The following is a 57671-nucleotide window of genomic DNA, read 5'->3' as shown; positions in this document are numbered from 1 at the left end:
GAGCGAGTCGCGCACGGTGGAGGCGGGGCTGCTGCACCCCTCCGACTGGAGCGCCGTGCCGGTCGGCGGCGCCTGGCCCGAGGACCCGGACTCCGACCGCCGGCCGGCCCGGGTCCGCCGCGACTTCACCCTTCCGCGCCCCGTCGTCCGTGCCCGGCTCCACGTCACCGCGCACGGTCTGTACGAGGCCGAGATCAACGGCGTCCGGGTCGGCGACGACGCCCTCTCCCCCGGCTGGACCGTCTACCCGGAGCGGCTGCGCTACCGCACCCACGACGTCACCGCCCTCCTCGGCGCGGGCGCCAACACCCTCGGCGCCTGGCTCGGCGACGGCTGGTACCGGGGACGGTTCGGCTTCGACGGCGGTACCCGGAACATCTACGGCACCGACCAGTCGCTGCTGGCCCAGCTGGAGGTCGTCCACGACGACGGCAGCACCACCGTGCTGGTGACCGACGCCTCCTGGAGCGCGGCCCCCGGCCCGATCCTCACCAGCGGGCTCTACGAGGGGGAGGTGCACGACGCCCGCCTCGACGAACCCGGCTGGTCGGCGCCCGGACCACGCACCCGCGGCGACTGGTCGCCCGTCCGGACCGGCGTCCGCGACCCGGCCACCCTGGTCGCGCCGCAGGGACCGCCGGTGCGCTGCACCGAGGAGATCGCGCCGGTCACCGTCATCCGGCGGGGCGCGGGCCGCTTCCTGCTGGACTTCGGGCAGAACCTGGTGGGCCGGCTGCGGATCACCGTCGACGGCCCGGCGGGCACCGAGGTCACCCTGCGCCACGCGGAGGTGCTGGAGGACGGCGAACTGGCCACCCGCCCGCTGCGGGAGGCGCACGCCACCGACAGGTACATCCTGGCGGGCAACGGTCCCCGTACCTGGCAACCGCGGTTCACCCTGCACGGGTTCCGGTACGCGGAGGTCACCGGATGGCCAGCCGACGAGATGGCCGACGGGGCGGTCACGGCGCTCGTGCACCACACCGGCATGCGGCGCACCGGATGGTTCGCGTGCAGCGACGAGCTGGTCAGCCGGCTGCACGAGAACGTCGTCTGGAGCATGCGCGGCAACTTCGTCGACATCCCCACCGACTGTCCCGCCCGCGACGAGCGCCTGGGCTGGACCGGTGACCTCCAGGTGTTCGCGCCGACCGCGTCGTTCCTGTACGACTGCGCCGGGATGCTGGACTCGTGGCTCACCGACGTGGGCATCGAGCAACTGCCGGACGGGACCGTGCCCTGGTACGTGCCCGTCATACCCGGCGGCCCGATCTGGACGCCGATCCGGCCGGGCGCCGCCTGGGGCGACGTCGCCGCCCTCACCCCCTGGGTCCTGTACCAGAGGTTCGGCGACCTGGACCTGCTGCGGCGTCACTTCACCACCGGCCGGGCCTGGGTGGACCGCGTCGCGCAGCTCGCCGGTCCCGGCCGGCTCTGGGACACCGGCTTCCAGCTCGGCGACTGGCTCGACCCCGCCGCACCCCCGGAGGACCCCGGCGCGGGCCGCACCGACCGCCATCTGGTGGCCACGGCGTACTTCGCCCGGTCGGCCCGGCACCTGTCGCTGACGGCCGGGGCACTCGGCGAGGACGCCGCCGCCCTGCACTACGGGCGGCTGGCCGACGAGGTGACGGAGGCGTTCCGCCGGGCGTACGTGCTGCCTTCCGGACTGATGACCGGCGACAGCCCGACGGCGTACTGCCTGGCCCTGGTCTTCGACCTGCTCGACGGCCCGGAGGGGCGGGCCGTGGCCGGCGACCGGCTGGCCGCGCTGGTGGAGGAGGACGGGGCGCGCATCGCCACGGGCTTCGTCGGCACGCCGCTGATCTGCGACGCGCTGACGGACACCGGGCACCTGGAGACGGCCTACCGGCTGCTGCGGCAGACCGAATGCCCGTCGTGGCTGTACTCCGTCACCCAGGGAGCCACCACCGTGTGGGAGCGCTGGGACAGCCTCCGTCCGGACGGGACCCTCAACCCGGGCGGCATGACCTCCTTCAACCACTACGCCCTCGGGGCGGTGGCCGACTGGCTGCACCGGGTCGTCGGAGGCCTCGCCCCGGCCGCCCCCGGCTACCGCGCCCTCACCTTCGCCCCGCGCCCCGGCGGCGGCATCACCTGGGCCGACACCCGCCACGAGACCCCGTACGGGACGGCCGCGCTCCGCTGGGAGGTGACCGGGGACGGTCTGACGGCCCGGGTGACCGTGCCCGCGGGCTGCACCGGGTCCGTCGAACTCCCCGGCCAGGAACCGGTCACCGTCGGTCCCGGCGACCACACCTTCGCCGCGCCGGCCGTCGCGCCGGTCGCCGCCTGACCGGACGGGGTACCGCTCCCCCGCTCTCCCCGTATCCCCGCTCCCGGCGGCCGCTGCCACCCGCCGCCCGGGGCCCACGAACCGGTGCCGGGCCGTCCTGACGCGGCCCGGCACCACCTCCGGCCCGGCACCACCCCGTCCCGCGGGCCGGGACAGCACGCCGGCGGGTCGGGCCTGCGGGCCCGCCCCGTCGAAGGACGGACCGCCGTTTCCCTGCACTGCACGATTCCGATGGAGCCGCCATGAATCGCCGCACGTTCATATCCGCCGCCGTAGTCACCGCTCTCGCCGCCGGACCGGCGCCCGCGTTCGCCGGAAGCCGGGGCGCCTCCGGGGGTGCCGCCGCCGGGGGCACCGCCGTAGCCGACCGGGTCGGCGCCCTGCTCGCCGCCATGACACCGGCCCAGAAGGAGGCGCTGGTCCGGTGCGACTTCGCCGCCCTGGCCCCGCTCGGCGTCCCCGCCCTGACCATGGTGGACGCCTCCGCAGGTCTGCGGGGCGAGGCGGGCGTCACCGCGTTCCCGGTGCCCGTCGCCCAGGCGGCCACCTTCGACCCCGAGCTGGCCGGCCGGTTCGGCCGGGCCGTCGCCGCCGAGGCTCGTGGCAAGGGGTTCAACAACGTCCTCGGTCCGACCGTGGACCTCACCCGCACCTGGCACTTCGGCCGGCAGGCCGAGGCGATGGGCGAGGACCCCCTGCTCGCCGGGGTGCTGGGCGCCGCCGTCACCCAGCAGATGCAGCAGCAGCACGTGGTCGCGACGGTCAAGCACTTCGCGGCCTACACGCAGGAGGCCGATCGCTTCTCCGGGAACGTGGCCGTCTCCGACCGCGCCCTGCACGAGATCTACCAGGAGCCGTTCCGCCGGGTCGTCGCCGCGGCACCGGACACCTCGGTGATGATGGCTTATCCCAGGATCAACGGCACCTTCGCCTCGCAGAGCCCGGCCCTGTTCGACGACCTCAAGAAGGTCCTGGGCCTGCGCGGTTACACCGTGCCGGACTTCTGGGCCGGCGACGATCCGATCGCCGCCGCCCGCGCCGGGATGGACCTCGCGGGCCTCGGTCCCGGCGGTGTCAAGGTCCCCGTGGGCGGCCTCACCGACGGCAGCGTCCCGGCGGCACGGCTGGACGACGCGGCCCGGCGCATCCTGACCAGCATGGTCGCCTGCGGACTCCTCGACCACCCGCTGCCCGCCCCCGCCGCCGTCGTCAGCACCTCCGAGCACCAGCAGCTCGCGCACGACCTCGCGGTGGACTCCACCGTCCTGCTCACCAACCGCGACAAGGCCCTGCCGCTCACCGGCGGCCTGCGGAGCCTCGCCGTGATCGGCCCGGCCGGCCCGGACAGCCTGACCGGCGTCTCCGGCTCCACCTACGTCGACCCCGGTGCCTGGACCACCCCGCTGACCGCCCTGCGCGCGCGGGCGGGCGCCACCACCACCGTCACCCACGCCCAGGGCACCCTCGGCGACGTCCCCCTCACCCCGGTCCCCGCCGGCGTGCTCTCCGGCGCGACCGGAACCGGGGGTCTGCCGGGCGTCTTCTACGCCGGGGCGGTCGCCGCGGGCACCCCGGTGGCGACGGGCGTCGGCGCCGGACTCGACTTCACCACCGCCCCCGTCCCCGGCCTGCCGGACGTCTGGTCCGCCCGCTGGACCGGCAAGCTCACCCCCACCCGGACCGGCCCGCACCGCTTCTCCCTCCTCATTGCCGGCACGGCCAGACTCGTCGTCGACGGCGTGACCGTCGTCTCCGGGACCCGGCGGATGCGCCGGTTCTTCCTCGGCCCCTACGACTACCCGCTGCAGGGCGTCACTGACCTGACCGCGGGCAAGCCCGTGGACATCACCGTCGAGTACACCAACAGCACCGCCGAGGCGGGGACCTGCGGTCTCACGCTCGGCTGGCAGCCGGAGTCACTGATCCCCGCCGCCGTGGAAGCCGCCCGCGCCGCCGAAGCCGCCGTCGTCGTCGTCAACCGGATCGCCGGCGAGGAGATGGACCACGCCGGTCTGTCGCTCCCCGGCGACCAGGACCGGCTCATCTCGGCGGTCGCGGCCGTCAACCGCCGCACGATCGTGGTCCTCAACACGGACGGGCCGGTGGCCATGCCTTGGCTCGGCGAGGTGGAGGCCGTCGTGCAGAGCTGGTACGGCGGCCGGGGCATGGGAACCGCCCTCGCCGCCACCCTGTTCGGCGACAGCGACCCGGGCGGCCGGCTTCCCGTCACCTTCCCCGCGGACGCCGCCCAGGGACCGGGCGCCACCCCCGCGACGTACCCCGGAACGGGCGGCACCGTCAGCTACGCCGAGGGGACCGCGATCGGCTACCGCTTCTACGACGCGCAGGGCCGGACGCCGCTCCACCCGTTCGGGCACGGACTGTCGTACACCACGTTCGCCCTCGGCTCCCTCGACGTCGCCTACGACGCGACGACGAAGGTGCTCACCGCCTCCGTGACCGTCACCAACAGCGGCAGCCGCAAGGGGGTCGAGGTGGTGCAGCTGTACGCGGGACTGCCCGAGGCCGCCCGCACCGAACCGCGCCGCCTGATCGGCTTCCGCAAGGTGCGGCTGGAGGCGCGGGCCTCCAGCCGCCTGACGTTCACCGTGCCCGCACGGGACCTGAGCGTCTGGAGCGGCGGCGCCTGGCAGCTGACGGCCGGCCGCTACACGGTCCACGCGGGCAGGTCCTCGCGCGATCTCTCCCTCCAGCGCGTCATCACGGTGTGATCCCGGCGGGGTGCGGGAGATCCGCCCGCACCCCGCCGCCCGTCACGACGGCCGCCCGGCCCGTGGAGTGCGGCCGGGCGGCCGGTCCGCCCCGCCACATCCCCGAACCCCGGCCCGGAGCCCAGCCATGTCCTCACCCTCACGGCGCACCCGCGCGGTCGTCGCCGCCTTCCTCCTCGTCCCCTTGTCCGGGTGCGGAGCCGTCGGTCCGTCGGACGGCGACACCCTGCGGGTCACCGCGAACGTCACCGACCGCGCCTCCATGGACGCGGTGGTCGCCGCCTTCGGCAGGCTGCACCCGGACACGGAGGTGGCCGTCACGTACGCCGAGACGGACGTGCTCCAGAAGAACCTCGGCCGCCAACTCGCTTCCGGCGACGGCCCGGACGTCTTCACCGTGTGGCCGGGAAACGGGAACCCCGCCTCGGTGCAGGCCCTCCAGGCGCAGGGAAGCCTGCGTGACCTGAGCATCCGCAGGTTCGCGGTGGACCTGCCCGAGGACGTCGGCACGGTCGTCCAGGTCGATTACCACACGTACGCGGTGCCCACCAACTACAGCGGCGTCGGGGCCATTTACTCCAAGGAGTCGCTCGCCGCGATCGGCGGGGCCGTTCCGGAGACCTGGGACGAGCTGATCGGCCTCTGCCGGACGGCCCGTGAGAAGGGCACCGTTCTGCTGGCGCTGGGGAACGAGACGCCGTGGGTCACCCAGCTGGTCAGCTACGCGCTGGTCGCCACCACCGTGTACGGCACGGTTGCGGACTTCGACGAGCGGATGCAGACCGGGGACGCGACCTTCGCGGGCTCGGGATGGCGCGACGCCCTGGGCAAGTACCTGGAGATGGACGAGGAGGGCTGCTTCTCCGACGACCCCCTGCACACGACCTACGAGGAGACGGTCGCCGACGTGGCCGGGGGACGGGCCGTGGGCGTGGTCCAGGTCGCGAGCAGTCTCACCGAGATCCAGGCACTGGCACCCGACGCCGAGTTGGGCATCTTCGCGCTGCCGGCGGGCGACGATCCCTCCCGCACCCGGATGCCGGCGGCGGTGTCGGCGGCGTACGGGGTCAACGCGCTGAGCAAGCACCGCAAGGCCGCACTCGCCTTCGCCGACTTCCTCGGTTCGCCGGAGGGGCAGAACGCGTACAACCGGGCCGGTGCGACGCTTCCGGCGATCCCTAACGACGCCTTCGCCGTCAAGCCCGCGCTGACCGTCCTCGCGGAGCAGCAGCGTTCCGGGAAGGCCGTCCCGTTCATGGACCAGCTCTGGCCCCACCCGGCCGTGCAGCAGGCGCACTTCGACCAGGTCCGGGCGCTCTTCGCCGGGACCACCAGCGTCGGCGCGGCTCTCGCCGCCATGGACCACGCGTACGCGACCGAGCAGCAGTAGCCCCGCGGGGCCCGCACCGGGTGTGTCCCGAGATCTCCCCCGGAACGGCAGACATCAACGCAATGGATGAGCGTATCCAGCGAATCGATTTCCCTGATTCCCCCTACCGGGGCCACATTGGTCGTACCGCTCTCAGAAGGGACGCCTTCGTGACACCCGCACCCGACCCCCGCCCGGCCGCGCCACCCCTGAGGGCCCGGTGCCCGGTCACCCATCTGCGCCACGTCGGACTGGCCGTGCCCGACCTGGGCAGGCAGGTCGACTTCTACGCGGGCGCGTGGGGCCTGACCGTGGTCGCCGAGGACTCCGGCATCGCCTTCCTCGCCGCCGAGGGCTCCCCGGAAAGCTTCGTGGTCCGGCTCCGCCGCGCGCCGGAGCGACGCCTCGACCTGCTGTCGTTCGGGGCGGCGGACACCGCCGCGGTCGACGCACTCGCCGCGCGGATGCTCACCTGCGACGTGCAGGTGATCGGGCGGCCGGGCCCACTCCGCACGCCGGGCGGGGGGCACGGTTTCCGCTTCTTCGACGTCGACGGCCGCACCGTCGAGGTCTCGGCCGACGTGGCGCCCCGCCGGCGCGGCCCCGGCGAGGGGCGGGACGCCGTCCCGGTCAGCCTGTCCCATCTGGCGGTGGAATCACCCGACATCGACCGCACGAGGGCGTGGTACGAGCGACACCTGGGCCTCGTCCCGGCGGGCACCCTGGGCTCCGCGCGTACCGGCGAGGTCGCGCACTTCCTGGAGGCCGACCGCCGACGGCCCGCGCTCACCGTCACGCGCGGCCCCCGCACGGCCCTGCACCACGTCTCCTTCGCGATGCGCGGGCCGGACGCGTCCGCGCGCGGCTCGGGGCGGGTCGCACGGGCCGGCTTCCGCCCGACCGACGCGTCCGGCCCCCTCCCCGCCGGGGTCCGTGCGGCGGTGCGCTTCCTCGATCCGCACGGCAACACCGTCGAGTACACCGAAGGTCCCGCCCCGCTCACGGGCGCCCCGGGACCGCAGACCCGCGGACCGTCCGGGCGGGCAGCCACCGCCGTGCGGGGCGACGGGGCCGCCGGGGCCCGGGAGCCGCACCCCGCGCCCGACCGGGGCTGCTTCATCGCCCCGCCGGTGTGAGCACCCGCAGTCCGGCCGGATCCCGCCCGTTGACCCCGGGGCATCACCTTCCTACAATCATCAGTACACCAATGATTGCCGCACATGACATTTCCGGCAGTCGCCGCCGGCGTCACCCCGCCCGCACCGCGCGGCCGCCCTCCGACACCCGCCGCCCCGTCCCCGTGACACCGAGGAGACCGCATGCCCTCGTCCCCGCATTCCCGTGAACTCGCCGTCGTGGGAGGAGGCATCGGCGGCCTGGCCGCCGCCCTGGCCGCCGCACGGGCCGGCCGGGAGGTGACGCTCGTCGAACGCGCCGCGGAGTTCGGCGAGATCGGAGCCGGTCTGCAACTGGCCCCCAACGCCTCGCTCGCGCTGGAGGAACTGGGCGTGCTGGACGAGGTGCGCCGCACGGCCGTCATGCCGCCCCGGCTGGTCATGATGGACGCGCTGAGCGGCGAGCGCGTGACCGAACTCGATCTGCGGTCGGACGCCTACCGGGAGCGGTTCCGCCACCCCTACGTCGTCATGCACCGCACCGATCTGCATGCCGCGCTGCTCGCGGCCTGCCGGGCCCACCCCCGCATCACCCTGTTCAACAGCCGCACGGTGACCGGCGCCGAGCAGGACGCCACCGGTGTCCTCCTGCGGTTCGCCGGGACCACCGAAGTGCTGCGCGCCGACGCGGTGGTGGCGGCCGACGGGCTGCACTCGCGCCTGCGCCGGCAACTGCTGGACGACGGCCCGCCCGTCTGCTCCCGCTACGTCGCCTACCGCGGCGCCCTGCCCATCGACCGGATGACCGGCAGCATGTCCGAGGACGCCGCCGCCGAAGCGGTCATGGTGTGGGCGGGCCCCCGCATGCACCTGGTGCAGTACCCCGTCCGCCGCGGCGAGCTGTACAACCAGGTGGCCGTCTTCGAGAGCGACCGCTACGACCCCGGATCGGACGACTGGGGCACCGAAGCCGAGCTGGAGGAACGCTTCGCCGGCACCTGCCGCACCGTCCGTGACGCGCTGCCGCTGATCTCCCGCGACCGCCGCTGGCCCCTGTACGACAGGGAGCCCGCCGACACCTGGGTGTTCGGGCGCGTCGCGCTGCTCGGCGACGCCGCCCACCCGATGCTCCAGTACCTCGCCCAGGGCGCCGCCCAGGCGCTTGAGGACGCCGTCGCGCTGGGCTCGGCCCTCGGCGCCCACGCCGACGCGGCCGACGCCTTCACCGCCTACACCGCGCGGCGCGGGGAACGCGCCGCACGCGTCCAGACCAACGCCCGCCGCTTCGGCGAGATCTGCCACCTGGAAGGCATGGGCGCCACCCTCCGCAACAGCCTCCTGCGCCTCCGCTCGCCGCAGGACTTCGACGACATCTCCTGGGTGTGGACACCCACCCGCACCACCGCTTCCGCCACCTCCTGACCCGACCGCGAGGAGACCACCATGACCGACGACGACCCCGCCTACGCGGCGCTGCAAGGTGTCGGAGCGGCCCCGCTCTGGCGCTACTACGGCAACCTCTTCCCCGCGCAGCCGCGCAGCCGCGCCGTCCCGTACCGCTGGAGCTGGCAGGAGCTGAGGCCCCACCTGCTGCACTTCGCCAAGACCCTCTCCCTCGACGAGGCCGAACGCCGGGTCCTGATGCTGGTCAATCCGGGGCTCACCGTTCCGCCCGCCACGGTCAGCACCCTGTACGCCGGGCTGCAGATCATCCTGCCGGGCGAGACCGCGCAGGCGCACCGGCACACGTCCAACGCCTTCCGCTTCGTCCTGGAGGGCAGCGGCGCCTGGACCACCGTCGACGGCGAACGGGTCCACATGGAACCGGGCGACCTGCTGCTGACCCCGGGCTGGCACTGGCACGACCACACGCACCGCGGCGAAGCGCCGATGATCTGGCTCGACGCGCTCGACTACCCCCTGGTCAACGCGCTGGAGGCGGGCTTCTACGAGAAGTACCCCGAACGCCTCCAGCCCGTCACCCGCCCCGACGACGCGGGCAGCCGGCACTTCCTGCACGGCCGCCTCAACCCGACCTGGCTCACCCAGGACGGGCCGAACTCCCCGATCAGCCGCTACACGTGGGCGGAGACCGCCCGCGCGCTCGACGCCGTCGCGGACTCCGCCGAGGGCAGCGACGTCGACGGCATCGTCCTGGAGTACACCAACCCCTGGACGGGCGGGCCCGTGATGCCCACCATCGGCTGCCGCGTGCAGCGCCTGCGCCCCGGGTTCCGGGGAGCCGGCCGGCGGCACACGGCCTCCACCATCTTCCAGGTGGTCCGGGGCGAGGGCGCCACGATCGTCGACGGTGTCCGACTGGACTGGGCCGAGCACGACACCTTCGCCGTCCCCGGCTGGGCCTCGTACCGGCACGTCAACGCCTCGTCCGGCCGGGACGCGGTGCTGTTCTCGTACAGCGACGAACCGGTGATGCGCGCCCTCGGGCTGTACCGCACCGAGAGCGCCGACCCGGGCGCCTGACCCCGGGCACCCGACCGGGCCGCGCCCGACCGCCCCACCGAACCGACAAGGAAACCCGCGCATGCGCCTCGCCCTGTTCCACGACGGCCGACTCGGACTCGTCGACGGCGACGACGTCGTCGACGTCACCGAACGCCTTGCCGGCCCCGGCCCCTACGGCCCCGCCGGCCCCCTGCACCGCCACATCGAGCGACTGGCCGAGGGCCACGGCCCCGCAGCCCCTGACCTGGACGGCTGCCCCCGCCGTCCGCTGGCGGACACGGTCCTCGAAGCGCCGCTGCCGTTCCCCGGCAAGATCATCGGAGCTCCGGTCAACTACCTGGACCACAAGGCCGAGATGGAGTACACCACCTCCGTCGCCGAGCTCGGCGTCTTCCTCAAGGCCAACTCGTCCGTCATCGGTCCCGGCCGCGACATCGTCCTGCCCTACACGGACCGGCGGACCGACCAGGAGGGCGAGCTCGGCGTCGTGATCGGCAGGACCGCCTCGCACGTCTCCGCCGACGAGGCGCTCTCGCACGTCTTCGGCTACACCTGCGTCCTGGACATCACCGTGCGGTCCGGCGAGGACCGCTCCACCCGCAAGTCCTTCGACACGTTCACCCCGCTCGGGCCGTGGGTGGTCACCGCCGACGAGATCCCCGACCCCGACGCCCTCGATCTGCGCTGCGACGTCGGCGGCGCCACCCGGCAGCGGACCAACACCGCCGACCTGATCTACGGCGTGCGCGAACTCGTCGCCTACACCAGCTCCGTCATGACGCTCCACCCCGGCGACGTGATCGCGACCGGCACGCCGGCCGGTGTCGGCCCCCTCGCGCACGGCGACCGCGTCGTGGTGGAGATCGAGCGCGTCGGACGCCTGGAGGTCGGCGTGGACGGATCGCGCGCCCAGCCGTACGACCGGCGTCCGGGCCACCGCGCCGGCCCGAAGGACTGAGGGGGAAACCCGGCGCGCCGGCGCGGTGCCGTCCGCTCGTAGACTCGCGGAGCACCGCCGCCGCGCCGGCGGCACCGCGCCACGAGAGAAGGACGGCCCCTTGGCACGCGCACTGGACCTGGAGAGCTACGTCGGACACCTGATCCGCCGGGCGGAACAGGTCCACACCGCCCTGTGGGCGGAACACGTCTCCCGCGAGGTCAGCTCCCAGCAGTTCGCCGTCCTCAACACCCTCGCGCGCGAGCCGGGCATCGACCAGCGCACGCTGGCGGGGCGCACCTCGCTGGACCGCTCCACGGTCAACCTCATCGTGCGGCGGTTCACCGACCAGCACCATGTCGTCCAGGTACGGGACCCGGACGACCGCAGGCGCACCCTGCTCGACCTCACCCCGGCGGGCGAACAGCTCCTGCGCGGCTTGATCCCGGCGGCCGAGCGGGTCAACGCCCGGCTGATGGATTCGCTGCCGGAGACCGAGCGGGCCGTGGCGGTCTCCCTGCTGCGGAAGATCGCCTGCATGGAGGACCGGGCGCCGGACGGCCGCTGATCCGCCCGAACCGCCACCGGGGGAACGTACCGATTCGACCCGCCCTGACCGGTCCCCCGTCCCACCGGCCCGCTCCGCCCCCTGACCGCCCGCCGGACCACAGGGTGCGGGGCCGGGACACGCCCGTGCCCCGGCCCCGCACCGCGCGTCATCCGTGGACGCCCTCCGCCCGAGCCCGCCGCGTGCGAATCAACGCTTCACGGTGTGACGCTTGTTGGGCACGCAGTGCGTCATGGTGAGACCGGCGACGTCGCGGGGCGGATTGTGACCGAGGCGCGCGAGGCGCTCGCGCTCCTGCTCGTCGAGGTTCTGGGTGGGCAGCGGCTCCAGGTGGGACACGTCGTCCGGGCCGATGCCGAGCCCTTCCCCGACCCGCAGACCGAGGTCGTTCTCCACCATGAGCAGGTGCCAGACCATGCGCTCCTGGACGGGCCGGTCGCACTGCGCGAACAGGTCGGTGAAGTTCTTGACCAGATCGTCGCGCTCCCACTGCTCCATCAGCTGGTAGCGCTGCCCGGCCTGCTGGTAGTCGTTGGTCCGCGGAATCCGGGACCGGGTGAGCCGGCCGCGCAGTTCCGGGCCCTGCTCGTCGTGGGTGGGGTACCGGGCCTCCCGGAGGCCGCCGGTGATCGACGGTTCGTAGTTGACCTCGGGGTTCTCCCCGCCGTGGCCGTTGTCGTAGGCCATCAGGCCGTCCCGCTGGTTGGTGGCGACACGGGCGTGCTTGGCCTGGTTGACCGGCAGCTGGAGATAATTGGGGCCAACCCGGTAGCGCTGGGTGTCGCTGTAGGAGAAGGTGCGGCCGACCAGCATCTTGTCGTCCGAGAAGTCCAGCCCGTCGACCAGGACGCCGGTGCCGAAGGAGACCTGCTCGTTCTCGGCGAAGTAGTTGTCCGGCACCCGGTTCAGGACCATCCGGCCCACCGGCCGGGGCGGGAATTCCTGCTCGGGCCAGGTCTTGGTGTCGTCCAGCGGGTCGAAGTCCAGCTCCGGGTGCTCGTCGTCGGACATCATCTGCACGACCAGCTCCCACTCGGGGTACTCGCCCCGCCCGATCGCCTCGTACAGGTCCTTCGTCGCGTGCCCCAGCTCGCCCGCCTGGACGTTCGCCGCGTCCTCTTCCGTCATGCTGCTGACGCCCTGCTTGGGCAGCCAGTGGTACTTGACGAGCACGGTGCCGCCGTCGGCGTTGACCCACTTGTAGGTGTTGACCCCGAAGCCCTGCATGTGGCGGTAGTCGGCGGGGATGCCGCGCGGACCGAACAGGTTCACCAGCATGTGCATGCTCTCCGGGGTCTGCGACATGAAGTCGAAGATCCGGGCCGGCTTCTGCTCGTGGCCGACCGGGTCGGGCTTGAGGGCGTGGATCACGTCGGGGAACTTGATGGCGTCCCGGATGAAGAAGACACCGAGGTTGTTGCCGACCAGGTCCCAGTTGCCGTCCTCGGTGTAGAACTTCACCGCGAATCCGCGCGGGTCGCGGGCGGCCTCGGAGGAGTCGCGGCCGCCGATCACCGTGGAGAAGCGCACCGCCACGTCCGTGCGCTTGCCCGCCTCCTGGAACAGCTTGGCGCGGGTGTAGCGCGCGATCGGCTCCTCGCCCCACTTCCCGTACGCCTCGAAGAAGCCGTACGTGGTCACACCGCGCGCGTGCACGACCCGCTCGGGGATGCGCTCCCGGTCGAAGTGGCTGATCTTCTCCAGGAACTGGTAGTTCTCCAGCGTGGCCGGGCCGCGTGCCCCGACGGTGCGCTGGTTCTGGTTGTCGTAGACCGGATGGCCCTGCCGGTTGGTCAGCACCGGACGGTCGTCGCCCGCGTCGCTGCCCTTGCCCACCGTGTCGGTCATGGTCCGCACTCCTCGCCTCTCGGGAAACACGTACGCCGGGGTGTTCCCCCCGGGGGCCGCTCCGTGCGGGTTCGGGCGGGAACATCCGCCATCCGTGGGCGCAGCAGGACCCGTCCGGCCGCCCGGACGGGCCCCGACGGAGCCGCCGCAGCCGCCCCGGACACGCCGGAGGGCCGCCACGGAGGTGGCGGCCCTTGCGTCGGCGGGACGGGACGGCGTAGGGGCCGGCCCGTCGTCACCTCGTGCGGCGGTCCTGGTGCCAGGACCGGCGTACGTCAGCTCGCGTAGGTCTCGAACTCGGCGATCTTGGGGGTGCCGGAGGCACTGGTGATCTCGAAGGTGATCTTCTTCGCCGAGACCGGCGAGAAGGCGGCGGGACCGGCCGTCGTGCCCGTGGCCAGGACCGCACCGGTGTCGCCGTTGAGGATGCGCCAGCCCTTGACGACACCGGTGGCGCCGGATGCCTCACGGACGTTGACCTTGGACACCGTGGTGGCGGAGTCCCACTTGACGGAGACCGATCCGGTGGTGCCGCTCGGCGACCAGAAGGTGCTCAGACTGCCGTCCTTGACGTTGCCGTAGCTGCTGCCGGACGCCTTGCTCGAACCGTCGGCTCCCGCACCGAGGCTCAGGTTGGTCCCGCTGGGCTGCGTCGGACCGGTGGTCGGGTCCGGGGTGGGGCTGGTCGGCGCGGTCGGGGTCGGCGTCGGCGTCGGGGTCGGGGTGGTCGGCGTGCAGCTGCCGTCCGACACCTTCAGCCCCTTGTTGGCACCCGCGGTCGCGGCGACGATGGCCGGCACGCAGCTGGCGTTGTCCAGGGTGTAGGAGTACGGGATGCTGACCGTGGTGTTCGACGTCGGGTTGGGCCCGGCGGGCTTGTTCTCGGCGCTCGGGGTCGACCAGGTCACGTTGTCGAAGGTGTTGCCGCTGACCTGCCAGTAGCCGGCCGCGTCGGTGTAGAAGGTGCCGAGGACGTCCTTGGAGTCCTTGAAGTAGTTGTTGTCCACCTTCGCGCGGCCCCCGGCACGGGAGTTGATCCCGGACTCGTTGAGCTTCACGTAGTAGTTGTTGTAGATGTGCGCGATGCCGCCACGCAGCAGCGGGGTACGGGAGTCGAGGTTCTCGTACAGGTTGTGGTGGAACGTGACGTTGCCGTTGGACAGTTCGGTCTCGCTCGACCCGATGAGTCCGCCGCGGCCCGAGTTGCGCAGGGTGCTGTAGGACAGGGTCACGTACTGGGTGTTGTCCTTCATGTCGAACAGGCCGTCGTAGCCCTCCGACTCGCCGCCCGAGGCCTCCAGGGTGGCGTGGTCGACCCAGACGTTGCGGACGTTGCTCTCCATGCCGATGGCGTCGCCGCCGTTGGAGGTCGGCGAGCCGGACTTCTTGACGTTCTTGACCGTCACGTTCTGGATGATGATGTTGCTGGACTCCCGGATGTGGATGCCCAGTTGGTCGAAGACCGCGCCGCCGCCGACGCCCACGATCGTGACGTTGCTGATCTGCTTCAGCTCGATCACGCCGTCGGCCGTGTTGCAGCTGGCGCCCGACACCTTGGCGGTGTTGGCGTGGTTGATGGTCCCCTCGACCTGGATCGTGATCGGGGTGGTGCTGCTGGCCCGGCTGCACAGGGCCTGGTGGATCGCGGTGCCCGTGGTGGCCTTCACCGTCTGGCCGCCCGCCCCACCGGTGGTGCCACCGTTCTGGGTCGCGTAGCCGGTCACTCCGCCGGTTGCGGCAGACGCCTGCGGCATCGCCACGACCACACCGGTCGCGGCCGCCACGGCCATCGTGCCCAGCGCCGCATAGAGACGCAGTGCTGCTGGTCGCTTCATTTCCATGTCCTCAATTCACCTGTGAATGACGTGCGTTGCCGGTTCAGGTGGTGCGGCGGGCCCTCCGCGGTCCGTCCGGTGACACCGGACGGACCCGACGGCGGCCCTGATGCGGGTACTGCTCCCGAAGCGACCGGACCGGCGGATCCGGCGCGGCCCGGAGTACAGGCCACTGGGCTCAGAAGGAGAAAGCGCTTTCTGGACGTGACCATAGAGCCGCCCGAGTTTGACTGACAAGGCTCGTGCAGCGGCGAAATGACTATTCCGCTCCGCCGGGCGCGTCCGCACACGGCACCCTCGGACCGACCGGACTCCCACCGGGAGAGAAAGCCGACGTGAGAGGCAACATGCCTGTTCCAAACCTCGGTTGACCCGACAAGAAATCTCCGCGAAATCTTGTCGACCCACGCCGGGCGGCCGATCCGTGACGCTCCGGCGCACACGGCCAGCTTCCGGTTCAGGACCGGCAAACGACCCATGGGGTGGAGAAGGCGCTTTCTGTCACGAGTCGCCTTCAGGTGTCATGCGAGTGGTCGGACCTTGCTTCGGTCGGATACGGGGACGGCCGTCCCCTACGGCTGTACGCGTCGGGCAGGCGGGGGGTGGGGCGCACCCTCTGGGCACGCGGGCGGGACGGGGCTGGGGCCGGAACGGCAGGGTGGGACGGGGCTGGGGCCGGAACGGCCGGGCGGGGCGGGGCGGGGCCGAGGGCGGCAGGGCTGGGCGAGGGCCGGGCGCATCGGGGTGGGCGGGGCCGGGCGCACCCTCGCGTCATTCCCCGTCGGCCGGTCCGGGCCTCGTCGGCGGCGCCGGGAGGGCCCAGCGGATGGTGCGGGTGATGAGGTGGCCGGTGGGGGCGACGAAGGCGCGCTCGAACCGGGGGACGTAGGGAAGGTGCAGCGGGGCGCGGGCCCACGACGGCAGCAGGGCGATCGCGTTGGCGGCGAGCACGGCGTACGGCGCGCGGGCCGCGAGCGGCAGCGGCGGGCGCAGCAGGATGAAGCGGGCCGCCTCCAACGCCTCGGGGGTGGAGCGCAGTTCGGACCGGTAGGAGGCGATGCACCGGTCCAGTTCGCGGCGGCTGCGCGGCGGGTTCTCGGCACCGAGGGCGAGGGCGACCCGTGCGGCCGAGTCGAGGTAGGCGTCGCAGCCGGCGCCGTCCAAGGGGTCGCGTCCGTAGCGCAGATGGGCCCGGAGGAAGCTGTCCACCTCGGTGGCGTGCACCCAGGTGAGGAGGTGGGGGTCGGACGCGCGGTACCGCTCCCCGGCCGCGGTGACGCCTTCCACCCGCGCGTGGACGCCGCGCACCCGGGCGACCGCCGCCTCGGCGTCCGCGGCGGTGCCGAAGGTGGTCACGGCGAGGAAGGTGCTGGTGCGCTGGAGGCGGCCCCACGGGTCGCCCCGGTAGCCCGAGTGGGCGGCCACCGCCGCCATCGCCAGCGGGTGCAGCGACTGGAGCAGCAGGGCACGGAGGCCGCCGACGAACATCGACGCGTCGCCGTGGACCCGGCGGACCGGGTCGTCCGGGGCGAACCAGCGAGGCCCCGGTGTGGTGTGGATGCGCGCACGGGTCGCCGGGCCGTCGGGACCGGCGACCCGGCCGAAGAGCCCGGCTCCCAGCCGCTGGCGGACCGTCCTGGGCACGTAAGCCGGATCGTCCATGGTTCCAGTATCCGCCCCCCGGACGGAACGGGGACCGCCTCCGGGCCGGCAATCGACGCGTCCGGCCGAGGCTCGACGGGCGGCGTGTTCCGCTGCCGCTCACCGCCGCCCGGTGCGGACCGTGGCGCATCCTACGCAGGTGGTCGCCGCGGGGCGCACCTCGAGACGGGCCTCCGCGATCGGCTCGTGGCAGCGTACGCACACCCCGTAGTCATCGCCGCCTTCGAGCCGTTGCACGGCCCGGTCCAGCTCGTCCAGGTGCGCGTGCGCCGCCGCCAGGAGCGACGCCACGTGCGCGCGTTCGAACGCGGTGCTCGCCCCCTCCGGGTCGTGCTCGTCGTCGACCGCCACCAGGGCGTTCGCCTCGACGATGCCCTCGTACTCCCGGTCCAGCGACGCGATCCGCGCGAGCGTCCCGGCACGCGCTTCCTCCAGCCTCCCGCGCGCGTCGGGATGCTCGGGCAGAGGCGGCTGGGGCAGGGCGAACACAGGGGACATGTCCGCCACAACACGGACGGGCCGGACACCATTCCGGATCCCGCCCGGCGACGGCGGCGGCCCGGGCGCGACCGGGCGGATCCGTCGGCCGCCGCGCGCGACGCCCGACCCGCGGCTGCCCCGGCACCGGCCGTCCCGCGCCTACGATCACGTCACGGGCCGGTCCGGACGGTCCGTGAGCCCTGTGCCCCCCACCTGGAGGAACCGTGTCCAAGCCCCCGCTGCCCGAAGACGCCGTGGCCATGCTCGCCCGGCCCAACCCGTGCACCATCACCACGCTGCGCTCGGACGGGGCGCCCGTCTCCACCCCGACCTGGTACCTGTGGGAGGACGGCCGCGTCCTGGTGAGCATGGACGAGGGACGGGTCCGGCTGAAGCACCTGCGCCGCGACCCCCGGGTGACCCTCACGGTCCTGGACGAGAACGACTGGTACACCCATGTGAGCCTGCTGGGCCGGGCCGTCGAACTCCGCGACGACGAGGGTCTCGCCGACATCGACCGCATCTCCACCCACTACACCGGGCATCCGTACCCGGACCAGGTGCGCGCCCGCGTCACCGCCGTCATCGAGATCGACCGCTGGCACGGCTGGGGCACCCACAAGGACAACGACCAGGCGTCCACCTGAGCGGCCACGGGCGGCGGACGGCGCGACGGAGGCGCGCGCACCTCGGCCCCCGGCTCCCCGGCACCCCGGCTCCGGTCCGGCTGCCCGCACGCGGCTGCCTGCCGGACCGGTCGGCAGAGGAACATCCGACGGCAGGGCGACCCGGCCGCCTCGACAGATCGACGCCGGGCCGATGGCCCCTGTAGGGGCCCGCACCGGTGAGGACGGCCGGACCCGCACCACGGGTCCGGTCGTCCCGTGCACCGGCCGCTCCGGCCCCGGCCCGGCCGGCGGAACCGTCGGTGCCGGTTTCGGCGACCGGGGCTCAGCCCGCGGTCGCGGGCGCGTCGGCGACGGGGGGCGCGGCGGCGACGGAGCGGCGGCCGGCCGCCAGGAGCACCACCGCGACGACCGCCGAGGCCGCACCGAGCAGTCCGACGGCCGCGGCCAGGCTTCCGGCCGCCCCTTCCAGCGCGATCAGCACCAGCGGGCAGACGAACTCTCCGCCGAAGAAGGCGGCGAGCCACAGACCGGTGCCGCGCCCGCGGTCGGCGAAGTCGAGGCGGCCCATGGCCCGGGTCAGCAGGGACGGCAGCAGGAAGCCCGTACCGACGCAGTTGACGACCGCCCCGATCACCAGCACCAGCGTGTTCCCGGCGAGGAACATGATGCCGAACCCGACCGCGCAGACCGCGAAGACCAGCGGCAGCACCGGGTCGGCGGGGCTGCGGCGCCGGGAGAAGACGATCGCGCCGGCCACCGTGGCGGCGCTGGCGGCAGCGGTCGCCAGACCGATGATCCCGGTCTCCTCCACCCCCAGGTCGTCCAGGAGGAAGGCCATCTCCACCGGGACGGTGTAGAACACCATGGCCCCGAAGAAGGTGAGCGCACAGGTGGTGGCCAGCGCGCGCCAGGGGAAACTCCGCTTTGCCGTCCCGGCATCGGCTGCGGCGCCGGCGGCCTCGGCGGGAACGGGTTCGGCGGTGCGCCGGGCCGGGCGGGGCAGGGCGACGGCCATCAGCGGGGCGAGCACGAGGCTGACCGCGTACATCCAGAACGGCACCCGCCAGCCGGCCGAGCCGGCGGCGCCGCCCAGCACGAAGAAGGCGGTGGCGGAGGCGGAGGCGCACATGGTCTGGAGGGCCAGGTAGCGGTCGCGTCGGGGGCCGCTGTAGTAGTCGCCGATGAGCGTGGTGCAGCAGGTCATGATCGCGGCCTCGGTGACGCCGACGAGCACCCGGCTCACCAGGATTCCGCCGAGCGACTCCAGCCACAGCGGAGCCGTGCCGAACACCGCGTACAGCACGGTGGCGACGACCAGCAGCCGCTTCCGGCCGAGGCGGTCGACGATGAGCCCGGCGAACGGCGCGAGGACGGCCAGCGAGAGCGCGGGGATCGTGAGCACGAGCGGCACGAGCGCCTCGGCGCCGGCCACGGAGGCGAAGTGGTCCTCGATCTTCGGCAGTACGGGGCTGATCAGCACCGCGCCGAGGATCGGCAGGCAGCTTCCCGCCATGAGCAGCGCCACGCGCAGCAGATGGGCGGGGCCGGACACCGGCAGCGCGTCGGGGGCGCGGCCGGTGCCGGCCGTCGGGGTGGCGGAACCGGGCATGGCAACTCCAGGGCAGGGACGGGACGGAGAACGGTTTCGGGACGGTTCCGGGCACGCCGACGAGCGGGCGCGGGCCCGGCATGCTTGCGGAGAGGCGGGAAGCACGCCCGGTCGTCGCCGCCGGGCCCCTTCGCGCTGACGGAACGACTATGCGGGCCTCGCGCGCACGCTGCCTAGCCTCTGCGCCATCGATGTACCTGATCCCCGCCATCCACCGGCCTGATAAGTCCCAGGGCGGACCCATCCGGCGCGCGTGGCTGATGACCAGCGGAAGTCTCCCTTCCGGCTGTGACGGACCGGCCGAAATGCTTGCGCGCAAACACATACACCCCGCGCATTCAACCTCCACTTGCATATAACCCGCGCCTGCAACTATCGTGATGCCAGAAAGGCCCGGCAAGGGCCCCGTCCCCCTCCCCCACCCTGAAGGGCTTCCCCATGCCTCTCGCGCTCCTGGCCCTGGCCATCGGGGCCTTCGGAATCGGCACCACCGAGTTCGTGATCATGGGCGTGCTGCCCCGGGTCGCAGGCGATTTCGGCGTCACCATCCCGACCGCGGGGTGGCTGGTGACCGGTTACGCGCTCGGCGTCGTCCTCGGCGCCCCGCTGCTGACGGTGCTGGGCACCCGTGTCTCCCGCAAGAAGATGCTCATGTTCCTCATGGTGCTCTTCGTGGTCGGCAACACCCTTTCCGCGGTGGCGCCCGTCTTCGGCGTCATGCTCGTCGGGCGGATCGTCGCCTCGCTGGCGCACGGGGCGTTCTTCGGCATCGGCTCCGTCGTCGCCGCACAGCTCGTCGCCCCGGAGAAGAAGGCCTCGGCCATCTCGCTGATGTTCATGGGTCTGACGGTCGCCAACGTCGTCGGCGTCCCCCTCGGGACCTACGTCGGGCAGGCGGCCGGCTGGCGCGTCACCTTCGCCGCCGTCGCCGCGCTCGGTGTCGTCGGATTCCTCGGCGTGGCCAGGCTGGTCCCCGAGGCGGGCAAGCCCGAGGGCGTCCGCGTCCGGACGGAGTTCGCCGCCTTCCGCAACGTCCAGGTGTGGCTGGCCATGGCGATGACCGTGCTCGGCTACGGCGGTGTGTTCGCCGCGATCACCTACATCACCCCGATGATGACCGACGTGGCCGGCTACTCCGAGGGCGCCGTCACCTGGCTGCTCGTCCTGTTCGGCCTCGGCATGTTCGTGGGCAACCTGCTGGGCGGCAGGTTCGCCGACCGCGCCCTGATGCCGTTGCTGTTCACCTCGCTCGGCGCACTCTCGGTCGTGCTGCTGCTGTTCACGGTGACCGCCCACCACAAGGTCCTGGCCGCCGCCACCCTCGCGGTGATCGGAGCGCTGGGCTTCTCTACCGTGCCGCCGCTGCAGAAGTGGGTCCTCGACCAGGCATCGGCCGCCCCGACCCTGGCCTCCGCCGCCAACATCGGCGCCTTCAACCTCGGCAACGCGCTCGCCGCCTGGCTGGGCGGCCTGGCCATCGCCGGAGGCCTCGGCTACACCGCGCCGAACTGGATCGGCGCGGCGCTCGCCGGCGCCGCGCTGCTGCTGGCCCTCCTCGCGGCCCACCTCGACCGCCGCTCCCGTGCCGCCGCCACCCATCCGGTCGCCGAAGCACCGGCGCCGGAACCGGCCGCCGTCACCGGTTAACGACCCGGCCCCTCTGCCCCGTACTCCGCACACACACGCACAGTCAGGAACCTCGCATGACCTCCGTACCCACCGTCACGCTCCACAACGGCGCCAAGATCCCCCAGCTCGGCTTCGGCGTCTTCCAGGTGCCGGACGACGAGACCACCGCGGCCGTCTCCGCCGCCCTCGAAGCCGGTTACCGCTCCATCGACACCGCCGCCGTCTACGGCAACGAGGCAGGCGTGGGCCGGGCGGTCGCCCGGTCCGGCGTGGAACGGGCGGACCTCTTCATCACCACCAAGCTGTGGAACGCCGACCAGGGCTACGACTCCGCCCTGAAGGCCTTCGACGCCAGCCTCGCCGAACTGGGCCTGGACTACGTGGACATGTACCTCATCCACTGGCCCACCCCGGCCCGAGACCTCTACCTCGACACCTGGCGCGCCCTGGAGACCCTGGTCGCCGACGGCCGGGTCCGCACCGCCGGTGTCTCCAACTTCCAGCCCGCGCACCTGGAGCGGCTGATCGCGAACAGCTCGCTGGTGCCTGCCGTCAACCAGATCGAACTGCACCCCGGCCTCCAGCAGGCCGCACTGCGTGCGCTGCACGCCGGACGGAACATCGCCACCGAGGCCTGGAGCCCGCTGGCACAGGGCGCGGTGCTCGGGGAGGACGCGATCGTCTCCGCCGCAGCCCGGCACGGCAAGTCGCCCGCCCAGGTCGTCATCCGCTGGCACCTGCAGCTCGGCAACGTGGTGATCCCGAAGTCCGTCACCCCGGCGCGGATCCGCGAGAACATCGAGGTCTTCGACTTCGTCCTGTCGGACGACGAGATGCGGTCCATCGCCGCGATCGACCGCGGCCTGCGCACCGGACCGGACCCGGACACCCTCAACTAGGCCCGGACGCCCAGGAATCCGGGCGCTGCGGGCGCACCGGACCCTGCCGGCCGGCGCCCGCCCGTCAGCCTCCGTCGCCCGGGTTCGCGGGAAGCACCGCGAGGACCGCGAGGACGCCGAGGTGGTCCGTTCCGGGGAGGGAGTGACCGGAGACGGAGACGCCCGCGAGGCCGTCACCGTGCAGCACGTGGTCGAGCTGGACCAGGGGCGGGACGGGGGCCGCGCCGGCCGGCCAGGTGGGGGCCCAGCCCTCGCCCAGTTCGGCGTGGGTGTCGGTGAGGCCCGCGGCGAGGAGCCGGCGCATGGGAGCGTGGTCCAGAGTCGCGTTGAAGTCGCCGAGGAACACGGTGTCCGGGCCTTCCCTCCGCGCCAGGGCGGCCAGCGCGTCCAGGTCGCGGGTCCACCGCCCGGCGTCCCCGAGCGGGTAGTAGGTGTGGACCGCGACGAGCCGTACGGTACGCCCGCCGACCATCACACCGGCGGTGGTCTGGGGCCACGCGGTGTCGCCGTCGGTGGCGCCGGCGCCGGTCAGGGGCAGCCGCGAGTAGATCGAGGAGTCGTCTTCGGGGTGTGCCTCGCGGTGCGGCAGCAGGTCGCCCAGGCCGGCCCGGTCGAGCGCTGCGAGCCCCGCGGCGGGGGTCTGCTCCAAGGCCAGTACGTCGATCCGAGCGGTGCGCACCAGCGCCACCACCGCCCGGGGATCGGCCCCGCCCGCTTCGGTGTTGAGCGTCAGCACGCGCAACTGCGCGGTGCCGGGCGGAATCCGCACGTCGTCCGGTACGAACCTCGGTACGAGCAGCCAGGCTTGTGCGGCGACCACCACGAGCGCGACGGCCGCAGTGAGCCACGACCGCAGGCGCCGGACGCCGGCCGTCAGCACGAGCACCAGCAGAGCGAGTGCGGCCGTGCAGGGGAAGAGGGCCAGCGGCACCGCGAGCGGTGTTCCGGAGTCTGCCCCGGTCAGCCTTACCAGGAGCAGCGCGGCGGGCACGGCGAGCACCAGGGCGCAAAGCATCCCCGGCAGCCTGCTCCGCCCACCGCGGCCGGATCCGCGCCGCCGCCCGCCGGGAGCACGGGACGCGCTCCCGCTCCCGCCCGTGTGTGACCTGGTCATGTCCCCGCCCCCGTTGCTCCGCGCCCGGAATTCCCCGACCGGAGTCCCCCGCCAGTGGGAAGATCGTACGGGCGGGGGCCGGGGTGCCGGCGGGCGCACCGGGCGGGGCGCCTCACACGGTCGGCCGGAGACGGGGAACGCGGAAGCCGCCGTGCACCGGCGGGCCGGGACGCCGCCCGCGCCAGCGCCGCAGCCGCGTCCGCACGACGACCGCGTCGTGGTCCGTGTACGTCGCGGGTTCCACGGTGACCCGCGGGCCGGCCAGGTTGCCGTAGACGTGCTGGATGCCGGGGGCCTGGGCGGCGGCCGCGTCGGTCAGGGTCCACATGCCCCGCGGGGCGCAGGACGCGTGCCGGTTGACGTCGCCGGCGAAGATCGTCACCGGATCACCCCTGGCCGGTCGTCGGGCAGTCCGGTCGTCGGGCGCGACCCTCCGACCGGCACGACCACCTGACCGGCAGATGATCCGCCCGTCAGATCATCTGCCGGTACCTTCGTCCGAAAGGATAAGAATCAACCGATAAGACAGAAAAGACGTTCGTCACCCGCGTCGGTTCCGCACCCGGCCGACGTGGACCGGGACGGCTGCCTGAGTCTCTTCCTCCGGGGTAGGCGAAGACGGCGACCGCATTCAGCGCCGACCGCCCGTCTGGAGAACCCGCATGGCCCTCGCGACCGCCCAAGCCCTCCCGGACCAGCCCGCGGGTGGATTCGCCGGGTGGGCGACGAGCCTCGTGGAGACCATGGGCGGACCCGGCGCCGGACTGGCCATCGCGCTGGAGAACCTCTTCCCGCCGCTGCCCAGCGAGGTCATCCTGCCGCTGACGGGCTTCGCCGCGGGACAGGGCTCGATCAGCCTGCCCTCCGCACTGTTCTGGACCACGCTGGGTTCGGTGGTCGGCGCGGCGGTCCTCTACTGGATCGGGCACCTGCTCGGCCGCGACCGGATGCACCGCGTCTGGGCCAGGCTGCCGCTGGTGAAGAGCTCGGACCTGGAACGCACCGAGACGTGGTTCGCCCGGCACGGCACGAAGGCAGTGTTCTTCGGCCGGATGGTGCCGGTCTTCCGGAGCCTGATCTCGGTCCCGGCCGGCATCGAACGGATGCCGCTGCCGCGCTTCCTGGCCCTGACCACGGCCGGCAGCCTCATCTGGAACACGGTCCTCGTCATGGCGGGGTATCTGCTCGGCGACCAGTGGCACGTGGTGGAGACCTATGTGGGGTTCCTCTCCAAGGCCGTGCTGGTGCTGGCCGTCGTCGCCGTCGCGGCGTGGGTGACCCGGCGCGTCCGGTCCGGCCGGCGCGCGCGGCGGCAGGAGGAGAGCCGGGAGCGGGAAGAGGACCCGGAGCACTCCGGCCGCGCCTCCTGAACTCCGCCCCCGGCACCCGACCACGGACCCTGCCCCCGCCGGACCCCCGCTTCAGGCCTCGGGGCCGCACTACCGGCCCCGGAACCCCCGTCCCCGGCAACCCGGCCGCGTTCCGGGCGGTCTTGCCCGAGGCCCCGCCATCCCCGCCGACCCATTCACTCCACGAACAGCCCCCGCGCCGCCGCCCCCGCGTCGAACTCCTCCAGCCGGGCCTGGGCGTCCGGGAGGTGGTCGCACATGGCTTCCAGCAGGACGCGCCCGAGGAGCATCGGGCCACAGGCGGTGTCGAAGGCGAGGCCGGTGCCGACGGCCGCGGGGAGCAGCAGGTCGCTGTGGCGGGCGACCGGCGCGAAGGCGGAGTCGGCGACGGTCACGACGGTCAGGCCGCGCGCCCTGGCGTGGGCCAGCGCGTCGACGACTTCGCGCGGATGGCGGGGCAGCGCGAAGCAGAGCAGGGCGCTCGCTCCGGCGCGTACGGCGGCGTCGACGCGGTCGGTGAGCATGGTGCCGCCCTCGTCCAGCAGTCGGACGTCGGGGTGCACCTTGGCGGCGAAATAGGCGAAGCCGTACGCCTGGGAGGCCGCGGCGCGCAGGCCGAGGACGGGCAGTGGGTCCGAGGCGGCGAGCAGCTTTCCGGCCTCGGTGACGGGGGTGGGGTCGGCGAGGACCTCGGAGAGGCGGCGCAGGTTCTCCAGTTCACCGGCTACCGCCTGCTGGTACTCGTTGAGTTCGGAGGGGCGGTCGGCGCCTTCGGGGGCGGCGTCGCGCAGATGGCGGCGGAGCGCCGGGTAGCCGTCGAACCCCAGGGCGACGGCGAAGCGGGTGACGGAGGGCTGGCTGACGCCCGCGAGCTCGGCCAGTTCCACGCTGGACATGAACGGCACGGTGGCCGCGCTGCGCACCATGCTGTGCGCGATGCGCCGCTGCGTGGGCGTCAGCCGGTGGCCGTCGAAAAGCTCCTGGAGCCGTGCCGCCGGGGTGTCGCTCATGCCGCCCTCCCTCTTCCTCTGCGTTCTTCGACGGGCTCTCGCCCCGCCGTGCGGCCATCCTGCCCGGCCGGACGGCCCACTGTCACCGGGGGTCACGGCGAGTCACCCGACACCTCTGGAGGTCACCGGGGGTCACCGGCGGACCACTGGAGGCGCAGGCAGGGCGCATCACCGGCGACACGTCGGGAGGAGTGCGTCCGACGACCGAGAAGTCTGCATGACCCTATGCCGGGCGGGCGGGAGGACCGCCCGGCAGGCCCCGCCCACGAGCACGGCTCTCGGACGCCGAGCACTCGGCGGCCCTCACCCGTCCCGGCATCCGGGGCGTTCGGACCCCGTCCGGCGCGCCGGACGGCGGTCACCGCCCCGCCGGTGGCGAGAGTGAGCAGGGGACCCCCCGTTCGGGCCCCCTATTGACTAGTTCTTATTCATGATGTGACCATCTGAATAGATACCACAGATGCGCCAGGAGGCACCCATGTCAGGAGCAAGGCCCGTACGCGCCCCCCGCGGCACCGCGCTCACCGCCCTGGGCTGGCCCCAGGAAGCCGCGCTGCGGATGCTGCAGAACAACCTCGACCCCGAGGTGGCCGAGCACCCCGACAAGCTGGTGGTCTACGGCGGCACCGGCAAGGCGGCCCGCGACTGGCGCTCGTACGACGCCATGGTCCGCACCCTGCGCACGCTCAAGCAGGACGAGACCATGCTGGTCCAGTCCGGGCGTCCGGTCGGCGTGATGCAGACCCACGAGTGGGCGCCCCGCGTCCTGCTCGCCAACTCCAACCTGGTGGGCGACTGGGCCAACTGGGAGGAGTTCCGCCGCCTGGAATCGCTCGGACTCACCATGTACGGCCAGATGACGGCCGGTTCGTGGATCTACATCGGCACCCAGGGCATCCTCCAGGGCACCTACGAGACCTTCGCGGCCGTCGCCGCGAAGAAGTTCGGCGGCACCCTGGCCGGCACCATCACCCTCACCGCCGGACTCGGCGGCATGGGCGGCGCCCAGCCGCTCGCCGTCACCATGAACGACGGCGTGGCGATCTGCGTCGACTGCGACCCGCGCGCCATCGGCCGCCGGATCGAGCACGGTTACCTCGATGTGCGGGCCGACAGCCTGGCGCACGCCCTGACACTGGCCACCGAGGCACGGGACGCGCGCCGCCCCCTCTCCATCGGTCTGCTGGGCAACGCCGCCGCACTCCTGCCCCGCATGCTCGCCGACGGCGCGCCCATCGACGTGGTCACCGACCAGACCTCCGCGCACGACCCGCTGTCCTACCTCCCGCTCGGCGTCGACTTCGCCGACATGGCGGCGTACGCGGCCGAGAAGCCGGCCGAATTCACCGACCGCGCACGGGAGTCGATGGCCCGGCACGTGGAGGCGATGGTCGGCTTCCAGGACGCCGGGGCCGAGGTGTTCGACTACGGGAACTCCATCCGGGGCGAGGCCCGCACCGCCGGGTACGAGCGCGCCTTCGCGTTCCCCGGCTTCGTCCCCGCGTACATCCGGCCGCTGTTCTGCGAGGGCAAGGGCCCCTTCCGCTGGGCCGCCCTCTCCGGCGAGGCGTCCGACATCCACAAGACCGACCGGGCGATGCTCGACCTCTTCCCCGGCAACGAGTCGCTGGCCCGCTGGATCAAGATGGCCGGCGAACGGGTGCGCTTCCAGGGGCTGCCGGCCCGGATCTGCTGGCTCGGCCAGGGCGAACGCGCCCTGGCGGGAGAGCGGTTCAACGACATGGTGGCGAGCGGCGAACTCGCGGCGCCGCTGGTCATCGGCCGCGACCACCTGGACACCGGCTCGGTCGCCTCCCCGTACCGCGAGACCGAGGCGATGCTCGACGGCTCCGACGCCATCGCGGACTGGCCGCTGCTCAACGCCCTCGTCAACACCGCCTCCGGCGCGACCTGGGTCTCCCTCCACCAGGGCGGCGGGGTGGGCATGGGCCGCTCCATCCACGCCGGGCAGGTCAGCGTCGCCGACGGCACCGAACTCGCCGGGCAAAAGATCCGGCGGGTGCTGACCAACGACCCCGCCATGGGCGTCATCCGCCACGTGGACGCCGGTTACGACATCGCCGGGCGCACCGCCGCCGACCAGGGCGTCCGCATCCCGATGCGCGAGGACGGGCGGGGATGAGCGCCGCCTCCTTCCACGAGATGTGGACCGGTCTCCTGCCGATCGGCCGGGACGCCTCCACCGGCGGCTACCACCGGCACGCGTGGACCGGCGCGGACGCCGACTGCCGTGCGTGGTTCGCCGCGCAGGCGGCCGACCGGGGCATGGTCTGCGAGACCGACCGCAACGGCAACCAGTGGGCCTGGCTGGGCGATCCGGCCGGTTCCGACGCCGTCGCCATCGGCTCGCACCTCGACTCGGTGCCGGGCGGCGGCGCGTTCGACGGGCCGCTCGGCGTGGTCTCCTCCTTCGCGGCGATCGATGAACTCCGCCACAGGGGAGTGGAGTTCACCCGGCCCGTGGCGGTGGCCAACTTCACCGACGAGGAGGGGGCCCGGTTCGGGCTCGCCTGCGTCGGCTCGCGGCTGGCCGCCGGGCAGCTCGCCCCCGACGCGGCCCGCGCCCTGCGGGACGCCGACGGAACCACCCTGGCGGCCGCGATGGAACGCGCCGGCCGGGATCCGGAGGCGATCGGCGCGGACCCCGAACGGCTGGGCAGGATCGGCGCGTTCGTGGAACTGCACATCGAGCAGGGCCGCGCCCTCGACCTCACCGGCTCACCGGTCGGCATCGCCTCGGCGATCTGGCCGCACGGCCGCTGGCGGTTCGACTTCCACGGCGAGGCGAACCACGCCGGGACCACCCGGCTCACCGACCGGCGCGACCCGATGCTCACCTACGCGGCGACCGTCCTGGCCGCCCGGCAGGAGGCCGCGGCGGCGGGCGCCCTGGCCACCTTCGGCAAGGTGTCCGTCGAGCCGAACGGGGTCAACGCGGTGCCCTCGCTGGTCCGCGGCTGGCTGGACTCGCGGGCCGCCGAGCAGTCCACCCTGGACGCCCTGGTGGCGGCCGTGGAGAGCGCGGCCCGCGACCGCGCGGGCCGGGACGGCACCCGCGTCGACGTCGTACGGGAGTCGTTCACCCCGGAGATCACCTTCGGCGACGGACTGCGCGACACCCTCTCGCGGCTCCTCGGCGACCAGGTGCCGGTGCTGGCGACCGGAGCGGGACACGACGCTGGAATCCTGTCCGCGGCCGTCCCCACCGCCATGATGTTCGTCCGCAACCCGACCGGCGTCTCCCACTCGCCCGCGGAGACGGCGGACGAGGACGACTGCGTCGCCGGCGTGACGGCCCTCGCCGACGTACTGGAAGGACTCGCCTGCGCATGAGCACCGACACCGCGCCCGGAGCCACCGGCGCCTACTGGCTGGAGCACGCCTGGCTCGGCGACCGGGTCGCGTCCGGGGTGCTCCTCACCCTGGCGGGCGACCGCGTCGCCCGGGTCACCCCCTCCACGGCCGCCGCCCCGCCGGGCGCCACCGTGCTGCGCGGCCTCACCCTGCCCGGCCTCGCCAACGCCCACTCGCACGCCTTCCACCGCGCGCTGCGCGCAGTCGCCCAGGCGGCCGGCGGCGCCTCGGCCACCGGTGCGGCGCCCGAGTCCTTCTGGGCCTGGCGCGAGGTCATGTACGCGGTGGCGGCCCGGCTGACGCCGGACAGCTACTACCGGCTGGCCCGCGCGGTGTACGCGGAGATGGCACTGGCCGGCATCACCGCGGTCGGGGAGTTCCACTATCTCCACCACTCCCCCGACGGCACGGCGTACGCCGATCCGAACGCCATGGGCCGGGCCCTGATCGCCGCCGCCGACGACGCGGGCGTCCGGCTCACCCTGCTGGACACCGCCTACCTGTCGGCGGGGTTCGGCGCCCCTCCCGGCCCCGGTCAGCTCCGCTTCAGCGACGGCAGCGCCGACGCCTGGGCGGCGCGGGCCGACGCGCTGAAGGACGGCGAACGGCTCCGGATCGGCGCCGCCGTGCACTCGGTACGGGCCGTGCCGGCCGAACAGCTCGGCACCGTCGCGGAGTTCGCCCGGCTGCGCGGCGCCCCGCTGCACGTGCACCTCTCCGAGCAGCCCGCGGAGAACGAGGCGTGCCTGGCCGCCCACGGATGCACCCCGGCCCGACTGCTGTCCGACCACGGGGTGCTGGGGCCGTCCACCACCGGCGTCCACAACACCCATCTCACCGACGAGGACATCGCTCTGCTCGGCTCCACCGGGACCGGCACCTGCATGTGCCCGACCACCGAACGCGATCTCGCCGACGGCATCGGGCCCGCGGCCGCCCTGGAGCGGGCGGGCTCCCCGCTGAGCCTGGGCAGCGACAGCCACGCGGTGATCGACCTCTTCGAGGAAGCGCGGGCGATGGAGCTGAACGAACGGCTCCGTACCCGCGCCCGCGGCCACTGGAGCGCGGCCCGGCTGCTGGAGACCGCGAGCGGCGGCGGCCATCGCGCCCTCGGCTGGCAGGACGCCGGGCGGCTCGCGCCCGGCGCGCTCGCCGACTTCACCACCGTCGCGCTCGACTCGGTGCGCACCGCGGGGGCCGACGTCCGCCACGGCGCGGAGACCGCCGTGTTCGCGGCGTCGGCGGCCGACGTGCGGCACACCGTGGTCGGCGGCCGGGCCGTGGTGGTGAACGGCACGCACACCGGGGTGTCCGACGTTCCGGGCGCCCTGGCGGCGGCCGTCGCCGCCCTGCGCGACTGAACCCGCCCGTTCGCCGGACCGGTCCGGGCGGCGGGGGAGACGCCCCCGGACCGGCCGCCGCCCCCGCCCCCGTAGGCGCGGACCCTTACCTCCAGGAGAGAACCCCCGATGACCAGTACCGCCCTCACCCGCATCGGCACCCTGATCACCAACGACCCGTCGCACGGCACCGGTCCGCTCGGGGTCCTCCGGGACGCGGCCGTCGTCGTGGAGGACGACCGGATCGTCTGGGTCGGCGACAGCGCGCGGGTGCCGTCCGCGGACGAGAGGGTCGACGCCGGCGGACGCGCCGTGCTGCCCGGCTTCGTGGACTCGCACGCGCACCTGGTGTTCGCCGGCGACCGCACCGAGGAGTTCGCCGCCCGGATGTCGGGCCGCCCCTACTCGGCGGGCGGCATCCGCACGACCGTCGCCGCCACCCGCGCCGCGAGCGACGCCCAGCTCACCGAGAACCTGACCCGGCACCTCGCCGAGGCGCTGCACCAGGGCACCACCACCCAGGAGACCAAGTCGGGCTACGGACTGACCGTGGCCGACGAGGCGCGGGCGCTGCGGATCGCGGCCGACCACACCGAGGAGGTCACCTATCTCGGCGCCCACGTCGTCCCGGCGGACACCGACCCGGCGGCGTACGTCGAGCTGGTGACGGGCGAGATGCTGGACGCCTGCGCGCCGTACGCCCGGTGGGTGGACGTCTTCTGCGAGCGGGGCGCGTTCGACGGCGACCAGGCACGCGCGGTCCTGGAAGCCGGCATCGCGCGCGGGCTCCGGGCGCGGGTGCACGCCAACCAGCTCACCGAGGGACCGGGGGTACGCCTCGCCGTGGAACTGGGCGCGGCCTCGGCGGACCACTGCACCCACCTCTCCGACGCCGACGTGGACGCGCTCGCCGCCGGCAGCACGGTGGCCACCCTGCTGCCCGGCGCCGAGTTCTCCACCCGCGCGCCCTGGCCCGACGCCCGGCGGCTGCTCGACGCGGGCGTCACCGTGGCACTGTCCACCGACTGCAACCCCGGCTCCTCCTACACCAGTTCGATGGCGTTCTGCGTGGCGCTCGCGGTGCGCGAGATGGGGATGACGCCCGACGAAGCGGTCTGGTCGGCCACCGCGGGCGGCGCGGCCGCGCTCTGCCGCACCGACATCGGGCGGATCGCCCCGGGCGCCCGCGCCGATCTGCTGATGCTGGACGCCCCCAGCCATGTGCACCTGGCCTACCGTCCGGGGGTGCCGCTGGCCCACGCGGTGTGGCAGCGCGGGGTCCGGGTGCGCTGACGGGCCCGCGGGGCCGCGCCGGTGCGACCGCCCGCGGGCCCCGGCGTCCGCGTCGGCCCAGGTCGGAGCGGGTACCGCCCGCTCCGTGGCATATACACCGGTCATCCGGTCTGCACCGCGCGGCCAGGCTCCGTACACCTTCCGGTCGTTCCCGCCCCGGAACATCCGGGACATGAAGACCTCCTCCCTCGCCGGGGCGGCGCTCGTGCTCGCCACCGCGACCGCTTCCCTCGCGGCTCCCTCGGCCGTCGCCCTCCCCTCCCATTCCGCCTCGCACGGCTCGGCCGCGGCCCGGCACATCCCCTTCACCGAGGCGACGGTGACGGCCGGCGACGACGGTTCGTTCCGCATCGCATGGAAGTCCCCCGGTGTGCAGAAGGTGACCGTCCGGGCCGGCGGGCGCGCCGTGGCGCACGGCGGATCCAGCGGTGACGTGACCGTGCGCGGGCTGAAGGCCGCCGACCGCCAGTGGTTCGACCTGGTGCCGGAGCGCGGTGGTTCGCTGCACCTCGCCGACCGGCTGATCAAGCTCGACGGGACCGTCAACGTGCGGGACGCCGGCGGCTACCGCACCTCGGACGGCCACTGGGTGCGCATGGGCGCGGTCTACCGCTCCGACGCGCTGGACAAGCTCACCACCGCCGACCTGGCCAAGCTGAAGCGGCTCGGCATCCGGTCCGTGTACGACCTGCGGATGGAGTCGGAGCGGACTTCGGCCCCGGACCGGGTGCCGGCCGGTGCGACCTACCACGTCGCCGACGTCATGGGCGCCTCGTCGCCCGCCTCCACTCTGCCGACCAGCGAGGCCGCGGCCGTCGCGATGATGGTCGAGGGCGAGAAGTACATGGTGTCGGGCGCCACCGCCCAGGCCGCCTTCAGCTCGGTGTACGCGGGCGTCGCCGACGACGACCGGCGCGGCGTGCTCTACCACTGCACCGCCGGCAAGGACCGCACCGGATGGTCGACGGCCGCGCTGCTGACCGCGCTCGGCGTACCCCGCTCCACCGTGACGTCCGACTACCTCGCCAGCAACACCTACCGCGCCGAGGCGAACGCGGCGGCCCTCGCCGCGATGCCCGCGGAGCAGGCGAAGGTCTACAAGCCGCTGCTGGACGTGCGCGCCGAGTACCTCAACTCGGGCTTCGACGAGGTCCGTGACTCCTACGGCTCGTTCGGCACGTACCTGCGCAAGGGCCTCGGCATCGACGCGCGCGAACTGCGCGACCTGAAGAGCGACCTGCTGATCGGCTGACCCCCGCCGCCGACGGCGGACCGTATGCCGGAGGACCCGTCGTGGGACAGGTCCTCCGGCACACGGCGTTCTCGCGTCAGGTGCGGATGCGACGACCGGACAGCACGTCCGGCTCGACGACGATCCAGGTCCGTCGGAACGGGTCGGGCCACGGACGGCTGAAGGCCGCGGAGTCGAGACGCTCCGCCTCCCCGGAATCTGTGACCCGTCGGGCCCGGCCCACCGCCAGCACGTTCCAGCCGGCGCTCATCACCTCGTCGATCCGGTCGGCCTCGAAGGCGACGTCCTGCCCCTCGGCTGCGGCCAGCACGCCGTGCCTCCGGGTGCGGAAGGCGAGTGCGCCGTCCGGCGTGACGCAGTAGTTGACCGGCAGGATCAGCGGCTCCCCCGAGGCGCCGCGCATCCCGATCCGGCCCACTCCGTGGCCGGCGAGCCGGCCCCAGCACTCATCGGGCGTCAGCGTTCCCGTCTCCGGCGATTCGGCGGCGGTCCCCCGGCCCGGAGCGGACTCCGACGCCCTGCCCCGCAGTTCGCCGAACGGGACTCCGAGAGCGGTGGCGATCCGCAGCAGCGCCGCGGTCGCGGGCTCGGCGCCCCCCTCCTCCACGTGCCGCAGGTAGCCGGGGTCGGCCCCGACCTCCCGGGCGAGTGCCTCGCGGCTGATTCCGGTCTCCTCCCGGCAGCGGGCGATGCGCCTCCCCACGTCGCTGCGGGCGGCGCCGGGTCGGCTGAACAGGGAAACGGCGGACATGGTGTGCCTCCTGGGACGTTTCGTGCGGCGCGGTCACGGCGTGCTGCCCCCGGGCCCGCGGGCGCGGACACGCGTGCAGAGGTGCCTGCCCCGGCCCGCCGACGCCGCACAGGGTCCGAGGTCCCGGCCGTCGGGGTCCGGAGTCCCGGCCGGAACGGACCACCGGTCCCGCCGGGCGGCCGCACGGCCGGCCACGGAACGGGCCGGGCGGGGTGCGACGGATTCTCGGGAGCCGCTCCCGTGCCCGCTCCCGTGCCTGCTGCCTCCGCCCCTCGCGTCCGGGCCCCGCAGGCACCAGGCTGGGAGGGAGAACCGTGATCCCGGAGGCCCCATGAGTAGCGAAAAGCAACCGATCGTGTCCGCAGTGGACGGTTCCCCGCACAGTTGGACCGCGCTGGAGTGGGCCGCCCGTGAGGCGGTGCGGCGCGGGCTTCCGCTGACCGTGGTGCACGTGCGGCCGCTGACCCGGCGCACCGTTCAGGAGGAACAGCTGCGGGAGTCCGACGACCTCCTCGCCGAGGCCGTGCGCAGGACCGCCGCCGTCGCCCCTGATCTGCGCCCCGGCACCCTGGCCCCCCTCGACTTCCCGGCGGCGGCGCTGATCGCGCTCGGCCGGGACGCCGCGATGGTGGTGCTCGGCTCGCGGGGACTGGGTGGCTTCCGCTCCCTGATGCTCGGCTCCAACAGCCTGGCCGTGGCGTCCATGGCCACCTGCCCGGTCGTCGTGGCGCACAGCGGGCGCCGGGACGAGAACGGGACGGACGGGGGCGGCGAACCGGCCGGCTTCCCCGACATCGTGGCCGGGGTGGCGGCGGACGAGACGAGCGACGCCGTGCTGGACTTCGCGTTCACCACCGCCGACACCCGGCCCGGCGCCCGGCTGCGGGTCGTGCACGGCTGGACCATGTTCTCCTCCATGCTCGCCGGCGGTCCCGTCTTCGACCGGGACGCGGCCGGGAACGCCGTGGGCCGCAGCCTCGCGGAACTGACGGCCGGCTGGCAGTCCCGGTTCCCCGGCGTCGAGGTCGTACGGGAGCCCGTGAGCGGCTCGGCCGGCCGGACGCTGGTGACGGCGTCCGCGACGGCCGCACTGACCGTGGTGGGGCGCCGCCGGGGTGGCGAGTCGCTGGGCCTCGGCCTCTCCCCGGTCGCGCAGACCACCGTCACCCACGCGCTGGGCCCGGTCGCCGTCGTGCCCTGCTGAGCACGGGCCCCCAGGGGTGGATCATGCGTACCGGGGCACGCATCCGGTGAGGCGCGCCGCTCCGGGGCGGGTGCGCGGGCCGGGAGGCCGCCCTTGGACAGGCACGGCGGTGAGCGACGACAGGAGGCCGGGACGAGATGCGGGAGATCACCGGAGCGGTACCGATCGTCCCCGGCGGGCGCGGGCGCGCACTGCCCGCCTCCGGGCCGGTGCGCTGGGCCGCCGCCCTGGTGGCCGGAGCGCTGCCGGCCCTCGCCTTCCCCGCCCCGTCCCTGTGGTGGTGGGCGTACGTCGCGCTGGTGCCCTGGATCCTCTTGGTCCGCTCGGCGGACGGCGCCCGGCGGGCCGCGTACGACGCGTGGCTGGGGGGCGCCGGCTTCATGATCGCGGTGCACCACTGGCTGCTGCCGAGCCTGCACGTCTTCCTCGTCCTGCTGGGCGCCCTGCTCGGGGTGCTCTGGGTGCCGTGGGGCCTGCTGATCCGCCGGGCGCTGGCCGGCACCCCGTCGGTCCGCCGCGCCGCGGCGGCCGTCGTGGTGGTGCCCGCGGGCTGGCTGCTGGCGGAGCTGGTCAGGTCGTGGCAGGGGCTCGGCGGCCCGTGGGGGCTGCTGGGGGCCTCGCAGTGGCAGGTGCCGGCCGCCCTGGCCGCGGTGTCGGCCGGCGGGGTGTGGCTGATGAGCCTCGTGGTGGTGGCGGTGAACACCGCGGTGGTCCTGCTGATCGTGGGCCGCGGACTCCGCGCGGTGGGTGCGGTCGCGCTGCTGGGGTGCGCGCTGCTGCTCACCGCGGCCGTGTCCTGGGCGCCCCGGCCCGGGTCCGCGGGCACCGCGAGCATCGCCGTCGTCCAGCCGGGCGTGGTGGGCGGTCCGGACAGCGTGGAACGGCGGCTGGCCCGCGGCGAGGAGCTGACCCGCTCGCTCGCCGGACAGGACCTCGATCTGGTGGTGTGGGGCGAGAGCAGCGTCGGCCTGGACCCGGCGCACAGCCCCCGCACGGCGGCCCGGCTCGCCGCGCTGTCCCGGCTCACCGGGGCGTATCTGCTGGTCAACGTGGACGCCCGGCAGAACGGCACGGCGGGCACGGCGGGTTCCGGCGGCGCGGAACCCGCGGGCATCTACAAGTCCGCCGTCCTGGTGGGCCCGGACGGCCCCACCGGCCCGCGCTACGACAAGATGCGGCTGGTGCCGTTCGGCGAGTACGTCCCGGCGCGCGGCCTGCTCGGATGGGCCACCTCGGTGGGCCGGGCGGCGGGTGAGGACCGGCTGCGGGGCACCCGGCCGGTGGTCATGCCGCTGCCGGGCGGCGGACCGGCGCTGGGCCCGTTGGTCTGCTTCGAGACGGCCTTTCCGGACATGGCAAGGCGGTTGACCCGCGACGGCGCGCGGGTGCTGGTCGCGCAGTCGTCGACCTCGACCTTCCAGCACAGCTGGGCGCCGCTCCAGCACGCCTCCCTGGCGGCCCTGCGCGCGGCGGAGAACGGCCGCCCGATGGTGCACGCCACGCTCACCGGCGTCAGCGTGGTGCACGGCCCGGACGGCGCACGGGTGGGCCCGGCCCTCGGCACCGGTACCGAGGCCGCCGCGCGTTACGAGGTACCGCTCGCCGACGGCACCACCACCCTCTACGTCCGGTTCGGCGACTGGGCGGTGTACGGGGCGCTGCTGGCGCTCGGCCTGTTCTGCGCGGCGGACCTGCTGCGTCCGGGCCGCTCGCGTGGCTCGTCCGGCCTGGCGTCGTCGGGCCGGGTCTCGTCGCGCCCGGCGTCGTCGGGCCGCTCGCGGTGGGGACGCGCGTCGTCGGGGCGTACGCCGTAGCCCCGCGCGGCGGAGGACCCGCGCGGGGCCGGGTGGTGCCGGGTGGTGCCGGGTGGTGCCGGGTGGTGCCGGGTGGTGCCGGGTGGTGCCGGGCCCGTTGGCGTAGGCCCCTGCATGGTGGCCTACGCGCCGTCCGGCGGGGGTACGGGCCGATCAGGACGACGCTTGTGCCAGGGCTTCCCGGACCACGCGCTCGCACAGTTCGTGGGTGGCGAGGGCGTCGCGGGCGCTGAGGGTGCGTCCGGCCCGCACGGCGTCGAGGAAGGCGGTCACGCACCCCTCGATGCCCCGCTGCCGGGCGACCGGCACCCAGTCGCCACGCCGTCGCAACGTGGGCTGGCCCTTGTGGTCGACGATGTCGGACAGGTTGAGGACCTGGCGCTTGGTGTCCTGACCGGAGACTTCGAGGATCTCCTCGGTGGAGCCGTTGAGCCGGTTCATCATGCCGAGGGCGGTGAAGCCGTCGCCGGAGAGGTCGAGCACGACATGGTGCATCAGCCCGTCCACGATCCTGGCCCGCACCGACATCCGGTCCACCGGGCCGGGGACGAGGAACCGCAAGGTGTCGACCACGTGGACGAAGTCGTCGAAGACCATGGTCCGCGGGTCCTCGGGCAGCCCCACCCGGTTCTTCTGGAGCAGGATCAGCTCGCGGGCGTGGTCGGCGCACCGGACGTAGCCGGGGGCGAACCTGCGGTTGAACCCCACGGCGAGGCTGACGCCCCGCTCCTCGGCCCGCTCGACCAGCGCGGTCGCCGCGTCGAGGTCGTACGCGAGCGGCTTGTCCACGAAGGTGGGCACCCCGGCGTCGAGGAGGCGGCCGGCGATCTCGGGATGGACGACCGTCGGCGCGTGCACGAAGGCCGCGTCGAGATCTTCGGCGAGCAGGCCGTCGAGCGTGGTGTGTCGCCGCTCCGCGGGGACCCGGTACGCCTCGCCCACCGCGTCGAGGGTGGCGGGGGTACGGGTGTGCAGGTGCAGCTCGATCCCCGGCAGGGTGCTCAGCACCGGCAGGTAGGCCTTCTGCGCGATGTCACCGAGTCCGATGCAGCCGACCTTCACGGGTGTCTCCGCCTTTCGCGAGGGGGTGGGCGCGCCCGGATCGGTCCGTCGCCCGGGGCAGCATACGTCGGGCCCCCGCGCGGCCACCCGGCCGACGGCCTCCCCGGAGCGGGCGCCCGGCACACCCGTACGCGGCACGGCCGCGACGGTGCGGCTCCCCGCGCGGGCGAACGGGGCCGGGGCGCTGACCGGGTCACTCGTGCGGGCCAATCAGGCGTTCCCGCCTCCCGCCGGCCCCTCGACGCACCGCAGAGTTACCGGGTGCAGCGAACCCGAATCACCGTGACCGCCCTGCTGGGGACGGCCGTGGCCGCGCTCTCCGGATGCGTCTCGGTCACCCCCGGCCCGGCGAACGTGCCCGTACCCCGGCCCGCGGCCACTGCGGCGGGCGAGATGGACCCGCAGGTCCTCGAAGAGCCCGGCCGGGAGTCCCTCGGCGCCCTTCCCGATCCGACGCCCTCCGCCTCCTCCGCGCCGCCGGAGACGCGTCCGCTCCCCGGCACCACCCGCCCGGCCCGAGACCGCCCGGCGGACCCGCCGGCGCCCCCGCGCCGGCCCCGGCCGGCCCCGCCCGCGCCGCCGCTGCCCCGCGTGCTCCGTCCGGCCGTGCCGGTGGACGTGTGCGCGCTGGGGCGAGGGGTCGGCCGGTGGCCGGCCGGCAGCCCACAGGCCCGGATCTGCGAGAGCGTGTACGGCTGACGGCCCGCCTTCGCGGCCCGTGGGGCCGGTGGGACGCCGCACCCGCCGGAGCGCCGGGCCGCCGGGCTGCACGGACGCGCCGGGACGCGGGACGCCGGGCTGCACGGACGCCCGGTGTCCAGGCGTCCGGACGTCCGGACGTCCGGCGAAGCGGGCCGGAGTAGGGCCTCAGTGTTCGTGGCGCATCGTCCGTTCCAGCCGGTCGATCGCGTCCCGCACCCCGCCGTCGTGCCCCGCGTGGTCCAGGCCCCGGGCCGCGGCTCTCGCCCGGTCGAGGTGGTCGCGGGCGGCGTCGGGGCGGTGCAGGCGGAGGTAGTCCGCGGCGAGGTTGAGGTGCAGGGACGGGTACAGGGAGCGGACCGCCGAGAAGTCCCGGTGCTCCCCGTCCCGACCGTCGGCGAGCGCGCCGGCGGCGGTCAGGGCCCGCAGGTCCCAGGCCAGTTCGTCATCCGGGTCGTCCTGAGCGTCGGCCATGTAGTGGGCGAGGGTGCAGCGGTGCAGCGCGTCGCCGTGCTCGCCGATCTCCGACCACAGCATGCCGAAGCGGTTCCGGGCCTCCTCGCGGTCGCCGCCGTGCAGCAGTATGACCGCCTGCCCGATCCTGGTCATGACGGCTTCCCGGGAAGCCTCCTGCTGCTCCGTCACTGGGCTCTCCTCGGATCCATCCGCCGGCCGCCGATGGCACGGGCGCCGGGGCCGGTGGGACGAACCGACCATAACCGCAGCCGTCCCCGATGCCGCCGAGGTGCGCCCGCACGGCCTGTCAGCCCGCCGGGCCCGGCCGCGACCGCCCACCGGACCCGGCGCGGGCCCCGCCGGGCCGCCGGAGTACGGGCCGGGGCGCCGGAGCGGAGGTGCGGAGGCGGTCGGTCGGTGCGGGAGCGCCGGGGTGCCGGGGGCGGGGTGCCGATGGTGGGCTCAGCCGAGATTCGGGATGCGCCAGTCGATCGGGTCGTGACCCTGGGCCGCGATCGCCTCGTTGATTTGGGTGAACGGGCGCGAGCCGAAGAACTTCTTCGCGGAGAGCGGCGAGGGATGGGCGCCCTTCACCACGATGTGCCGCTCCTGGTCGATCAGCGGCAGCTTCTTCTGCGCGTAGTTGCCCCACAGGACGAAGACGGCCGGGTCGGGCCGGGCGTCGACCGCCCGGATCACGGCGTCGGTGATCTTCTCCCAGCCCTTGCCCTTGTGCGAGTTGGCCTCGCCGCCGCGCACCGTGAGGACCGCGTTGAGCAGCAGCACGCCCTGCTCGGCCCAGGGCATCAGATAGCCGTTGTCCGGGACGGGCAGGCCGAGCTCCTCCTGCATCTCCTTGTAGATGTTGCGCAGCGAGGGCGGCGTCTTCACACCGGGCCGCACGGAGAAGCAGAGCCCGTGGCCCTGCCCCTCCCCGTGGTACGGGTCCTGGCCGAGGACGAGCACCTTCACCCGGTCGTACGGCGTGGCCTCCAGCGCTGCGAAGACCTGGTCGCGCGGCGGGTACACCGGACCCTTGGCGCGCTCCTCCTCGACGAAGTCCACGAGTTCCTTGACGTAGGGCTTCTGCAGTTCTTCGCCGAGGACGCCGCGCCAGGACTCGGGCAGCAGCAGGTCGGTGTCGGTCACGAGGACAACCTCCGGAAAGCGTTCGGTTCTTGTGAACAGAACCTACCGGGGGCCACTGACAACGCCTGCCGCCCGCCCTCTCCCACCTACCAGCTCGCCTTGCGGTACAGCTCCCACATCTGCATGACCGTCTGCGGGTCGAGGGCCCGCTCGCCGCCGCCGATGTCCTCGCCCGCGGCCACGTACAGCTTGCCCTGCCACAGCGGCAGCAGCCGGACGTCCTTCACGAGGATCTGCTGCGCCCGCTCGAACTGCTTGCTGACGGCGCCCCGGTCGCTCTCCTTGCGGGAGGAGGGGAGCAGCTCGGAGGTGATCTCCTTGCTGAGGTAGGGGGTGCCGGTGACGCTCTCCGGGCCGACGAAGGGGGCCACGAAGTTGTCGGGGTCCGGGAAGTCCGGGAACCAGCCTCGGCCGAACACCGGGTACTTCCCCGCGTTGAAGCCCTCCTGGAAGGTCTTCCAGGGCGCGCTCTGCAGGGTGATCTCGAACAGCCCGGACTCCTCCAGCTGCCGCTTGATCTCCTTGAACTCCGGTTCGGTGGCCGAGCCGTAGCGGTCGGTGGTGTACCAGAAGGTCATCTTGACCGGCGCCGTGATGCCGGCGTCCTCCAGTGCCTCGGCCGCCTTCTCCGGGTCGGGGTCGCCGAAGACGTCGAAGAAACTGGTGGCGTGGGTGGCGATGCCCTTGGGGATCATGGAGTACAGCGGTTCGGCGGTGCCCTGGTAGACCTTGGCGACGAGCGCGTCCCGGTCGATCAGCCGGGCCACCGCCTCCCGGACGGCGGGCTTGCCGGCGGCGGGGTCCTTAGGGTTGAAGACGAGGAAGCGGATGTCGGCGCCGGTGGACTCGACGATCTGCAGACCGTTGTTGTCCCCCTTGTCGTCCTCCAGGCCGACGACCTCGTCGGCGGTCAGGCCGCGGTAGGTGGCGTCGATCTCCTTGGCTTTGAGCGCCTTCACCATCGCGTCGGACTGCTCGAAGTACCGGATGGTCACGCCGTCGTTCTTGCGGTCCGCGAACCCCTTGTACTTCGGGTTCTTGGTCAGCTCGGACGACACGCCGCTCTCGTACGAGTCGAGCACGTACGGGCCGGAGCCCGTCACCCCGTCGCCCTCGCGCAGCTTGTCCTCGGGGTACTCCCCCGGCGCCACGATCGACATGGCGGGGGTGGCGAGGACGAACGGGAAGGTCGCGTCCGGCTTGTTGAGGTGGAAGACGACGATGTCGTCGCCCTTGGTCTCCACCCGGTCCAGCGAGCCGAGCAGGCCCAGCGGGCCGCCCTTGGCGGCTATCTTCACGATCCGGTCGATGGAGTACTTCACCGCTTCGGCGTCGAGCTTCTCGCCGTTGGAGAAGGTGAGTCCGCTGCGCAGCTCGCACCGGTAGGCCATGCTCGTGGAGTCCGTGAAGACGCAGTTGTCCGCGGCGTCGGGCTCCGGCTTGGTGGTACCGGTGGGGAAGGCGACCAGCGTCTGGAAGACGTTGCGCATCAACTCCCAGGAGTTGTCCCAGGCACCCGCCGGATCCAGGGTCGAGGGCGAACTCGTGGTTCCGACGGAGAGGTGCTGGTCGACGTCCGATCCGCTGTCGCCGATCAGGCCGCAACCGGCCAGCAGGGAAAGGGATGCAAGGGCTGCGGCCGCCCGCAGACTGGCCCGGTAGAACACGTGCACGCTCCTCGATCAGCCGTGGGTCGGCAGACCATACCGCAGAGCCCCGCCGGTCCAATCACCAGGCCCGGCAGGGCTCTTGAGTCATTCGGTGGCAAAGTGGCGCAGGACTCTCATCCCACGCCGGCATTCAGGAAGATTCCCCCGTCGACCACGAGGGTCTGGCCGGTGATCCACCCGGACTGCTCCGAGGTCAGGAAGGCCGCCGCGCCGCCGATGTCCTCGGGAACGCCCAGGCGCGCCATGGGGTACGAGGCCGCGGCCTCCGCCTCCCGGCCCTCGTACAGCGCCTCGGCGAACTTCGTCTTGACCACGGCCGGAGCGATGGCGTTGACTCGCACCAACGGGGAGAACTCGTGCGCCAGTTGGAGCGTGAGGTTGACCATGGCGGCCTTGCTCACCCCGTAGGCGCCGATGAACGGCGAGGCCGAGAGACCCGCCACCGAGGCGATGTTGACGATCGTGCCGCCGTTCTGGCTCTGCCACGCCTTCCAGGTCTGCTGGGCGAAACCGAGGGCCGAGATGACGTTGGTCTCGAAGACCTTGCGCGCCACGTCGAGGTCGAGATCGGCGATCGGGCCGAACACCGGGTTGGTACCGGCGTTGTTGACGAGGTGGTCGATCCGGCCGAACGCCTCCATGGTGCGTTCCACCGCCTCGACCCGGTGCGCCGCATCGTGAGCCTTGCCGGGGACGGCGATCGCACGGTCGGAACCGAGCTTCTCGACGGCCGCCTTGAGTGCTTCCTCGCCGCGCCCGGTGAGGCACACCCGGTCGCCCCGGGCCACCAGCGCCTCGGCGATGCCGTAGCCGATGCCCCGGCTGCCGCCGGTGATGAGCGCGACCTTGCCGCTGTCCTGCACAGTCATGATGTCCGTTGCCCTTCGGGTCAGTTGAGCGGTCCGCCGGCGACGTACATGACCTGACCGGAGACGAAGCCCGCGTCGTCACCGGTGAAGAAGGCGATGGCGTTGGCGATGTCCTCGGGGAAGCCGACGCGCTGCACCGGGATCTGGGTGGCGGCGGCAGCCTGGAACTCCTCGAAGCCCATGCCGACCCGGGCAGCGGTCTGCGCCGTCATCTCGGTGACGATGAAGCCGGGAGCGACGGCGTTGGCCGTGATGCCGAACTTGCCGAGCTCCTTGGCGAGCGTCTTGGTGAATCCCTGGAGGCCGGCCTTGACCGCGGCGTAGTTGGCCTGCCCCCGGTTGCCGAGCGCGGAGGAGGAGGACAGCGAGACGATCCGGCCGAACTTCGCGTCGACCATGTGCTTCTGCACGGCCTTCGCCATGAGGAACGCGCCCTTGAGGTGGACGTTCATCACGATGTCCCAGTCGGACTCGCTCATCTTGAAGAGCAGGTTGTCGCGGAGCACGCCCGCGTTGTTCACGAGGATGGTCGGAGCGCCGAGTTCGGCGGCGACCCGCGCGACGGCGGCCTCGACCTGGGCGCTGTCGGAGACGTCGCAGCCGACGGCGAGGGCGGTGCCCCCGGCGGCGGTGATCTTCTCGACCGTGTCCTTGCAGGCCGCCTCGTCGAGGTCGAGTACGGCGACGGCGCGGCCCTCGGCCGCGAGTCGGACGGCGGTGGCAGCGCCGATGCCCCGCGCCCCTCCGGTCACGATGGCGACACGCTGCTCGGTGGTGGTCATCCTTGGCTCTCCTCGCCCTGAGATCGCGGCCCGGCGGCCGACGGCCCCCGTCGGACCGACAAGGCCCGGGAGACTGAGCGACCGCTTAGTACCTTCATCGCACGTGACGCTAGAAGCCCTGGCACCCGGTGTCAACGGCCCGGCGGCGAGGGGGCGCATGTCACACTCCCCCGGCGCGCCGGACGGGGGTGCGGGAGGCGGGCGGGGGACGGGTTCGGAGGAGGCCGGGGAGGGGCCGGGGGCCGGGGCGCGCGGGTACGGGGGCGTGCGGAAGCGCGTGGGCTCGGAGGGCGTGCGGACGCGCGTGGGCCGACGGCATGTCACCGCCGGGGGCGGACTCCCGTACGGGGTCCGCCCACAGCGGTCGCGGCGGTCGCGCCGGTCTTGGCGGTCACGGCGGTCACGCCGGTCTCGGCGGTCGCGGCGCCCGCACCGTCAGCGGACCAGGAGAGCCAGCAGCCGCTCGATCTCGGCGGCCGGGTCGAGAGTGAGACCGGTGTGCACCGGTCCCGGCTGGACCACGGTCGACCGGGGAGCCACCAGCCAGCGGAAGCGCCGGCCCGCGTCGTCGCCTGCCGCCTGCCCGGCGATCTCCCCGCCGGAGCAGATCCGCTCGACGCCGTACAGGGCGGCGCGCACCCCGGCGACATCGGCGGCCGGGTCCAGCACCGCCAGCTTGCCCTCGTCGAGGTGGGTGCGGGCGGCGACGAAGGAGTGCGCCCGGCTGTAGACGACGACGCCCGCGTTGAAGCACTCGCCGCGCTCGACCCGGGGGACGACCCGTAGCAAGGCGTACTCGAAGACCGTGCGCGCGCTCATCGGCCGCCCTCCCCTTCGGTACCGGCCGCCGAGGACCGGCCGTGCTCCACGTCGCGCGCCCTGGGGGCCAGGCGTTCGACGAGCCAGCCGGGCGCTCGGGACGGGCCGCCCGTGGCGGCCGGCGCATCCTGGACGATCCGCTCGTGCACGGTCGCGGCGCGGGCCAGCAGCGGCTCCACGTAGGCGCGGCGCAGGGCGTCGGTGGAGTCGAACCCTGGCTCGTCGGCGAGCCACGCGTCGGGCACGTCGGCGGCCACCGCGGTGAGCAGCTCCTCGGTGACCAGCGGGGCCAGCTCGGCCGCAGCGGCGGCGATGTCTGGCGCGAACGGAGCCAGTACGTGGTCGGAGGCGTTGTACGGCTTGGCGGCCGACGCCTGCGCACCGGGCCAGTTGTGGTGCCAGATCATCGTCGCACCGTGGTCGATCAGCCAGACGTCGCCGTGCCAGACGAGCATGTTGGGGTTGCGCCAGGACCGGTCGACGTTGTTGATGAGCGCGTCGAACCACACGATCCGGCCCGCCTCGACGGAGTCCACCTGATAGGCCAGCGGATCGAACCCGATCGAACCGGGCAGGTAGTCCATCCCCAGGTTGAGCCCGCCGCTCGCCTTCAGCAGCTCCTGCACCTCCTGGTCCGGCTCGCCGAGCCCGATGACGGGGTCCAGCCACATCGTGACCAGCTCCGGCACCTGCAGCCCCAGCCGCCGCGCGAGCTGCCCGCAGATCACCTCGGCCACCAGCGTCTTACGCCCCTGCCCGGCGCCGGTGAACTTCATGACGTACGTCCCCAGGTCGTCGGCCTCGACGATCCCGGGGAGCGAACCACCTTCACGCAGGGGCGTGACATAGCGGGTCGCGGTTACTTCAGTCAGCACTTTCCCAGGCCATCCATCTCTTCTACGCCCACGGTAGCTGGGTACACCCAAGGGGGGTGCAATCGTGAGGATCGCGTCGATCAACCCCAGGAAAATCTGGGAAGATCCAACCAGCCACCGCCCCGTCCACCGCTCCCTGAGCAGCCCGTCGGCAGCCGCGCGCCCTCCGCTTCCGGGCATGGAGTAAGCATAGTAACCGAGGGTGACCATGGACGAAGAGTGCCCCGAGCCACCACCCGCGTCCCACCTCAGCGCGCGCGGAGAGCACCACCAAGGGGTGCCGCTTGGTTCGTGATGAACCGACCCACCTCCGCTCGCGCGGAGAGCACCGCCGCCAGTCGTCGGCCCGCACCCCCTTGACCGACCCACCTCCGCTCGCGCGGAGAGCACTCGGGCACGATCGCCCCGGCCGCACCGGCGTCCGACCCACCTCCGCTCGCGCGGAGAGCACGCGGGTCTCTCCCGCCATGACGTCGTCGTCGCCGACCCACCTCCGCTCGCGCGGAGAGCACCGCCGGATCTGGCAGCACAAGATCGTGCGCGACGACCCACCTCCGCTCGCGCGGAGAGCACGCCCGCGGGCCCTGTGCGTCAGGCGATCCTCTCGACCCACCTCCGCTCGCGCGGAGAGCACTGAGGGTCTCGGCGTCGTCGGCCAGGGTGCGGAGACCCACCTCCGCTCGCGCGGAGAGCACGAGCACGCCCAGGGCCAGGGCGCGGATGTTGCCGACCCACCTCCGCTCGCGCGGAGAGCACCCAATCCCTGGTCGAGCTGCCGTCGCCCCAGACGACCCACCTCCGCTCGCGCGGAGAGCACCCGAACCGTGTCGCCCGGTACGTTCGCGGCGTCGACCCACCTCCGCTCGCGCGGAGAGCACGCTGCGGCCGGGTGCGCTGTCGTGGGATGCTGCGACCCACCTCCGCTCGCGCGGAGAGCACGCCTCGCCCGTCATGGCCTTCATCGTGAACGGCGACCCACCTCCGCTCGCGCGGAGAGCACTTCGTTACCGGCTGAGACCAAACCGTAATACGCGACCCACCTCCGCTCGCGCGGAGAGCACAGCTCCACGAGACGGCCCAGGAGGTCTCCGGCCGACCCACCTCCGCTCGCGCGGAGAGCACCCAATCCCTGGTCGAGCTGCCGTCGCCCCAGACGACCCACCTCCGCTCGCGCGGAGAGCACTCCCTGACGTCCTCGACAGCGTCCTGCACACGCGACCCACCTCCGCTCGCGCGGAGAGCACGTTCACGGACGGCACCCGGTGGGTCACGACCGCGACCCACCTCCGCTCGCGCGGAGAGCACACCGACTCCGACCGGTCCGCCGTGATCCGGAACGACCCACCTCCGCTCGCGCGGAGAGCACACGATGGACCCGTTCACCGGGCCCCAGGCGCCCGACCCACCTCCGCTCGCGCGGAGAGCACATCGTCGCCACATAGGCGGCGAGGAGCGTGGGCGACCCACCTCCGCTCGCGCGGAGAGCACGACAGGGAGACAATTCCCTGATCCACGGCCATCGACCCACCTCCGCTCGCGCGGAGAGCACTTCGCGCTGCCGTGCCGCACCCCGGGGGGGAAGCGACCCACCTCCGCTCGCGCGGAGAGCACCTTTTTGACCTGGGGCGTTAGGCCGGGTTTGCCAGTTCTTGACCTTCGCGGCGGAAGGCGATCAGGGTGAGGCCGTCGAAGTCGATCGGGGTGCGGCGGCGGGTGCCGGCGGTGCGGAGTTGGAAGCCCTGTTCGTTGTCGGCCGGGTGCGCGAGGACGGCGAGGCCTTCGTCGGCGCAGGCGGAGACTGCGGCCCAGAGTTCGTCGCGAACCTTGGCGGAGACGGTGCCGACGTAGAGCTCGGGAGTGACCTCGAGCAGCCAGCGTGTCACGGCGCCGCGCAGGTGGTCGGGGACGGCGGTGGCCGAGATGACGATCATCGACGACACGGGCCGCGCCCTTCCGTTGGGCGGGTCATGTCTGGTTCCCGTGGTTCACACCGGCGGGTACGGAGCCGGCGGCGGGGTCCCACAGGTCGACGAGCTGTTCCTCGGGGTCGGGGCATTCGTAGGTGTGATCGGGATCCAGCAGTTGCTGGATGTCGGTGACGATGCGAGGCAGCAGCTGGAACAGGCGCAGTTCGTGCCGGAAAGAGCGGCGTGCCTCGCCTTCGGGGTCTCTGGAGGCGTGAAGGGAGAAGGCGAGCGGGATGGTCAGTTCGGCCTTGTAGAGGTCGGCGACGTCGTACACGAACGCCTGCTGGTTCCCGCTGTGGACGAACCCGAGGGCAGGTGAGCAGCCGAGGGCGGTGATGGCTGCGTGCACGATCCCGTAGAGGCAGGTGTTGGCGGAGGACAGGGCGAGGTTGACGGGGTCCTGCGTGTCCCAGGAGTCGGGGTCGTAGGCACGTCGGAAGCGCCCGATCTTGTACTGGCGGGCCAGGAGTTGGTAGTGCGACTTGACGCGTTGGCCCTCCATGCCGCGTAGTCGGTCGAGGTTGGTTCCTTCGGTCGCGGTGCCGTCGCCGAAGCGGAGTTCGTACATGGCTCTGGCGACGGCGAGGCGCTGGGTGTCGTCCGCCCAGGCGCGGGTCTGCCGTTCCAGCCACCGGGTGGTGAGTGATTCGGGGACGGCTGCCGAATAGCAGCGGACGCCTCCCGAGCCGGTGGTGACGACGGTGGTGCCGTTGCGGGCGAAGGTGGCCAGCGCGCGTGAGGTGATGGAGGTGCCGGGGCCGAGGAGTACGCAGTTGAGCGCCGCGGTCGGCAGGTAGACGGTGTCCGTTCCGTGTTGTTCGCTGGTGACTTCCGCGCAGACCCCGGTGTCGTCCTGGTGGATGCGGACGATGTCCAGGTACAGGAAGGACAGGGAGTCGGCGACGCGCGGAAGCATGGCGACCGTGGGGGCGGCGAGTCTGCGCCGCGCGTTGCCGGTGGTGAGGGGCCTGCCGGTGGCGCGTGGACTCACTGGGGCTGCCTCGCCGGGGCGATGCTGAGGAGCCCGCACCCGTACGCCTTGCCGCGCCCGATTCCGTTGAGCAGGGCGGTCTTGAGCTGGTCGGTGTCGATGATGGCGGCGGTGCCGTCGAACTGGGTTCGGGCGTGCCGGACGCGCTGGGGAGCGGACCCTCGGGGGCGGCGTTCTCCTCCGGCGGCGTCCAGGGGTTGGGCGGGCCGGTGCGTGAGCGGTTTGAGTCCGGAGCGGTCGGCCTGCCGGAGCCACCATTCGTCGGCGGCCGCGCCGGTGAGGGGGACGACGGCCTTGAGGTCGTAGAGCGCCCGGGTGGTGGCGCCGGGTTTCCGGACCGGGCTCGCCACGCATCGGTAATGGACGGTGAGTCCGGGCCTGATGGCGTCCATGAGCGCGTCGAGCCGGCGGGTGAGGGCGGTGCCGTAGCCGTCGGGAAGTCGGCCGGTGTCCGGTTCGTGGGTGGACTGGACGAGGATGTGCGGGCCCTGCGGGGTGTCCTCGCCGCGGAAGAGGACGCCGAACCGGGCGCGGGGGTCGGGGCCGGCGTCGGACGGGAAGAGGCTCATGACGCGCCGGTGCGTGCCGACGGCGTCGGCGAGGTCGCGGCGGGCGTACTGGGAGCGGGTGTCGGGGACGATGCGGGTGAGCCAGAGCGTCATCGCCGGCCCCCTTCGGTGGTGTCGAGCCGGGTGTCGAGGTACTGGCGCAGAGCGCGGAGTTGGTGGACGCCGAGCCCGGCGAACTGGTCGTGGGGCAGCAGCAGGGTGCGCCGGTACAGCGGCCGGGCGCGGTAGGCGCGGCGGATCGGGTGGTAGCTGACCGGCTGGTCGTTGAGTTCCGAGGAGGGGTGGGAACCGTCCTCATCGGTTCCGGTGGTCATGTGCGCGGGGGCGGGCAGGTGGGTGAGCGGGCGGTCGGCGAGGAACTCCACCGGCTTGCCCGCCGGCTCCGTGGTGCGGGCCTGCCGGGCGGCGAGGGGCAGGTGCAGGAGGTGGTGCAAGGCGTCGTCGCTCCTCCCGATCAGTACCGGCCCCTCGGGCGGGCAGGAGCGTCGCCCGAGGTGCAGGGACCAGCGGGGTGCGCGGAGTGCTTCGGCGCACAGGCCGAGGAGCGCCCGGTCGCCGGCGGTGGCCCCTGGGGTGGTGAGGGCGACGGTGAAGGCGGCGTCGGCGAGGTAGTGACGGTGGGTGAGGAGGGTGCCGGTGTCGCCGGGGCGCTTCTTGCCCTCGGCGGTGGTCACGGTCGCCTTGGCGGGCAGGCCGCCGCCGACGGTGTGCAGGTCGCGCAGCAGCACGCCGGGGCGGTCGGTGCGCACGGTCAGGCGCAGACCGGTGAGGTCGTCGATGGGCTGGTCGCGGCGGCGGCCGAGGGCGGAGGCGAGCATGCCGATGACGCCGGAGCGGGTCGGGAAGGCGGCGGTGTCCCGTTCGTTGAAGTGGCTGTGCAGGCCCCAGGACTGCAAGGGCCCGGTGAGGCGCAGCAGCAGCCCGGGTTCGGGGGCGGGAAGCGTAGCGGTGGTCATGCCGCGCCGCCGGGGCGGGTGGCGAGGGCGCTGGTGAGGGCGGCGTCGATGAGGGCGTCGAACCCGGCGTGCCGGGTTCCGAGTCCGTCGAGGTCCTTCTCGTCCACGCCGGCCCAGCCGGCGGTGAGGATGGCGCCGGTGCCGAGGAGGCCGTTGGCGACTTCGGCGTACTCGGCCAGGGTCGTGCGGGCGCGGCCCGCGAAGCCGCCCTGGCCCGCCGCGGAGACGGGGCTCTCGAACGCGGCGGCGTAGGACAGCGGCCGGTCGGTGCGCACGGAGATGTGGGCGAGGTCGGGGATGGTGTGCGGGGCGGTGGAGTTCTTCTTCGCCTGGGGCAGCGACAGGATGAACGCGCTGAGGAACGCGGCGGTGAGCTCGCGGAGTTCGCCGGGGTTGCCGCCGATGTTGCGGGCGAGGTCGCGGAGGTCGATGGTGGCGTACCGGTAGAAGGTGCCGGCGCTGAACTCGGTGTGGCCCACGTGGCCGCTGCCGGTCTGGTCTCCCCAGGTGGCGGTGACGTCGTCCACGGCGGAGAAGTAGTCGAGTTCGACGTCGGTCTCGTGCGTGGTGAGGGCGTGCGCGACCTGGACGGCGCCGTCGACACCGGCGTTGTCCACTTCCGCGAGCATGCGGCCGAAGAGGTTGATGACGCCGTTGCGGGACCGCAGCACCGCCTCGACCCTGTCCGTGGGCAGGACGCTCTTGTCGGCGGGCTTCTTGATGTCCTTCGCCGCTTCCAGGGCGGCACGGTGTTCCTCGGCCAGGCCGGCGAGTTCGGCCACGGCCGACTCGGGGACGTAGACCATCGCGTTGGTGAGCACCTTGTTCGTGACGGTCTGCTTGGGGTCCTTCGAGTCCTTCGCAAGTTCGAACTTGATGCTGCTGGCCGCCGCCGTGTGCGCTCCCGCCCGCTCCGCGAGCCCTTGCGGCCAGCCACGTTCCTCGGCCAGGAGGTGGGTGACGCGCTCGCCGATGCGCCGGGTGCGCAGCGCGGCCTGGCCGATGCGGCTCTCGAACTCGCCGCGGACGGCGCGCTTCCAGGACTGGCTGCTGACGCGGGTGCGCAGTACGCCGCCGTACTGGACCGTCTTCACGGAGTTCGTGTCGTCCCGGTTGAGGTTGGCGAACGGGACGCTCTGGACGACGTGGATGTCGATGAAGCGGGCGGCCATGTCCATGGTGTGTGTCTCCTTCGTGCGGAAGTACGGCGGTGCGGAACGGAACGTCGGTGGTGTGACCGGGTCGGGAACGAGGTGCGGCGCACGGGGCGCGGCGCACGCGGTACGGAACGCGGGGGTACGCGCTACGGGGCACGGGGGCCCTGCGGCGGAAGCGGTCAGGGCGTGTGGGGGGCGCCGGCCGCCTCCGCCACGAGTTCCTCCTCGTCGCCGGCGTCGGCCAGCCGCGCCGTGGCCTTTCCGCGCAGTCGGTAGTAGTCCTGGAGCCAGGTACGCGAGATCCGTCCCGACCGCGTGCGCCACGTGCCGAGGTCGTCGAGGAGCCGCACCCAGTCGATGTCCACGCCGAGCGACCGCAGGTACCCGACGGAGGCGGGCAGGTGCCGGTGCAGGCCGTTGAGGCTCTGACGGGTCAGGAGGTTGAGCCGGCTCTCCGCGGTCCCTTCCCGCATCTCCTTCTCGCGTCCGGGGCCTTCGGTGACCGCCACGGCGAACGCGGTACCGAGGCTCACCCCACTCCGCCGCGTCGTGCCGGGGGCCTGCGGCGTCTCGTCCGGACCCTCCGGGTCGTCGGCCGCGTCGTCCCGTGCTGCCGGTGCGCTGCGCGGCTGGGCGGCGATCATCGCGGCGACCGCGTAGTACGCCCGCTGCACGTCGTCCGAGGTCCGCTGCGCGGGCAGCCACGTGGCGACCAGGCGGTGCATGCGGTGCACCGCGTCCAGGTCCTTGCGCAGCCCGCTGCGCAAGGCGCTGCGGGCTCCGGGATCTTCACGGCAGAGCCGCTCCATCTCCCTGACGAACGACTGCGCCCGGGTTCCCCGCACATGGCCCTGGTGCGGAACCGTGGCGGCGGCCACCGGCGCACCGGCGGTTTCCGTGGCGGCGGGAGAGGGTGTGGTGGTCATGCGCTGTGCTCCTTGGTCTGCGCGCGGGGTGCGGGCACGGGCTGTCGGCGCTTGGGAGTGCCGCCGTAGAGGTCGTTGCGTGCCTGTGAGACGGCCTTCGCGCCGCGCAGGGTACGGGTGACGGGCGCCGTCACGGCGTCATACGCCTCCTCGGCGAGGCGGACGAACGCGCGCCGGGTCGCCGCCGGGTCGAACCCTCCGTCCGGCACCTCGCCGGTGCGGTCCAGGAGTCGGAACCGGGCCCAGAACTCCGCCTCGGCACGCGGCCAGTACCGGGCACCGGCCTGCGCCGCCCAGGCAGCGCCGTCGGCCTTGGCGTCCTGCACATAGGCGGACCAGGCCCGTTTGACCGCCCGGTCCAGGCGGCGCCCGTACAGTTCGCCGTACTGCCGCAGGCGCCCGACGGCGGGGACGGTGCGGGGGTCGTTGGCCTCGGCGTGGCCGAGGACGGCCGGGGTGCTCGCGTCGACGAACTGGGTGTCCTTGGCCTGGCCCTCCTGGTCGAAGCCGAGCGCGCGCACCCGCAGGTCGTCGAAGCCCTCGGACATCGAGTCGAAGACGCGCGGCTGCCGGGGGTGCGCGTGGCCCGCAGGCGGGTTCTGGAGCAGCAGGGCGTCCAGGTCCCGCCAGAGTGCCCGGCCGGCGTCGGCGGGCCGGGGATACCGGTTGCCCTGCTGGCTGGTCTGCCAGATGAGGTAGTCGTCCTCGCGCGGCATCCGCTCTCCCCGGTACGCCCAGGTGATGAACGCGTCCCGCACATGGCTGCCGTCCTCGTCCGGCAGCAGGAGCAACGCGTGCTGCGAGCGACCGGTGTGCCGGGAACGCGGCCCCCGGGACTCCCGCGGTGGCCGGTCGGGGTCCGGCAGTTCGTCCAGCTCCCACGGACACAGGTCCTCGGCGCCGACTACGGCGGCGTCCGGCGGTACGAGCCCGGCGAGCAGGGTCTCGAAGAGGGAGTCGCCCTCCGGGTGATAGGACAGCGCGGTCCGCAGCGGCCCGGCGGTGGCGCTCGCGCTCTTCATCCCGTTGACTTCGCGGGACGAACACCGCCCGGCCGGCCCGTAGTAGTGCCAGACCAGCAGGCTGAGGAACGCCTCGGGAGCGGTCGGCGGCACGGGCGCGGTGTCGGTGTCGTGTCGGAACCAGGAGTGGTTGTTGCCCGAAGGCCGGGTGACGATCAGCTTGTTGACCCCGGCGGTGTTGGCCGCGTCGCACTGCTCCGCCAGCCGCGGGTCCTGCATGAACGGCCGTCCGCCGGGTGCGAACAGGAAGAACCGGTCCGGATAGTCGTCGAAGTAGGCGTCGATCCCGTCGGACGGGAGCCGGCCGGCGTCGAACGCCTCCAGTCGGTGCTCGGCCCAGTCTTCGTCCGGGTCGGTCAGGCCGGCCACCTTCGCGGTGAGCGCGTACAGGATGCGGAGCAGGGCGGCGTGCGCGGGTGCGTCCGGGACGGCGAGAGCGGCGATCTCATGGCTGCGGAGCAGAAGTTCGCGCAGGCCCACCGTGTCCGGGAGCCCGTCCGGTCCGCGGACCGTGAGGCCGGGTCTCCAGCGCACGGGGACGCACGGTCGGTCGATCAGGTTGTAGGTGCCGGTCGGCATGGAGGTGTCCTGTCGTGATGCGGACGACGTGGGAGGCCGGAAAGGGTGCCGTGCGCGGTGCGTCCCGCGTCCTGCCCCACCGGAGGGGAGATGTTCGTGCGGCATGCGGACGCGAACTCCGCAGCGGAAGAGCGCACTTAAAAAGTAGCGGAAACGAGGAGGAGGTGTGATGGATTCGTGAAGGTCACTCGGTTTCGAGACCCAGGTCGGATATCGAGAGGGCGCGGCGCCCCTGCCGGGACACCCAGACGCCCGCCCCCGCCGGCCTCATGCGCAGTACGACGAGGTCACGCAGCGTGGGGTGCGTCCCCCAGCCCGCGGGAACCGTGTCCGCGAACTCGTCGCCCCGCAGCCACTGCCCCGGGACGGGTGCCACCCGTCGCGCGACGGCCGCCAACTCGGCTGCGCGGAGGCAGCCTTCTGGTCGGCTTCCCGTCGGGACAGAGATCCTGCCCGCCCGGTCGAGTGTCGCCCGGCCGTTCTCCTGCTCGTACAGGCAGAGGACCCGGCCGGTGTCGGCTCCGAGGCGGGTCGTCAGCAACTCCTCGGTCACTCCGGCGTCCCGCGCCGACAGCTTGCCGAGGTCGCCCCCGACATCCGCGGGGGCGCAGATGCTGGTCCAGTTCGCCAGGCTCCGCTCGGCCGCCTCGCCCGCCGCCCGTTCCTCGTCCATGCGGGCCAGTGCGTCACGGGCGGCCGCATCGGCCAGCCCGTCGACGAAGTCGTCTTCGTACACCTCGTCCACCAGCCGCTGCACATCGCCCGGAACGGCGATGCCGTCACCGGCACACTTATCCAGAAGCCGGGAGGTACGGACGAGCAAACCGGCGTCGTAGACACTCCCCCAGGTGCGGGGAGGCCGTCCGCCCGAAGCGTCGAGCGGGTCGAGGACCACCAGCTCCGGACTGTCCTCCGGGACCGCCCACACCGGCCGTCCGTGCGGGCCGCGGGAGTGCCGCCGAGCACGGCCGGCCCGCTGCAACAACTGGGCCAGCGGTGCGAGATCGCTGACCACCAGGTCGAAGTCGAGGTCCAGGGACTGTTCCACCACTTGCGTCGCCACCAGCACCGACGCCGGACGCACCGAAACGGGTCCCTCGCCCGGTTTCCCGTACGCGGCCTCGCAACGTGCCGTGATCGCGGCGCGCTCGTCGGCCGGGTAGCGGGAGTGCAGCAGTTCCACCCCACCCGGGCGCTCCGCCAGAGCGGGGAACGCCGCACAGACGTCCCGGTACGTCTGCTGCGCCTCGGCCACCGTCGTACAGCACACCAGTGCCGTCCCGCCCTCCGCCGCCACCGGTGCCAGCGCTTCCCGCAGCGCGGCACGCCGACCTCCCTCGCGAACCGGAGAACCAGCCGCTTCGGCGGTATCCCACACCACCGGCCGACGTGTCACCGTCAGCTTCCGCGCGCGGTCGCTCACCGTCCCTCGCGCCGCCGACACCTGCCCGGAGACACCGCTCACGTAGAGCCAGCCGGGATAACGCGGCACGGCGCCCGACGGCTCACGGAACCCAGCACCTCGCCGGTACGCGTCCACCAGCGACCCGGCCGAACGCCCCGTCAGCGTCGCCGACAACAGCACCACGGGGGCCCGCATCTCCCCCAGCCACTCCAGGAGCCGCAGGAGGAGCTGATGCATCCACGGCCCGTAGGCGTGCGCCTCGTCGACCACGAACACCTTGTCCGAGAGCCCGAACAGCCGCAGCACGTTGTACCTCAACGGCAGTACCGAGCCCAGCACCTGGTCGATCGTGCCCACACCCAGCGGGGCGAGCAGCCCGCGCTTCGCCCCCCGCAGCCACCCGTCCGCCTCGATCACCGTGCTCTTTCCGGCGCTGAAGAGTTCTTCGCGTCCGCCGGTCCGGTCTTCGGCGGCAGATCCAGCCTCTGCGGCCTCCCGGCGGTCGGCAACGGCAACGGCAACGGCAACGGCAGCCTCGGGATCCGCGAGGCGCGCGTCGCCCGCGGCGTCAGCGTCGGCGGCGGCGGCGGCGGCGGTGGCGGCGGCGGTGGCGGTGGGTACCTCCACACCGCTGCCGGGCAGATCGGCCGCTCCCTTCTCCGGTTCGGCGTCCGGGGCGGTCAGCCACGCCATCGAGTGCAGCAACATCAGCGCGCGTTCTCCGGACAACGCACGGGAGGCGTACTCCTTCACACGCGGCAGCATCGCGTCGGCCGTGCCCATCGTGGGCAGCGCGAAATAAACTCCTCGGGCACCGGAGGCCCGGCCCAGCAGAGAGGCCGCAAACAGCGCAGCCTCCGTCTTCCCGTCCCCGGTCGGCGCGGTGACCAGTACCAGTCCCGTTCCCCGCTGCCCCACCATGCCGGGCAGGTGGGCCACAAGATCACCTTGCAGGCTGTTGGGGGTGAACGGGAACATCGCGCCGAATGCCGTTACGGAGAACTGGGCCCGACCCAACCGCGCCGCCCGGACCCACTCCGGAGCGGCCAGCACCGCCCCCTTCCAGTGTGCATCGACCTCCGCCGCAGTCCCCGACCAACCAGGGGCGGGAATTCGGGGCTGGATCGCGGACGTCCGGCTCGCCAGCCAGTCCGCCACCACGACCAGCCCCGACACCACCACGGCCGACCCCGCCGGCAGTCCGCCCCGGGGGACCGCGAACGCTCCCACGGCCCGCCGGAGCGCCTCGAAGTGCGCCTGCCTCTGTTCGGACCACCCACTCCTGCCCAGGCCGGGGTTGTAATCCGCCGGGCGGGCGGCCTGTTTGGAGATCAGAACCTAGCCGAAGGAGCCATGGTGACCGCCCAGCAACTGCGCGACCTGATGCGCCACGGACTTCCGCAGGATGCGATCAACAGTGGGGTACCCCTCTTGACCGAGGAGTTCGTTGAGGGCCCAGTGGGTAGCGATCTCGTGCCGGAAGTCCTTCTCTCCCTCGGCGCCCGGCATGCTGGCGTAGCCGGGGTCGTCGCGAACGGGCCCGTAGCAATCGGGGACTTGAGCCTGGAACGGGGGCGACACCTTGCCGATGTCGTGCAACCCGGCCCAGAACGCCACCACCGAACGCGCCTCAGCCACATCGAGGCCGAGCGCCTCGGCGATCGTGGCCTTGACGCCGTCGCCCAGCACGACGTCCCACAGCACCTGGAACACAGCTGCGGTGTCCAGGAGATGACAGATCAGCGGATACGGGTGGGTCAGCCCGTGCTCCTTCCCCCACAACCGAACATCCAGCCCACAACCCCCCGAGGCCCCCGCCCCGCTACGCTCGTTCATACACACAGAGATAGCACCCCGCACTGACAGTCACCCCTAATAGCCCAAGTCCGAGACCGGTCGAGCGCCGGGCCGTACACTCGCTGCGCCGCGACGAAGGAACAAGACGCATGAACAACGGAACTAGGCAAAGGAATTGCAAAGCGCCCGAATAGGCACAGGTCGCGAAGGGTGCTCTCCGCGCGAGCGGAGGTGGGTCGTACGGGCTGACGCTGTGGCGGGAGCGCGGGTAGTGCTCTCCGCGCGAGCGGAGGTGGGTCGGTGTGTCTCCTCAGGTGAGTTGGCGGCGCACGGTGCTCTCCGCGCGAGCGGAGGTGGGTCGCCCAGTGGATGCGCGGCATGGCCCTGCACGCGGTGCTCTCCGCGCGAGCGGAGGTGGGTCGCGCCGCCCGTTCACGACCGGCCTGCTCCTCACGTGCTCTCCGCGCGAGCGGAGGTGGGTCGCTGGCGGTGAGCATGCCGCCGACCTCGCACGAGTGCTCTCCGCGCGAGCGGAGGTGGGTCCGAGGAGATCCGGCAGGCGATCTACGACGCGATGTGCTCTCCGCGCGAGCGGAGGTGGGTCGCGGCTCCAGTTCCAGCGGGGTGGAGACGCGGCGTGCTCTCCGCGCGAGCGGAGGTGGGTCGGCATCGATGCCAGTAGCACGCTGGTCGAGGAGGTGCTCTCCGCGCGAGCGGAGGTGGGTCGCCAGAGGGCAGCTCCGGGCAACGCACGCGCCAGTGCTCTCCGCGCGAGCGGAGGTGGGTCGCCAGGGCGGGGGAGATTTCTCCTCCCCCCTGTGTGCTCTCCGCGCGAGCGGAGGTGGGTCGATCGAGCAACTGCCCCCGCTCGCCGCGACTCCGTGCTCTCCGCGCGAGCGGAGGTGGGTCGGTGATCACCGGGGCCACGGTCCGCACCGCCGCGTGCTCTCCGCGCGAGCGGAGGTGGGTCGGTGGGGAACGTCAGCCAGCACCGGCCACCGCCGTGCTCTCCGCGCGAGCGGAGGTGGGTCGCCGCGCGATCACGAGTTAGTCAGGAAAACCGCGTGCTCTCCGCGCGAGCGGAGGTGGGTCGCCGCTGACAGAGGACGCGGTGTCGGCGGCGAAGTGCTCTCCGCGCGAGCGGAGGTGGGTCGCAGCTTGCGGCCGAGCTGAACGCCGCCTGAACGTGCTCTCCGCGCGAGCGGAGGTGGGTCGCGGGTGTCGAGCAGGATGAACTTGCCCACGGTGTGCTCTCCGCGCGAGCGGAGGTGGGTCGCGGGTGTCGAGCAGGATGAACTTGCCCACGGTGTGCTCTCCGCGCGAG

General features: G+C 73.2%; 44 protein-coding genes, 1 pseudogene and 2 CRISPR repeat arrays (1 of these 47 running past the window's edge). Of the genes and pseudogenes, 20 read left to right on the top strand and 25 right to left on the bottom strand.

The features are described 5' to 3' along the window. The 8 genes from Q0994_RS20135 to Q0994_RS20100 form a co-directional block, all read left to right on the top strand. A protein-coding gene (locus Q0994_RS20135) for an alpha-L-rhamnosidase (protein ID WP_299536907.1) crosses the window boundary here: on the top strand, positions 1–2317 show its 3' portion. It extends 278 nt beyond the left edge of the window; 2317 of the gene's 2595 nt are visible here — the last part of the coding sequence; its start codon lies off the left edge, out of view; the stop codon is at positions 2315–2317. Positions 2318–2559: 242 nt separating this feature from the next. Beyond that, positions 2560–5049: a glycoside hydrolase family 3 protein gene (locus Q0994_RS20130; protein ID WP_299536905.1), complete on the top strand. Its 2490-nt coding sequence runs from the start codon at positions 2560–2562 to the stop codon at positions 5047–5049. A gap of 127 nt (positions 5050–5176) precedes the next feature. Next, entirely contained in the window at positions 5177–6439 is a 1263-nt protein-coding gene (locus Q0994_RS20125; RefSeq protein WP_299536903.1) for an ABC transporter substrate-binding protein, read from the top strand. A 149-nt stretch (positions 6440–6588) separates the two neighbouring features. Next, entirely contained in the window at positions 6589–7554 is a 966-nt protein-coding gene (locus Q0994_RS20120; protein WP_299536900.1) for a VOC family protein, read from the top strand. 183 nt (positions 7555–7737) lie between these two features. Continuing rightward, a complete protein-coding gene (locus tag Q0994_RS20115; RefSeq protein ID WP_299536897.1) occupies positions 7738–8955 on the top strand; it encodes an FAD-dependent monooxygenase in 1218 nt (405 codons plus the stop codon). 21 nt (positions 8956–8976) lie between these two features. Further along, positions 8977–10017, top strand: coding sequence for a cupin domain-containing protein (locus tag Q0994_RS20110; RefSeq protein WP_299536895.1), 1041 nt, complete (start codon positions 8977–8979; stop codon positions 10015–10017). A 61-nt stretch (positions 10018–10078) separates the two neighbouring features. Next, complete coding sequence (locus tag Q0994_RS20105) at positions 10079–10957, top strand: fumarylacetoacetate hydrolase family protein (RefSeq protein ID WP_299536893.1); 879 nt, start codon at positions 10079–10081, stop codon at positions 10955–10957. Positions 10958–11057: 100 nt separating this feature from the next. Beyond that, a complete protein-coding gene (locus tag Q0994_RS20100) occupies positions 11058–11504 on the top strand; it encodes a MarR family winged helix-turn-helix transcriptional regulator (RefSeq protein WP_299536891.1) in 447 nt (148 codons plus the stop codon). A gap of 189 nt (positions 11505–11693) precedes the next feature. On the opposite strand, the gene Q0994_RS20095 is transcribed toward Q0994_RS20100, so the two are convergent. The 4 genes from Q0994_RS20095 to Q0994_RS20080 all read right to left on the bottom strand — a co-directional run bounded on the left by Q0994_RS20095 (position 11694) and on the right by Q0994_RS20080 (position 17347). Beyond that, positions 11694–13352, bottom strand: coding sequence for a catalase (locus Q0994_RS20095; protein ID WP_299536888.1), 1659 nt, complete (start codon positions 13350–13352; stop codon positions 11694–11696). Between the two features lie 275 nt (positions 13353–13627). After that, the gene (locus Q0994_RS20090) at positions 13628–15187 is read right to left on the bottom strand and encodes a polysaccharide lyase family 1 protein (protein WP_299536886.1); all 1560 of its coding nucleotides are present in this window, start codon (positions 15185–15187) and stop codon (positions 13628–13630) included. 771 nt (positions 15188–15958) lie between these two features. After that, positions 15959–16849: an oxygenase MpaB family protein gene (locus Q0994_RS20085; RefSeq protein ID WP_299536884.1), complete on the bottom strand. Its 891-nt coding sequence runs from the start codon at positions 16847–16849 to the stop codon at positions 15959–15961. A gap of 99 nt (positions 16850–16948) precedes the next feature. Beyond that, the gene (locus tag Q0994_RS20080; protein ID WP_299536881.1) at positions 16949–17347 is read right to left on the bottom strand and encodes a TraR/DksA C4-type zinc finger protein; all 399 of its coding nucleotides are present in this window, start codon (positions 17345–17347) and stop codon (positions 16949–16951) included. A gap of 206 nt (positions 17348–17553) precedes the next feature. Between Q0994_RS20080 and Q0994_RS20075 the strand changes: the two genes are divergently transcribed. Further along, positions 17554–17976 carry a PPOX class F420-dependent oxidoreductase gene (locus tag Q0994_RS20075; RefSeq protein ID WP_299536879.1) on the top strand — a complete coding sequence of 141 codons (423 nt, stop codon included), beginning with the start codon at positions 17554–17556 and terminating at the stop codon, positions 17974–17976. A gap of 304 nt (positions 17977–18280) precedes the next feature. Here Q0994_RS20075 and Q0994_RS20070 read toward each other — a convergent pair whose 3' ends face one another. Then, on the bottom strand, positions 18281–19567 hold the full coding sequence (locus Q0994_RS20070; protein WP_299536876.1) for an MFS transporter: 1287 nt from the start codon (positions 19565–19567) through the stop codon (positions 18281–18283). Between the two features lie 438 nt (positions 19568–20005). On the opposite strand from Q0994_RS20070, the gene Q0994_RS20065 reads away from it, so the two are divergent. Both Q0994_RS20065 and Q0994_RS20060 read left to right on the top strand, forming a co-directional pair. Further along, positions 20006–21214 (top strand): MFS transporter, encoded by a 1209-nt coding sequence (locus Q0994_RS20065; RefSeq protein WP_299536873.1) that lies wholly within the window; start codon positions 20006–20008, stop codon positions 21212–21214. Between the two features lie 56 nt (positions 21215–21270). Beyond that, the gene (locus Q0994_RS20060; protein WP_299536870.1) at positions 21271–22095 is read left to right on the top strand and encodes an aldo/keto reductase; all 825 of its coding nucleotides are present in this window, start codon (positions 21271–21273) and stop codon (positions 22093–22095) included. A 64-nt stretch (positions 22096–22159) separates the two neighbouring features. Here Q0994_RS20060 and Q0994_RS20055 read toward each other — a convergent pair whose 3' ends face one another. After that, a complete protein-coding gene (locus Q0994_RS20055) occupies positions 22160–23110 on the bottom strand; it encodes an endonuclease/exonuclease/phosphatase family protein (RefSeq protein ID WP_299536868.1) in 951 nt (316 codons plus the stop codon). A gap of 211 nt (positions 23111–23321) precedes the next feature. Continuing rightward, complete coding sequence (locus Q0994_RS20050) at positions 23322–23591, bottom strand: hypothetical protein (RefSeq protein WP_299536865.1); 270 nt, start codon at positions 23589–23591, stop codon at positions 23322–23324. Positions 23592–23871: 280 nt separating this feature from the next. Here Q0994_RS20050 and Q0994_RS20045 point away from each other — a divergent pair, with 280 nt between their 5' ends. Continuing rightward, the gene (locus Q0994_RS20045) at positions 23872–24579 is read left to right on the top strand and encodes a DedA family protein (protein ID WP_299536862.1); all 708 of its coding nucleotides are present in this window, start codon (positions 23872–23874) and stop codon (positions 24577–24579) included. Positions 24580–24734: 155 nt separating this feature from the next. On the opposite strand, the gene Q0994_RS20040 is transcribed toward Q0994_RS20045, so the two are convergent. Then, positions 24735–25568: a MurR/RpiR family transcriptional regulator gene (locus Q0994_RS20040; protein ID WP_299536860.1), complete on the bottom strand. Its 834-nt coding sequence runs from the start codon at positions 25566–25568 to the stop codon at positions 24735–24737. Between the two features lie 478 nt (positions 25569–26046). Here Q0994_RS20040 and hutU point away from each other — a divergent pair, with 478 nt between their 5' ends. The 5 genes from hutU to Q0994_RS20015 all read left to right on the top strand — a co-directional run bounded on the left by hutU (position 26047) and on the right by Q0994_RS20015 (position 32828). Beyond that, positions 26047–27711: a urocanate hydratase gene (gene hutU, locus Q0994_RS20035; RefSeq protein WP_299536858.1), complete on the top strand. Its 1665-nt coding sequence runs from the start codon at positions 26047–26049 to the stop codon at positions 27709–27711. After that, complete coding sequence (locus tag Q0994_RS20030; RefSeq protein ID WP_299536855.1) at positions 27708–28922, top strand: allantoate amidohydrolase; 1215 nt, start codon at positions 27708–27710, stop codon at positions 28920–28922. Before hutU ends, Q0994_RS20030 begins: the two co-directional genes overlap by 4 nt. Next, positions 28919–30304, top strand: a complete 1386-nt coding sequence (locus Q0994_RS20025; RefSeq protein WP_299536853.1) for a formimidoylglutamate deiminase — start codon at positions 28919–28921, stop codon at positions 30302–30304. The genes Q0994_RS20030 and Q0994_RS20025 overlap by 4 nt, the downstream gene beginning before the upstream one ends. Positions 30305–30412: 108 nt before the next feature. After that, positions 30413–31576, top strand: a complete 1164-nt coding sequence (gene hutI / locus Q0994_RS20020) for an imidazolonepropionase (protein WP_299536851.1) — start codon at positions 30413–30415, stop codon at positions 31574–31576. Positions 31577–31748: 172 nt separating this feature from the next. After that, positions 31749–32828, top strand: coding sequence for a tyrosine-protein phosphatase (locus tag Q0994_RS20015; RefSeq protein WP_299536849.1), 1080 nt, complete (start codon positions 31749–31751; stop codon positions 32826–32828). A gap of 76 nt (positions 32829–32904) precedes the next feature. On the opposite strand, the gene Q0994_RS20010 is transcribed toward Q0994_RS20015, so the two are convergent. Further along, a complete protein-coding gene (locus tag Q0994_RS20010; protein ID WP_299536846.1) occupies positions 32905–33579 on the bottom strand; it encodes a pyridoxamine 5'-phosphate oxidase family protein in 675 nt (224 codons plus the stop codon). A 331-nt stretch (positions 33580–33910) separates the two neighbouring features. Between Q0994_RS20010 and Q0994_RS20005 the strand changes: the two genes are divergently transcribed. Both Q0994_RS20005 and lnt read left to right on the top strand, forming a co-directional pair. Next, positions 33911–34783 (top strand): universal stress protein, encoded by an 873-nt coding sequence (locus Q0994_RS20005; protein WP_299536844.1) that lies wholly within the window; start codon positions 33911–33913, stop codon positions 34781–34783. A 137-nt stretch (positions 34784–34920) separates the two neighbouring features. Continuing rightward, positions 34921–36597: an apolipoprotein N-acyltransferase gene (lnt, locus tag Q0994_RS20000; protein WP_299536841.1), complete on the top strand. Its 1677-nt coding sequence runs from the start codon at positions 34921–34923 to the stop codon at positions 36595–36597. A gap of 153 nt (positions 36598–36750) precedes the next feature. On the opposite strand, the gene Q0994_RS19995 is transcribed toward lnt, so the two are convergent. Continuing rightward, entirely contained in the window at positions 36751–37659 is a 909-nt protein-coding gene (locus tag Q0994_RS19995; RefSeq protein WP_299536838.1) for a Gfo/Idh/MocA family protein, read from the bottom strand. 261 nt (positions 37660–37920) lie between these two features. On the opposite strand from Q0994_RS19995, the gene Q0994_RS19990 reads away from it, so the two are divergent. Further along, positions 37921–38358: a hypothetical protein gene (locus Q0994_RS19990; protein ID WP_299536835.1), complete on the top strand. Its 438-nt coding sequence runs from the start codon at positions 37921–37923 to the stop codon at positions 38356–38358. Positions 38359–38526: 168 nt separating this feature from the next. On the opposite strand, the gene Q0994_RS19985 is transcribed toward Q0994_RS19990, so the two are convergent. The 15 genes and pseudogenes from Q0994_RS19985 to cas3 all read right to left on the bottom strand — a co-directional run bounded on the left by Q0994_RS19985 (position 38527) and on the right by cas3 (position 56410). After that, positions 38527–39003 carry a hypothetical protein gene (locus Q0994_RS19985; protein WP_299536833.1) on the bottom strand — a complete coding sequence of 159 codons (477 nt, stop codon included), beginning with the start codon at positions 39001–39003 and terminating at the stop codon, positions 38527–38529. Positions 39004–39276: 273 nt separating this feature from the next. Continuing rightward, the gene (locus Q0994_RS19980) at positions 39277–39963 is read right to left on the bottom strand and encodes a uracil-DNA glycosylase (RefSeq protein ID WP_299536831.1); all 687 of its coding nucleotides are present in this window, start codon (positions 39961–39963) and stop codon (positions 39277–39279) included. An 86-nt stretch (positions 39964–40049) separates the two neighbouring features. Further along, the gene (locus Q0994_RS19975) at positions 40050–41630 is read right to left on the bottom strand and encodes an ABC transporter substrate-binding protein (RefSeq protein ID WP_299537268.1); all 1581 of its coding nucleotides are present in this window, start codon (positions 41628–41630) and stop codon (positions 40050–40052) included. Positions 41631–41746: 116 nt separating this feature from the next. Beyond that, positions 41747–42502, bottom strand: coding sequence for an SDR family oxidoreductase (locus Q0994_RS19970; protein ID WP_299536829.1), 756 nt, complete (start codon positions 42500–42502; stop codon positions 41747–41749). A gap of 20 nt (positions 42503–42522) precedes the next feature. Further along, the gene (fabG, locus tag Q0994_RS19965; RefSeq protein WP_299536826.1) at positions 42523–43284 is read right to left on the bottom strand and encodes a 3-oxoacyl-ACP reductase FabG; all 762 of its coding nucleotides are present in this window, start codon (positions 43282–43284) and stop codon (positions 42523–42525) included. Between the two features lie 435 nt (positions 43285–43719). Then, the gene (locus Q0994_RS19960) at positions 43720–44103 is read right to left on the bottom strand and encodes a DUF3037 domain-containing protein (protein ID WP_299536823.1); all 384 of its coding nucleotides are present in this window, start codon (positions 44101–44103) and stop codon (positions 43720–43722) included. After that, the gene (locus Q0994_RS19955) at positions 44100–44978 is read right to left on the bottom strand and encodes a HipA family kinase (RefSeq protein ID WP_299536820.1); all 879 of its coding nucleotides are present in this window, start codon (positions 44976–44978) and stop codon (positions 44100–44102) included. Before Q0994_RS19955 ends, Q0994_RS19960 begins: the two co-directional genes overlap by 4 nt. A 239-nt stretch (positions 44979–45217) precedes the next feature. Beyond that, positions 45218–46589: direct repeats of the CRISPR family, unit length 29 nt; unit sequence CGACCCACCTCCGCTCGCGCGGAGAGCAC. Positions 46590–46606: 17 nt separating this feature from the next. Then, the gene (cas2e, locus tag Q0994_RS19950; RefSeq protein WP_299536818.1) at positions 46607–46918 is read right to left on the bottom strand and encodes a type I-E CRISPR-associated endoribonuclease Cas2e; all 312 of its coding nucleotides are present in this window, start codon (positions 46916–46918) and stop codon (positions 46607–46609) included. Positions 46919–46943: 25 nt separating this feature from the next. Continuing rightward, a complete protein-coding gene (gene cas1e, locus Q0994_RS19945; protein WP_299537265.1) occupies positions 46944–47861 on the bottom strand; it encodes a type I-E CRISPR-associated endonuclease Cas1e in 918 nt (305 codons plus the stop codon). A 71-nt stretch (positions 47862–47932) separates the two neighbouring features. Then, positions 47933–48598: a type I-E CRISPR-associated protein Cas6/Cse3/CasE gene (gene cas6e, locus Q0994_RS19940; RefSeq protein WP_299536815.1), complete on the bottom strand. Its 666-nt coding sequence runs from the start codon at positions 48596–48598 to the stop codon at positions 47933–47935. Beyond that, positions 48595–49461 carry a type I-E CRISPR-associated protein Cas5/CasD gene (gene cas5e, locus Q0994_RS19935; RefSeq protein ID WP_299536812.1) on the bottom strand — a complete coding sequence of 289 codons (867 nt, stop codon included), beginning with the start codon at positions 49459–49461 and terminating at the stop codon, positions 48595–48597. The genes cas6e and cas5e overlap by 4 nt, the downstream gene beginning before the upstream one ends. Next, positions 49458–50639, bottom strand: a complete 1182-nt coding sequence (gene cas7e / locus Q0994_RS19930; protein WP_299536810.1) for a type I-E CRISPR-associated protein Cas7/Cse4/CasC — start codon at positions 50637–50639, stop codon at positions 49458–49460. Before cas7e ends, cas5e begins: the two co-directional genes overlap by 4 nt. 158 nt (positions 50640–50797) lie before the next feature. Next, positions 50798–51544 (bottom strand): type I-E CRISPR-associated protein Cse2/CasB, encoded by a 747-nt coding sequence (locus Q0994_RS19925; RefSeq protein WP_299536807.1) that lies wholly within the window; start codon positions 51542–51544, stop codon positions 50798–50800. Next, positions 51541–53145 carry a type I-E CRISPR-associated protein Cse1/CasA gene (casA, locus tag Q0994_RS19920; protein WP_299536804.1) on the bottom strand — a complete coding sequence of 535 codons (1605 nt, stop codon included), beginning with the start codon at positions 53143–53145 and terminating at the stop codon, positions 51541–51543. Before casA ends, Q0994_RS19925 begins: the two co-directional genes overlap by 4 nt. Before the next feature lie 184 nt (positions 53146–53329). After that, positions 53330–56410: pseudogene (gene cas3, locus Q0994_RS19915) on the bottom strand (CRISPR-associated helicase Cas3'). 147 nt (positions 56411–56557) lie between these two features. Next, positions 56558–57623: direct repeats of the CRISPR family, unit length 29 nt; unit sequence GTGCTCTCCGCGCGAGCGGAGGTGGGTCG. Between the last annotated feature and the right edge of the window lie 48 nt (positions 57624–57671).

Source organism: uncultured Streptomyces sp., from assembly GCF_947488945.1.
Taxonomy (GTDB): Bacteria; Actinomycetota; Actinomycetes; order Streptomycetales; family Streptomycetaceae; genus Streptomyces.
Note: the sequence above shows the minus strand (reverse complement) of the source record. Positions and strands in the feature narration are given on the sequence as shown.

Coding starts and splice junctions, on each gene's coding strand:
- casA (WP_299536804.1), bottom strand. CDS start 53,145: ATGCCGACCGGCACCTACAACCTGATCGACCGACCGTGCGTCCCCGTG.
- Q0994_RS20095 (WP_299536888.1), bottom strand. CDS start 13,352: ATGACCGACACGGTGGGCAAGGGCAGCGACGCGGGCGACGACCGTCCG.
- hutU (WP_299536858.1), top strand. CDS start 26,047: ATGTCAGGAGCAAGGCCCGTACGCGCCCCCCGCGGCACCGCGCTCACC.
- Q0994_RS20010 (WP_299536846.1), bottom strand. CDS start 33,579: ATGTCCGCCGTTTCCCTGTTCAGCCGACCCGGCGCCGCCCGCAGCGAC.
- Q0994_RS19960 (WP_299536823.1), bottom strand. CDS start 44,103: ATGAGCGCGCGCACGGTCTTCGAGTACGCCTTGCTACGGGTCGTCCCC.
- Q0994_RS20065 (WP_299536873.1), top strand. CDS start 20,006: ATGCCTCTCGCGCTCCTGGCCCTGGCCATCGGGGCCTTCGGAATCGGC.
- lnt (WP_299536841.1), top strand. CDS start 34,921: ATGCGGGAGATCACCGGAGCGGTACCGATCGTCCCCGGCGGGCGCGGG.
- Q0994_RS19925 (WP_299536807.1), bottom strand. CDS start 51,544: ATGACCACCACACCCTCTCCCGCCGCCACGGAAACCGCCGGTGCGCCG.
- Q0994_RS20115 (WP_299536897.1), top strand. CDS start 7,738: ATGCCCTCGTCCCCGCATTCCCGTGAACTCGCCGTCGTGGGAGGAGGC.
- cas6e (WP_299536815.1), bottom strand. CDS start 48,598: ATGACGCTCTGGCTCACCCGCATCGTCCCCGACACCCGCTCCCAGTAC.
- Q0994_RS20060 (WP_299536870.1), top strand. CDS start 21,271: ATGACCTCCGTACCCACCGTCACGCTCCACAACGGCGCCAAGATCCCC.
- Q0994_RS20105 (WP_299536893.1), top strand. CDS start 10,079: ATGCGCCTCGCCCTGTTCCACGACGGCCGACTCGGACTCGTCGACGGC.
- fabG (WP_299536826.1), bottom strand. CDS start 43,284: ATGACCACCACCGAGCAGCGTGTCGCCATCGTGACCGGAGGGGCGCGG.
- Q0994_RS20130 (WP_299536905.1), top strand. CDS start 2,560: ATGAATCGCCGCACGTTCATATCCGCCGCCGTAGTCACCGCTCTCGCC.
- cas7e (WP_299536810.1), bottom strand. CDS start 50,639: ATGGACATGGCCGCCCGCTTCATCGACATCCACGTCGTCCAGAGCGTC.
- Q0994_RS20070 (WP_299536876.1), bottom strand. CDS start 19,567: ATGCCCGGTTCCGCCACCCCGACGGCCGGCACCGGCCGCGCCCCCGAC.
- Q0994_RS20045 (WP_299536862.1), top strand. CDS start 23,872: ATGGCCCTCGCGACCGCCCAAGCCCTCCCGGACCAGCCCGCGGGTGGA.
- Q0994_RS20125 (WP_299536903.1), top strand. CDS start 5,177: ATGTCCTCACCCTCACGGCGCACCCGCGCGGTCGTCGCCGCCTTCCTC.
- Q0994_RS20080 (WP_299536881.1), bottom strand. CDS start 17,347: ATGTCCCCTGTGTTCGCCCTGCCCCAGCCGCCTCTGCCCGAGCATCCC.
- Q0994_RS20025 (WP_299536853.1), top strand. CDS start 28,919: ATGAGCACCGACACCGCGCCCGGAGCCACCGGCGCCTACTGGCTGGAG.
- Q0994_RS20015 (WP_299536849.1), top strand. CDS start 31,749: ATGAAGACCTCCTCCCTCGCCGGGGCGGCGCTCGTGCTCGCCACCGCG.
- cas5e (WP_299536812.1), bottom strand. CDS start 49,461: ATGACCACCGCTACGCTTCCCGCCCCCGAACCCGGGCTGCTGCTGCGC.
- Q0994_RS19970 (WP_299536829.1), bottom strand. CDS start 42,502: ATGACTGTGCAGGACAGCGGCAAGGTCGCGCTCATCACCGGCGGCAGC.
- Q0994_RS20085 (WP_299536884.1), bottom strand. CDS start 16,849: ATGGACGATCCGGCTTACGTGCCCAGGACGGTCCGCCAGCGGCTGGGA.
- hutI (WP_299536851.1), top strand. CDS start 30,413: ATGACCAGTACCGCCCTCACCCGCATCGGCACCCTGATCACCAACGAC.
- Q0994_RS20090 (WP_299536886.1), bottom strand. CDS start 15,187: ATGAAGCGACCAGCAGCACTGCGTCTCTATGCGGCGCTGGGCACGATG.
- Q0994_RS20030 (WP_299536855.1), top strand. CDS start 27,708: ATGAGCGCCGCCTCCTTCCACGAGATGTGGACCGGTCTCCTGCCGATC.
- Q0994_RS20110 (WP_299536895.1), top strand. CDS start 8,977: ATGACCGACGACGACCCCGCCTACGCGGCGCTGCAAGGTGTCGGAGCG.
- Q0994_RS20040 (WP_299536860.1), bottom strand. CDS start 25,568: ATGAGCGACACCCCGGCGGCACGGCTCCAGGAGCTTTTCGACGGCCAC.
- Q0994_RS20055 (WP_299536868.1), bottom strand. CDS start 23,110: ATGCTTTGCGCCCTGGTGCTCGCCGTGCCCGCCGCGCTGCTCCTGGTA.
- cas1e (WP_299537265.1), bottom strand. CDS start 47,861: ATGCTTCCGCGCGTCGCCGACTCCCTGTCCTTCCTGTACCTGGACATC.
- Q0994_RS20005 (WP_299536844.1), top strand. CDS start 33,911: ATGAGTAGCGAAAAGCAACCGATCGTGTCCGCAGTGGACGGTTCCCCG.